Origin of the sequence: Paraburkholderia sp. SIMBA_053 (assembly GCF_046534895.1) — a bacterium.
In the GTDB taxonomy this organism is placed as follows: Bacteria; Pseudomonadota; Gammaproteobacteria; order Burkholderiales; family Burkholderiaceae; genus Paraburkholderia; species Paraburkholderia caledonica.
Genome location: NZ_JAWRXU010000001.1, coordinates 1,432,749 through 1,474,202, shown reverse-complemented (window position 1 = coordinate 1,474,202; position 41,454 = coordinate 1,432,749). Strand labels below are relative to the sequence as shown.

33 protein-coding genes (1 of these 33 cut by a window edge) are annotated in these 41,454 nt (G+C 60.3%); 25 read left to right on the top strand and 8 right to left on the bottom strand.

Going from position 1 to position 41,454, the window contains the following annotated elements:
• A partial coding sequence (gene sdhC, locus SB753_RS06605; protein ID WP_410799581.1) for a succinate dehydrogenase, cytochrome b556 subunit occupies window positions 1-254 on the bottom strand: 254 nt, incomplete at its 3' end.
• Between the two features lie 217 nt (window positions 255-471).
• Between sdhC and SB753_RS06600 the strand changes: the two genes are divergently transcribed.
• Window positions 472-1,368: a LysR family transcriptional regulator gene (locus tag SB753_RS06600; protein WP_408256288.1), complete on the top strand. Its 897-nt coding sequence runs from the start codon at window positions 472-474 to the stop codon at window positions 1,366-1,368.
• Window positions 1,369-1,401: 33 nt separating this feature from the next.
• Here the strand turns inward: SB753_RS06600 and SB753_RS06595 are convergent, their stop codons facing one another.
• A complete protein-coding gene (locus SB753_RS06595) occupies window positions 1,402-4,578 on the bottom strand; it encodes a CheR family methyltransferase (protein WP_410799578.1) in 3,177 nt (1,058 codons plus the stop codon).
• The gene (locus SB753_RS06590) at window positions 4,575-4,808 is read right to left on the bottom strand and encodes a type II toxin-antitoxin system ParD family antitoxin (protein WP_087752081.1); all 234 of its coding nucleotides are present in this window, start codon (window positions 4,806-4,808) and stop codon (window positions 4,575-4,577) included. The genes SB753_RS06595 and SB753_RS06590 overlap by 4 nt, the downstream gene beginning before the upstream one ends.
• A gap of 805 nt (window positions 4,809-5,613) precedes the next feature.
• Between SB753_RS06590 and SB753_RS06585 the strand changes: the two genes are divergently transcribed.
• From SB753_RS06585 to SB753_RS06525, 13 genes are all read left to right on the top strand, one after another.
• The gene (locus SB753_RS06585; RefSeq protein ID WP_087752080.1) at window positions 5,614-6,201 is read left to right on the top strand and encodes a YSC84-related protein; all 588 of its coding nucleotides are present in this window, start codon (window positions 5,614-5,616) and stop codon (window positions 6,199-6,201) included.
• A 956-nt stretch (window positions 6,202-7,157) separates the two neighbouring features.
• On the top strand, window positions 7,158-8,618 hold the full coding sequence (locus tag SB753_RS06580) for a sensor histidine kinase (RefSeq protein ID WP_410799577.1): 1,461 nt from the start codon (window positions 7,158-7,160) through the stop codon (window positions 8,616-8,618).
• 17 nt (window positions 8,619-8,635) lie between these two features.
• Window positions 8,636-9,274, top strand: a complete 639-nt coding sequence (locus tag SB753_RS06575; RefSeq protein ID WP_410799575.1) for a response regulator transcription factor — start codon at window positions 8,636-8,638, stop codon at window positions 9,272-9,274.
• Between the two features lie 262 nt (window positions 9,275-9,536).
• The gene (locus SB753_RS06570) at window positions 9,537-9,923 is read left to right on the top strand and encodes a response regulator transcription factor (RefSeq protein ID WP_087752077.1); all 387 of its coding nucleotides are present in this window, start codon (window positions 9,537-9,539) and stop codon (window positions 9,921-9,923) included.
• A 148-nt stretch (window positions 9,924-10,071) separates the two neighbouring features.
• Entirely contained in the window at window positions 10,072-11,505 is a 1,434-nt protein-coding gene (locus tag SB753_RS06565; protein WP_410799573.1) for an efflux RND transporter periplasmic adaptor subunit, read from the top strand.
• A 12-nt stretch (window positions 11,506-11,517) separates the two neighbouring features.
• A complete protein-coding gene (locus SB753_RS06560; protein ID WP_020066912.1) occupies window positions 11,518-14,745 on the top strand; it encodes an efflux RND transporter permease subunit in 3,228 nt (1,075 codons plus the stop codon).
• A 1-nt stretch (window position 14,746) separates the two neighbouring features.
• On the top strand, window positions 14,747-16,231 hold the full coding sequence (locus SB753_RS06555; protein ID WP_408172905.1) for an efflux transporter outer membrane subunit: 1,485 nt from the start codon (window positions 14,747-14,749) through the stop codon (window positions 16,229-16,231).
• Window positions 16,228-17,517, top strand: a complete 1,290-nt coding sequence (locus SB753_RS06550; protein WP_410799571.1) for a paraquat-inducible protein A — start codon at window positions 16,228-16,230, stop codon at window positions 17,515-17,517. The genes SB753_RS06555 and SB753_RS06550 overlap by 4 nt, the downstream gene beginning before the upstream one ends.
• Window positions 17,492-19,111, top strand: coding sequence for an intermembrane transport protein PqiB (locus SB753_RS06545; protein ID WP_410799569.1), 1,620 nt, complete (start codon window positions 17,492-17,494; stop codon window positions 19,109-19,111). The genes SB753_RS06550 and SB753_RS06545 overlap by 26 nt, the downstream gene beginning before the upstream one ends.
• Window positions 19,108-19,695 (top strand): membrane integrity-associated transporter subunit PqiC, encoded by a 588-nt coding sequence (locus tag SB753_RS06540; RefSeq protein ID WP_020066908.1) that lies wholly within the window; start codon window positions 19,108-19,110, stop codon window positions 19,693-19,695. The genes SB753_RS06545 and SB753_RS06540 overlap by 4 nt, the downstream gene beginning before the upstream one ends.
• A gap of 311 nt (window positions 19,696-20,006) precedes the next feature.
• Entirely contained in the window at window positions 20,007-20,324 is a 318-nt protein-coding gene (locus SB753_RS06535; RefSeq protein ID WP_410799567.1) for a hypothetical protein, read from the top strand.
• Between the two features lie 111 nt (window positions 20,325-20,435).
• On the top strand, window positions 20,436-21,539 hold the full coding sequence (locus SB753_RS06530) for an AI-2E family transporter (protein WP_410799565.1): 1,104 nt from the start codon (window positions 20,436-20,438) through the stop codon (window positions 21,537-21,539).
• A 244-nt stretch (window positions 21,540-21,783) separates the two neighbouring features.
• Window positions 21,784-22,842 carry a 3-keto-5-aminohexanoate cleavage protein gene (locus tag SB753_RS06525; protein WP_410799564.1) on the top strand — a complete coding sequence of 353 codons (1,059 nt, stop codon included), beginning with the start codon at window positions 21,784-21,786 and terminating at the stop codon, window positions 22,840-22,842.
• A 114-nt stretch (window positions 22,843-22,956) separates the two neighbouring features.
• On the opposite strand, the gene SB753_RS06520 is transcribed toward SB753_RS06525, so the two are convergent.
• Entirely contained in the window at window positions 22,957-23,958 is a 1,002-nt protein-coding gene (locus SB753_RS06520; RefSeq protein WP_020066904.1) for an AraC family transcriptional regulator, read from the bottom strand.
• Between the two features lie 387 nt (window positions 23,959-24,345).
• On the opposite strand from SB753_RS06520, the gene SB753_RS06515 reads away from it, so the two are divergent.
• The 8 genes from SB753_RS06515 to SB753_RS06480 all read left to right on the top strand — a co-directional run bounded on the left by SB753_RS06515 (window position 24,346) and on the right by SB753_RS06480 (window position 32,227).
• Window positions 24,346-25,668: an MFS transporter gene (locus SB753_RS06515; RefSeq protein WP_410799562.1), complete on the top strand. Its 1,323-nt coding sequence runs from the start codon at window positions 24,346-24,348 to the stop codon at window positions 25,666-25,668.
• Window positions 25,669-25,735: 67 nt separating this feature from the next.
• On the top strand, window positions 25,736-26,716 hold the full coding sequence (locus SB753_RS06510) for a quinone oxidoreductase family protein (protein WP_410799561.1): 981 nt from the start codon (window positions 25,736-25,738) through the stop codon (window positions 26,714-26,716).
• Between the two features lie 10 nt (window positions 26,717-26,726).
• Window positions 26,727-27,575 (top strand): TauD/TfdA dioxygenase family protein, encoded by an 849-nt coding sequence (locus tag SB753_RS06505; protein WP_410799559.1) that lies wholly within the window; start codon window positions 26,727-26,729, stop codon window positions 27,573-27,575.
• Window positions 27,576-27,594: 19 nt separating this feature from the next.
• On the top strand, window positions 27,595-28,155 hold the full coding sequence (locus tag SB753_RS06500) for an RBBP9/YdeN family alpha/beta hydrolase (protein WP_410799558.1): 561 nt from the start codon (window positions 27,595-27,597) through the stop codon (window positions 28,153-28,155).
• Window positions 28,142-28,876 carry a DsbA family oxidoreductase gene (locus SB753_RS06495; protein WP_410799557.1) on the top strand — a complete coding sequence of 245 codons (735 nt, stop codon included), beginning with the start codon at window positions 28,142-28,144 and terminating at the stop codon, window positions 28,874-28,876. Before SB753_RS06500 ends, SB753_RS06495 begins: the two co-directional genes overlap by 14 nt.
• A gap of 86 nt (window positions 28,877-28,962) precedes the next feature.
• Window positions 28,963-30,591 carry a 3-(methylthio)propionyl-CoA ligase gene (locus SB753_RS06490; protein WP_410799555.1) on the top strand — a complete coding sequence of 543 codons (1,629 nt, stop codon included), beginning with the start codon at window positions 28,963-28,965 and terminating at the stop codon, window positions 30,589-30,591.
• Between the two features lie 82 nt (window positions 30,592-30,673).
• Window positions 30,674-31,819, top strand: coding sequence for a porin (locus SB753_RS06485; protein ID WP_087752067.1), 1,146 nt, complete (start codon window positions 30,674-30,676; stop codon window positions 31,817-31,819).
• A gap of 30 nt (window positions 31,820-31,849) precedes the next feature.
• Window positions 31,850-32,227 (top strand): BON domain-containing protein, encoded by a 378-nt coding sequence (locus SB753_RS06480; protein WP_088174040.1) that lies wholly within the window; start codon window positions 31,850-31,852, stop codon window positions 32,225-32,227.
• A 127-nt stretch (window positions 32,228-32,354) separates the two neighbouring features.
• Here the strand turns inward: SB753_RS06480 and SB753_RS06475 are convergent, their stop codons facing one another.
• The 4 genes from SB753_RS06475 to SB753_RS06460 all read right to left on the bottom strand — a co-directional run bounded on the left by SB753_RS06475 (window position 32,355) and on the right by SB753_RS06460 (window position 35,214).
• Window positions 32,355-32,612: an RNA recognition motif domain-containing protein gene (locus SB753_RS06475; protein ID WP_027804449.1), complete on the bottom strand. Its 258-nt coding sequence runs from the start codon at window positions 32,610-32,612 to the stop codon at window positions 32,355-32,357.
• Between the two features lie 297 nt (window positions 32,613-32,909).
• Window positions 32,910-34,274, bottom strand: a complete 1,365-nt coding sequence (locus tag SB753_RS06470; protein ID WP_410799553.1) for a DUF3300 domain-containing protein — start codon at window positions 34,272-34,274, stop codon at window positions 32,910-32,912.
• Between the two features lie 128 nt (window positions 34,275-34,402).
• A complete protein-coding gene (locus tag SB753_RS06465) occupies window positions 34,403-34,711 on the bottom strand; it encodes a hypothetical protein (protein WP_087752064.1) in 309 nt (102 codons plus the stop codon).
• Between the two features lie 287 nt (window positions 34,712-34,998).
• Entirely contained in the window at window positions 34,999-35,214 is a 216-nt protein-coding gene (locus SB753_RS06460; protein ID WP_408475530.1) for a hypothetical protein, read from the bottom strand.
• A 719-nt stretch (window positions 35,215-35,933) separates the two neighbouring features.
• Between SB753_RS06460 and SB753_RS06455 the strand changes: the two genes are divergently transcribed.
• From SB753_RS06455 to glgX, 3 genes are all read left to right on the top strand, one after another.
• Window positions 35,934-38,330 carry a phosphoketolase gene (locus tag SB753_RS06455; RefSeq protein WP_410799552.1) on the top strand — a complete coding sequence of 799 codons (2,397 nt, stop codon included), beginning with the start codon at window positions 35,934-35,936 and terminating at the stop codon, window positions 38,328-38,330.
• 189 nt (window positions 38,331-38,519) lie between these two features.
• Window positions 38,520-40,961 carry a glycogen/starch/alpha-glucan phosphorylase gene (locus tag SB753_RS06450; RefSeq protein WP_410799643.1) on the top strand — a complete coding sequence of 814 codons (2,442 nt, stop codon included), beginning with the start codon at window positions 38,520-38,522 and terminating at the stop codon, window positions 40,959-40,961.
• Window positions 40,948-41,454, top strand: partial view of a glycogen debranching protein GlgX gene (glgX, locus tag SB753_RS06445; protein ID WP_410799550.1) — the 5' end (the start) only. The gene runs 1,584 nt beyond the window's last position; only the first 507 of its 2,091 coding nucleotides appear in the window; the start codon lies at window positions 40,948-40,950; its stop codon lies off the right edge, out of view. Before SB753_RS06450 ends, glgX begins: the two co-directional genes overlap by 14 nt.

Below are 41,454 nucleotides of genomic sequence, written 5' to 3'. Positions count from 1 at the left end.
CAGGCCAGCACCAGCGTGATGAGCTTGACGATGATGTTGGAGAGAAAGCCCTTGAAGACCTCGAAGCTCAGTTCGGAAGTCAGGCTCTGGTCGAAGAGGTACAGCAGGAACGGAAGGAAAACAAACAGCAGACCACCGCTCAAGCGATGAAGAATCGACACACGCCCTGCAAGCGGCAGGCGATACGCCGTCAATATCTGCCCGATACCGATGTTCCGGAATTCCGGCCTCGGTTTTTTTAATGTGTCAGCCACAGTAGACCCCCTTTGCCTCTTTAGATAAACACAACGGCGCACTCCGCCGCTCGCTCCGATATAGGCGCGAATCGTCCCACCTCATCCTTTGATCGAACGGCGTTGTATTGCGGGAAGATATTTAGGACGGACCGCGCGATAGCGATATTTTGTCGCACCGCTGATATACTGTCCAATATCTATCGCGTCTTACTGAAATAGCTTTTTCAGATATCAGATGGAACTGCGTCATATTCGCTACTTTCTCGCTGTCGCCGAAGAGCGCAACGTCACTCGCGCGGCCGAAAGACTCGGCATCGGTCAGCCGCCGCTCAGCCAGCAGATCCACGCGCTAGAAGACGAAATGGGCGTGCGGCTGTTTCGCCGCACCGGCCACGGCGTGGTGTTGACGGAGGCCGGTGAAGCCTTCGCCGCCGACGCCAAGCGCATCCTGTACGACACGCGGCTGGCGGTCGAAAAAGCGCAGAGCGCGGGTCGCGGCGAAATCGGGCAGCTCAACATCGGCTTCACGGGGTCCGCAGCGTTCAATCCTGTCGTATCCAAGCTGATTCGCGATTATCGGCAGGACTACCCGAACGTCACCCTCACGCTTGCCGAAGGCAACACTGCACAACTGCTCGCCTATCTCGGCGACGGCCGTGTGGACGTCGCCTTCGTGCGCCTCGGCAGTCAGTCGCCAGCGGGCGTGCAGTTCCATCACATCGCGATCGAGCCGATGCGGGTCGTATTGCCCGCAACGCATCGTCTCGCGAAGAAACGCAAGATCGCGCTGTCCGCATTGGCAGAAGATCCGTTCGTGATGCTTCCGCGAGAAGCGAGCCCTACGCTGCATGACGTCATTGTCGGAGCATGCAGGGAAGCCGGCTTCGAGCCGATCGCGGGACAGCAGGCGCCGCAGCTTTCGTCCGTGGTGAATCTGGTCGCTGCCGAGTTCGGCGTCTCACTGGTGCCGGCTTCGGTATGTCAGATACAGGTCGAAGGCGTCGCTTATACCGACGTGCTCGGCAACGCCATCTCGATCCGGCTCGTGCTGGCCTCGCGCATCGAGGCCGCGCCCGCGAAGACAGCGAACTTCCTGCAGAAGGCGGTTGCGTTGGCGTCGTCGGTTACGTGAGGCAGTCGACCAACACCATGATGCGTTGACCGTTCAACGCGTTCGCGGTTGCTGCGATGGTGTGGCATTCGACGCATTGCCGCCCGCCGAACCGGCTGCAGGTAAGGGTATGTCGATGTGACACGAGATGCCGTCTGAGTTGAACGTGAGTTCGGTGCGTGCCTGCAGCGTGAACTTCAGCGCCTTCTCGATGAGTTGCCGGCCGAAGCCGGTCCGGCTGCTATCCGGTCTGGCGCGAACCCCGCTTTCCACCCACTCGAATACGAGCAATGCAGCCTCGACGGTGCCCGCCTCGACGCGCCAGCGCACGTCGAGTCGTGCCTGCTCCTCCTTCAGCGCGCCATATTTGAGCGCATTGGTCGCCAACTCGTGCAGGACGAGCGCGATGATCTGTATGTTCCGGAATCCGAGCGGCACGACCGGCCCACTGATGCTGACCCGTTCGCCGTTCGCAACGCCGAGCGCATCGAACTCGAGCCGCACGATATCGCTCAGGTTGATCAGATTGCCGTCCGCTTCCCCGACCAATCCCTGCAGGCGTCCCAGCGCCGCGAGGCGGCTCGTGAACGTTTCCAGCTTTTGATCGGCGGTGAGCGTCTGTTCAGCAATAGATTGAATCACCGCCAGCAGATTGCGCGTGCGATGCTGCAACTCGCCGATCAGCACGTTCTGCCTGTCTTCGGCGTGGACCATGTCCGTGACGTCGACAAAAGCAATCACCACACCGTCGATCTGCCTGTCGCCGTTGCGGTACGGCGCAAGGCGCACCAGGAAATGCGCAAGCCCATCCCTGCCGCTGACGTGGCGCTCCCTCGGCTGGTTCGTTTTGAAGACGGTCTCGATATCGTGCTCGAGACCGTGCAACTCGAGCCGGCTGACGAGCTCCGTGATGGGACGGCCTCGGTCGATAGCACGAATATGGAAGATGCTGTCCATTGCGGGCGTGAACGAACGGATGACCAGGTTGCGGTCGAGAAACACCGTTGCCACCGAAGTGCTCTCGAACAGGTTTCGCAAGTCGCTGTTCGAGCGGTCGAGCGCGTCGATCTTGCCGCTCAATTCCATGTTGACGGTTTGCAGTTCCTCGTTGAGCGAAACGAGTTCTTCCTTCGACGCCTCCAGCTCTTCATTCGACGACTGCAGTTCTTCGTTGACCGAGACCAGTTCCTCATTGGAAGACTTCAATTCCTCCAGTGCTGTCTCGTACTCTTCGATCATGGACTGCAAACGCTCGCGCGTCTCGCGCAACTCCTTTTCGATCTGCGCCGCGGTGCCGTCGTGCATGGACTGCGCGCGCGCAAGCGCTTCCTCGCGGGCCGCTAGCGGGCCTTCGTCCTCGAAGATGACGAGATACATATGCTCGCCCTGTGGCTGACCGGTCAGCGGTTCCACTGTCAGGCTGATGATCTGCACACGGCCGTCTTCGCCCTCCACGACGACGCCTTCGCGCGTGACCGTGCGGCCCGACTCGACCGCTTCGCGAAACACCGATCGCAGATCGAGGCTGAGTCCCTTGCGTGCGAGCGCAAACAGTTGCCGCGTCGGCACGCCGGGGGCGGCTTCCAGGTACTTGCCTGTGCGGCCCGAGTAATAGACGACATCGCCGTCGCGCGTGACGAGCACATGCGGCGGTGTGAAGCGCTCCAGCATATGGTTGTCCACCACGTGCCGCAGCGCTGCGCCGCCGAGCGCAGGGCGGCTTGACGTCAGTCCTCCGGGTTGCCCGATCTTCAACGACGAGACTGACAGCGGCACACGGATCTGCGGCGAAACATCAGCTCTGCGCCGGAAGATGCGGTGCTTCTTCTCGACCGGCAGAAACAGTTCGTCAAACTGGCTGACGTTCTCCGACGTACCGAGGAAGAGGTACCCGTCCGGTCGCAGCGCATAGTGAAACGTCGGGATCGCCTGATTCTGGATTTCGGTACCGAAGTAAATCAGCAGGTTGCGGCAGGAGACGAGGTCGATGCGCGAAAAGGGCGGATCGCGAATCACACTGTGCGGCGAGAAGATGCAGAAGTCGCGCACTTCCTTCGTGAGCACATAGCTGCTGCCGTCCTGAATGAAGAAGCGCTCCCGCCGTTCGTCGGATACACCGTCGAGCATCGCTAGCGGGTAGCGTGCCGCGCGTGCGACGGCGAGCGCGCCGTCGTCGATGTCGGTGGCGAAAATCTGTACGCGCGGCGCTGTCTGGCGGCCATCCATCTGCTCGCGCAGCAGCATCGCAATCGAATAGACTTCTTCACCGGTCGCGCAACCGGGCACCCACACGCGAATTGTGTCGTCGGCGCCGCGTCCCTCCAGCAACTGGGGAATCACGATCTCCGCGAGCGCGTCAAACGCCTGCGCATCGCGAAAGAAACTGGTCACGTTGATCAGCAGGTCTCGAAACAGAGCGGCGACTTCTTCCGGCTCTTTCGACAGACGCGCAACGTATGCCTCCGGCGTGTGGATTTCAAGGACCTGCATGCGCCGCTGCACGCGGCGCACAAACGTGTTCACCTTGTAACCGCTGAAATCATGGCCGACCTGACTGCGCAGGATCGCGTAGATTGCAGTGCGCGCTTCGTCGAACTCGCTTGCATTGGTTTGCGCTCCAGATTTCCCGGCAAAGCCGTCGAGCATGAAGACGCCCGCGGCGAAGCTCGCGAGCTTCTGGCCCATTGCCTCGGCGGGCACCACGAAATCGACGAGGCCCGTTGCAATCGCGCTTCTCGGCATGTTCGGATGATGCGGGCCAAAGCCGTCGCCGGCCTGCGCGAGTGTCAACCCGCCGCGCTCCTTGATTGCCTTGATGCCTAGCGTGCCGTCGGAATCGGCGCCCGAGAGAATCACGCCGGCTGACAGTTCGCCGACGTCGGCCGCGAGCGTGCTGAAGAAAACATCAATCGGTTTGCGCTCGCGCCGGAGCTTGTCCTGAGACTGCACGTGCAGTGTGCGGTCCTTGACACTCACGACGGCGTCGGCGGGCAACAGGTACACGTTGTTGGATTCGATGGACGTGCCGTCTGCAATGGCGTGCACCGGCATGTCGGTGAAGCGGGCGACGATTTCCGGCAGCATGCTGTCGCGATCGGGACTCAGATGCGTGACGATCACGCACGCGAGGCCGGGGTTTCGCGGCATGCCGCGGAAGAAGCCCTCAAGCGCTTCGACGGCGCCAGCGGACGCGCCTATGCCGACAATCGGAAAAGTGGTGGGTCGCGTCATCGTTTGTCCCGCATTGCCGCGCGTTTGCGACCATCGGGATGGGCCTGCCGCTTCGGGGGCGTACCGTCCGCGCTATTGTCCAGCGAAGGCATGGACTGCTCCTGCAGCAGCCGCGGTCCGGCACGGACGACCTCGCTTGCCGTGCTGAAGCGGCCTACGACTATTTCTGCCTTTATGAACGACGCCAGTCGCTCCGTCAGACTAACGCATAGCGCGTGCTTGCTCGGCATGGGCGACTCGCGAAAATGGATGGGTATGATTTTATATTACACCTTTGGAACTGGGCACTTCGATCACCCGTGGCGGGCTCAAACGCTTATTCACGCGAGAGTGTCTCAGGACAGAATCGCGAGACCGAAGAGCAGGATCACTGCGCACGCCCATTCACCGATGTTCGCGATGCGGCATCGGCCGCAGTGATCGCATACGACCTTGGTCCGATTGTCCTCAACAGATACGCAGCGCAATCATGTACTCACGACGCGAGCTTATGCGTCGTCGGGAACACCCGGGAGCTGTTGTGGATGTTTACAGGAAACACCGCTTTTGCGCCGTCGCATTGAGCGGTGTGCTCCTGAGCGGTGCGGTCTAGCCAAGCCGGCGAGGGCGCTGCAGTCGGCGCGGTTGGCGGCACGATGGTTTTGCGGAGCGCGGGCTCGCAACAATCGGCAGGCTGCTGCAGATTCGAGTCAGGCGGAACGTGTTATTGGATGCCGCCACTGAGCGAAACGGCGTGCGTGTTATTCCGCTGGATGCGAAGTGCTTCATGGCCGCGTGATGCAACCGTGGCTGGAACGTTACCCTTGCCCGCAAATAGCGGCGAGCTGTAAGGCGAGAGTCCTATTCCTCTCGTCGCCATGACATCACTAAACTGGTCAAGCCGGGACGAGCCTTAACGTTACTACCTGAGTACTCATCTGACCGCGTCATGTGACTGCGGCCGACCGAGTGATGTGATTGCTGCCGCAACGATTTAAGAACGATGTGTTTACCCGCGTACCGGTCCTTCGGCCGGAGCGCTAACGGAGGCCAACAATGAACAGACGGAACTTCGTGTTAAGAACTGCGGCTGCGATGGCTGCTTCCACTCTGGCGGTTGCCGGTTGCACCATGACGTCAGGCGGCGGCAAAAGCGCTGAGACCGACGCGTCCAAGCGCCAAGCCATTGATGCGAGTGTGAACGGTACATTGAGCCGGCTGTTCTCAACGGTGCAAGGCTCACGGGAACTTGCGTCGAAGGCACAAGGGATTCTGGTGTTTCCCGACGTGAAGAAGGCTGCGTTCATTGTGGGCGCCCAGTATGGCGAAGGCGCATTGCGTGTGGGCGGCACTACGGCTGGCTATTACAGCACGGCGGCGGCGTCATTTGGATTTCAGGCGGGGGCACAATCCACCGCTGTCGTTTTCATGTTCATGACAAGCGACGCGCTCGCCAAATTTCAAAGTTCGTCTGGCTGGTCGGCCGGGGGTGATGTTGGGGTATCGGTCGTGAAGGTAGGTGCGAATGGCGCAATCGATACGACATCGGCAACCTCGCAGGTGGTCGCCCTCGTGCTCACCAATGTCGGACTGATGGCCGACGCCTCGGTTAACGGTGCAAAGGTGACGAAGCTCAACCTTTAGGCCCTGAAGCATGTGATAGCAATGTATCGGGCGTTTGCGCGATCTGAACCTCGTCGCGCTCCGGCGTGACCTGGACGACGATGGTTAAATCGCTTCACGACATGTCCGCGATCCACGCAACGCATCCGGCGTCGTGTCGTTAAAGGTCGGCACGACGCGCGGGACGCATACTCGCTCGGAAATAGAGTCTGGATGTCGTCAAACGTCAGGAATCCGAACTTGGTCAGGAATGCTTCAGCCCGTTCATACTGCAATGTCGCCTGATTGACTTCAACCGCGGGCCATCTCATTCACGCACTTATCGCTATCTGACTCAGCTTTAGACAGCGCGCGAAACTATGCTATTTGGTCGCAGTTAGCATAATCGCGCCGAAGTAGAGCGCGTAACGCGATTCGAAACCGGAAACGTTTTGAATTCTCACTGCCTGTACGCTATAAGCGAACTCGATTGCTTCTTGCATAGGTGAGCTTGAAGCGGAATGCAAGCGATGCAGCGAAAGCCATGCCCCGGTAGCCTCGGCCTTCTAATTCGCCTACGGGTGACGAACGGCCACCATGAGCCTTTAAGGCCCAAACGTGTCCATACGGTACTTCGCAATTCCATCGTCGACTTGCAACGATGTTTTAACAGGCTATTGAACGTCAAGTCGAACGCGCGTTGCGCCATTTTTTCCGACGCTTCCAGTTCGCTCGAAAAAAATTCTGAAAAAAACAGGTTGCTACCTTTCATCCGGCTATCTTCCCGTCTATGGTACTCAAAGGTACCAAACAAATACGGCTTTCGTGCGATTAGGTGAGCCGACCAATAACCTACTAGATCTCATTTTGCTGATTGACCGAAGAGTTCGCTCATCTGTCGATCTGTTGAGCGGGTAACGTGGCATGTTCGAGCACATTCCCGCGAAGAGGCGCACGTTGCTGCTCGATACCGTAGGGCCAATACGGAGAGTCCAGTCATGAATATGCCCACACGCGACCCCCGCACGATGATGGCGGGGATTGCGTCAGCCCTTGAGCGGCTTAAACATTCATGGGGAGCCAGCGCAAGGAGACAGAACCCGACGCCGTCAGGCAGGCCTGCCAGGATGGTTACGGCAAATCGAGCGCATGACAGGCCGCGGGTCGACATACCTGACGTGGCACCTCGCAAAGCGGCGAGCGGACAGGACAATTTCGTTCGAAAGCAGTTGCACCCCCGGGCATACAGGCGATCATCCGCTGCGCGCTCCGACCGTATGGGGCAGTTAAAGAGTGCGCTGGTCAGATATCTGTCATGGCCGACGGGTCGCGCTGAAGACACGAGGCTTAATCGCGCCAGAGAAGCGCTGAAGCCACTGCTGGACATGATGCCTGCGGCGATGATCGTGGTCGATGACGCTAATAAGGTAGTACAGGCCAACCAGCTTGCCGCAACGCTTTTCTCCTATAAAGCGGAGGAAATGAGCGGCCTCTCTTTCGCGCAGTTGTTTCCTCGCTTGGATAACGACGCGGTGGCGCGGCGAGGACATCCATCATCAAGCGGCGCACCAGAAGACTTTTCAGCTTCCAGCGCGCGACGAACAGCCGTTGCACGATGTAAGGACGGCAGCGAACGGCCGGTCAGCGTGAAGTGCACGCACTACAGACCGGCTGGCGCATTCGTATGGGTCGTCACTGCCGACGACGTGCAAGCTCACGCAGAGATGGTTAGCGACGAGTCGCAGCACGCGCATCTTGCGCGCGTTTTCGAACTGGCGGAAATGGCGGCCGTTCTTGCTCACGAAATCAATCAGCCCCTCACCGCGATCCTGAGTAACGCACAGGCGGTACAGCGATTCCTGCATTTGACCAGGAGCGGTTCCACTGATTTGCGGGAGGCGTTTGCGGACATCGTGGCGGATAGTTTTCGTGCCACTGAGATCGTTCGCAAGCTGCGGCAGTTCGTCCGTCGGGCCGCACCCGAGACACGGTCGATCGATATTGGAAGTCTGGTCAGCGGAGCGATGCACCTCATGCGTCGCGATGCGGTGGTGCGCGGGGTCAGCGTGACGCTCGATATCGGGAGGCGTGTGCCGCTGGTTCGGGGCGATAGCATTCAGTTGCAGCAGGTCATGATCAATCTGCTGCAAAACGCGTTCGACGCGGTAGAGGGGTGTTGTGCGGAACACCGCGTCGTGTCGGTGAAAGTCGATACTGCAGCGCAAGGAGAAGGGGTCAGTATTTCTGTGAGCGACCGCGGCCCTGGTCTGAAGGCGGAGCAACTCGGCGAGATGTTCTCGCCGTTTCCCACCTCGAAGCCGCAAGGTCTCGGGCTCGGCCTGTCGATCAGTATCTCGATCATCTCGATGCACGGCGGACGGCTTTGGGCGGAAAGCAATGGCGAGCGGGGCGCGACGTTCCGGCTCGTGCTGCCATCCGCAGGCGAGGTTGATATATGACAACCTGTTCAAACACCATGACTGAAGTCACTCCGATGGTATTCGTCGTCGACGATGACGAACACGTCAGATCTGCTCTGGCGCGACTGATCCGGCTGTCCGGTTATTCCGTGCAGACCTTCGAGAGCGCAGAGACGTTTATCGAACGGTTCGATCCGAACGGCGGCCCTGCCTGCCTGCTGCTGGACCTGCAACTACCGGGACTCAGCGGATTAGCGTTGCAGCATCAGTTACATGAGTGGCTACCGATCATTTTCATGTCTGGGCACGGCAATATGAGTTCCGCCGTCGACGCAATGAAAGGAGGAGCGACAGACTTCCTGCCAAAACCGGTGACCGACAGCGTATTGCTCGACGCAATCGAACGCGCGCTCGAACGCGCGCGACGGCTATTCGGTTGGCGCAGCGAACTGCAGGAAATTCAGAGCCGGGTCAAACAGCTTACGCCGCGCGAGCGCGAGGTGATGACGCTTGTCGTGGCGGGTTACCTGAACAAGCAGGTCGCGAGCGAGTTGGGCGCAGCAGAAAAGACCATCAAAATTCACCGTGCGCGTGTGATGGAAAAAATGAAAGCCGGCTCGCTCGCAGAACTCGTGCGCCTCGCCGAAAAAGCTGAATCGGCGACCGCGACGGACACGACCGTCGCGTATCGCTGACTGCGTTCGAGCAGGCGCCATGCAGATGAGGTCGCACCTCGTCGGTGCTGGTGCGAATCGAAATTTCAGACGTCCTGTATGCCAGCGCTGCTGGCATTCACACATCGCGCGCAGTGCCGCTGACGCGTAACCACCAGTCGTAATCCGGCACACCTGATTGGTCTTGGTAGACCAAAGTCCTATTTCATATCTCAAGTGAATTCGTTAGGCTCGGACTGCATGATCGCGTTGCGACATCGCCTAACGAGCCCGAACGTACCACATGGCCAATCTCACTCCGACCGCAGCGGTTGTCGACGATGAAGAATCGGTCGGACGGGCGATCAAGCGCCTGTTGAGATCTGCTGGCATCGACGCGGAGGCGTTCTCGAGCGGCGAGGCATTTTTGAACAGGCTGTCGACCGATGCTTCGTACCGGCCCGACTGCGTGATTCTCGATGTCCTGATGCCCGGCGTTGGCGGCGTCGAAGTGCAGCGCCAACTGTCCGGTTCGGGGATGCCGGTCATCATCATCACCGCCCACGACGACCCGTCGGTTCGCGCGCAAGTGCTCGCCGCAGGCGCCATCGACTATCTGCGCAAACCGTTCGACGGTGCCGCGCTCATCCGCGCCGTTCAGGCGGCGACGGGTTTCCCGCCCGCGCCCTGAGGCCGCTCTCCGTTGAGCGGCGGCGTAGCAGCGTCGTCTTCGTACGGAACGTATGAGACCAAAGTCCGATTGTCCGGACATTGTCGGATAACCACACTGCAATCTGTGCAGCCGTCAGCCGTGCTGACGTCATCCGGAGAACGTGGATATGAAAAGCCCGGACGCAATCAGTGGGATCGCCCCGATGAATATGGCCTCTGTTGCCCGCGCTTTGCGCTTGTCGCGCGCGCTCGTCACCGCCTCGCATGTGACCGTTCCCGGTCGCCCGACGCATGCCCGCCGTCTCGCCGCGCAAAGCACACGGTTGCTTGCGCTCGACAATCACGCTCTTGACGCCACGGGTAACGCAAGCGTCGCGCCGGTCCGCCCCACGCTCACACTGCTGGTTACTTTGCTGGCGCTGTTTGCATTCGTCGCCGGATGCGGCAAGAAGGAGGCATTGCCGGCGGCAAGTGCGCCCGAGGTCACGGTGATGACGATCACGCCTCGCGATACGCCGGTCGTATTCGAGTTCACCGCGCAGACCGAAAGCTCACGCGAAGTGCAGATCCGCGCTCGCGTAGACGGCTTTCTCGATCGTCGCACCTATGTGGAAGGGTCGTTGGTGAAGTCCGGGGAGACGATGTTTCTGATGGACCGGAAGCCATTCGAAGCTGCGCTGCAAACGGCCAAAGGCCAGTTGTCGCAGCAGCAGGCGCGGTACGAGGTCGCAAAAGCCAACCTGGCCCGCGTGCAACCGCTGGTTGCGCAGAACGCATTGAGCAAGAAGGATCTCGACGATGCCGTTGGCGGCGAGGCACAAGCCGCTGCAGCCGTTATTGCAGCCAAAGGCGAAGTGGATACGGCTCTGTTGAATCTCAGCTACACGACGATCAAATCGCCGCTAACGGGGCTGTCGAGCTTCGCCAAACAGCAGGACGGCAGCTATGTGACGGCGACTCAGTCGGGGTTGCTCACCACTGTGTATCAACTCAATCCGATCTGGGTGAACTTCAGTGTGTCCGAGAATGAAATGCTGAGGTACCGCGACCAGATTGCGACAGGACATCTGCGCTTTCCGCCCGAAAACAACTTCACGGTGTCTCTCGTTCTCGCCGACGGTTCTGTTTATGCAGAACACGGCTCGATCGATTTCGCCAATCCCGCATTCAGCACTGAAACGGGCACGTTCCTGGTACGGGCCGTCTTCGACAATCCTAAAGCTGTGCTGCGACCTGGGCAGTTCGTGCGGGCGCGCGTGGCCGGAGCGATCCGGCCGAATGCAATCCTGGTTCCTCAGCGGGCAGTTCTGCAGGGCTCGAAAAGCCATTTTCTCTGGGTGGTGGACGCCGAATCTAAAGGCCGTCAGCGCGTGGTGGAAGTCGGGGAATGGCAAGGCGACGACTGGTTCATCACCGACGGACTGAAGCCCGGTGAGCGTGTCGTAGTTGACGGTGCAATCCGCGTAACGGCCGGGGCGCCGCTCAAGATCGTTGACCGGCCGCCCGTTGCGGACAGCGGACAGCAGGAACCAGGCGGCCAGGCTAATGGACCCAAAACAGCCGCGACGGAGCCGGTCTCCGGCACCAGCGCGTCCCAGTAAAGGACGGCGACGATGAGCATTTCCCACTACTGCATCGACCGGCCGATTTTTGCGTCTGTAATCTCGATTGTGATTACGCTCGGCGGTGCGTTGACGATGTTCGCGCTGCCCGTCGCCCAATATCCGGACATCACGCCGCCGCAGATTACGATCTCTGCCACCTATCCTGGGGCGAGTGCAGACGTCGTCGCGAATAACGTGGCCGCGCCAATCGAACAGCAGGTGAACGGCGCCGACAACATGATCTACATGAACTCGTCGAGTTCATCGACGGGAAATCTGACGATCAACGCCTTCTTTGAAATCGGCACCAACCCGCAGCTCGCGCAGGTCGACGTGCAGAATCGCGTGAACCTCGCGTTGCCGCAACTGCCGCAATCGGTTCAGGCGCAGGGTGTACAGGTGCAGAAGAAGTCGTCGGCGTTCATGATGGTCATCGCGATCTACTCGCCGGACCAGCGCTTCACCAGCACGTACATTGCGAACTTCGCGAACATCTACGTGCTCGATGCGCTCAAGCGGATTCCGGGCGCGAACCAGTCGAGCATCTTCGGCACTCCGGACTATGCGATGCGTGTCTGGCTCAAGCCCGATCGTATGGCGCAACTGGGCATCACCGCGACCGACGTGCAGAACGCTGTCCAGGCCCAGAACCAGCAATTCGCTGTAGGGCGCATTGGACAGTCGCCGACCGGCACTCCGGTTGAACAGTCGTTTGCGGTCACGACCACGGGTCGCCTCGCCGAACCGGCGGAGTTCGAGAACATTATCCTGCGTGCCGCTAGCGAAGGCTCGGCTATCGTGCGGCTGAAGGACGTCGGACATGCCGAACTGGGACAGAAGGACTACTCCATTCGCAGTCGCTTTCAGGGCAAACCGGCCACGATCATCGCCGTCTATCAGCAACCGGGCGCGAATGCGCTAGACGTGTCGAAGCAGGTTCGCGCCACGCTCGCCCAACTCAAGCAGTCGTTCCCCGAGGGCATCCAGTACGACATTGCAATGGACACCACGGAATTCACGCGCGCGTCCATTTCCGATGTGATCCACACGTTTTTCGAAGCGCTGGTGCTGGTGGTGATCGTGGTGTTCGTTTTCCTGCAAAGCCTCAGGGCGACGTTGATTCCAGTGCTGGCAGTGCCGATTTCGATTGTCGGCACCTGCATGGGAATGGCCTTGCTCGGATTTTCGATCAACATGCTGACCCTCTTCGGGATGGTGCTTGCCATCGGTATCGTGGTCGACGACGCGATCGTGGTGATTGAGAACGTCGAACGCAACATGACCGTTCACAAGCTCAATCCGAAAGACGCGGCCAAGCTCGCGATGGACGAAGTGGCGGGACCGGTGATCGCGATCGTGCTTGTGCTGTGCGCGGTGTTCGTGCCGGTGGCGTTCGTGAGTGGCATTACTGGCCAGTTGTACAAGCAGTTCGCGATTACGATTGCGATTTCGGTGGTGATCTCGGGCATCGTCGCGCTGACCCTGTCGCCCGCACTCGCCGCGCTATTGCTCAAAAGTACTCACAAGGAAAAGAAAGGCTTCTTCCGCTGGTTCGACAACGCGTTCGCACGGATGACCGCAAGCTACTCCCGCGCGATTCAGTTCGTCATCAAGCGCTTCGTTCTCGCGTTGCTGGTTTTTGGCGCGATGATCGCGCTGACCGTCGTGATGGTCAAATCCGTTCCGAGCGCATTTCTTCCGCCGGAAGATCAAGGCTATCTTCTCGGCGCAATCCAGATGCCGGATGCGGCGAGCCTGGATCGGACCGGGGCGGTGTCTGACCGGGTGACTGAATACTTCATGAAACAGGACGCGGTCGGCAGTATCACGACGGTCGATGGATACAGTCTGCTCGACGTGCAGAACAAAAACAATGCGAGTACCTTTTTCATCGGCCTGAAAGGTTTCGACGAGCGCTACACGCACGCCAATCGCGAAACCCAGAATGCGAGGGCCGTGCTGGTCGATGCGTATCAGACCTTGTCGAAGATAACGGCGGGCGTCGTGATTCCGGTTAATCCACCGTCTATTCCGGGGCTCGGCACGACCGGCGGCACCGAAGTATGGATTCAGAGCAAGGGCGACGCGTCGATCGCGCAGCTTGCCGGGGTCGTGCAGCAGTTTATCGAGCGGGCCAGAAAACGGCCTGAGCTTGCACGCGTCACGACGACCTTCAATGCGTCGTCACAGCAGTTGCTGGTCGAGGTGGACAGGGAAAGAGCCCAGACACTCGGCGTGCCGATCGAAGACGTCTATAGCTCGATGCAGACGATGTTTGGTTCCCTTTACGTGTCCCAGTTCAACCGGTCGAGCCGGCTATGGCAAGTCATCCTGCAAGCCGATCCGGTTTATCGGCTCAGACCACAGGACCTCGACCAGATATTTGTTCGCAGCAAGACCGGTACGATGGTGCCGCTAAGAGCGGTCGCGACCTACCGGTATGTCACGGGTCCCGATCTGCTCACGCGCTTCAACAACTTCCCCGCCGTGCTCGTGACGGCGAATGCCGCGCCGGATTTCAGTTCGGGCCAGGTGATCGCTGCACTCGAACAGGTTGCCACCGAAATGCCGGCCGGCTACGGCGTCGCCTGGAGCGGTGAGGCTTATGAGGCGCGTAAATCCGGGGGAACGTCGGGCATCGTGTTTATCTTCGGGCTCGTGATGGTGTTCCTGATCCTCGCCGGCCAGTACGAGAAATGGTCGTTGCCGGTTGGCGTGCTGATGGCCGTGCCGTTCGCGCTGTTCGGCGCGCTCCTCGCTATCCTGATGCGAGGCCTCGAAAACGATATCTATTTCCAGATCGGCCTCACGATGCTGGTCGCGCTCGCGGCGAAGAATGCAATTCTGATCTTCGAGTTCGCGGTGATCAACCGGGAAGGAGGCGCGTCGGTGCTGGATGCTACCTTGCGAGCGTCCGAAGAGCGGTTGCGCCCGATCGTGATGACGTCGCTTGCCTTCATTCTCGGCTGTGTGCCGCTTGCTATTGCAGTGGGCGCGTCGGCAAACAGCCGGCATTCGATCGGCACTGGTGTGATCGGCGGGATGCTGGGCGCGACCGTCATCGCGGTATTTTTCATTCCGATGTTCTATTACCTGCTTGAAACCTGGTCGTCGCGTAAAAGCGGCCCCAAGGAGAAGCCGGGAGCAGACCCAAGCACCCCGGGAGGTTCGGCGCCTGTAGCGGGCGGTCCGGGCACGCCGAAGGTCACGCCGTCCGCACAGCGCGAGGGTGACTGACATGCGCACCACGCACTTTGCGAGCGTTGGCGTTGTGCTTCTGACGGGACTCGCCTCGCTGTCGCTGACTGGCTGTCTGCTTGGACCGGACTACGCGCGGCCCAAAGTCGATGTGCCCGCTACCTTCCGTTTCAGCATCCAGGAGACGGCCGACACCGCGAACACGGCCTGGTGGGAACAGTTCGGAGACCCTGTCCTCAACGATCTGATCGCTGCCGCGCTCGCGGATAACCTCGACATCAAGATCGCCGCCGCGCGCGTAGAAGAGTTTCGCGGGCAGTTCGTGACAACCCGCTCAGGACTTTTCCCGCAGGTGGGGGCGAACTTCAATGCGTCACGCCAGCGTGCAACGCTGAGCGGCGGAGTGCCGCTGCCGGCGAATGTGAACCCGGTCTACAACCAGTTCGACGCGAGCGTCTCGGCGGCTTGGGAAATCGACCTGTTCGGCAAAACGAGGCGCGAGACCGAAGCTGCTCGTGCGAATCTGCTCGCGAGCGAGGAGGGTCGCCGCGGCACGATTCTCTCGCTGGTAGCGTCGGTTGCTTCGTCGTATATCAATCTGCGCAGCCTCGACCGGCAGCTGGACATCGCGAAGGCTACGGTGGAGAGCCGGGCCGAATCGGTCAAGGTATTCACGTTGCGTTTCGCGGGCGGCGAGGTGTCGCAGATGGAATTGGCACAAAGCCAGTCTGAGTATCAGGCGGCATTAGCCACTATTCCTGAGTTGGAAACCCAGATCGGAGTGCAGGAAGACGCGCTTGCCGTGCTGCTCGGACGCAATCCCGAGCCGATTTTGCGCGGACACGATCTGGACGCGCTGACCGCGCCCGCGATTCCGTCCAGTCTGCCGTCCGAACTGCTCGAACGCCGTCCGGATGTGCTCCAGGCCGAGCAGAACCTGGTGGCGCAAAATGCATTGATCGGCGCGGCGCGTGCGCTGTATTTTCCGTCGATCTCGCTAACGGGGCTGTTCGGTTCCGTCAGCACCCAATTCTCGAACCTGTTCACCGGGCCGGCGCGCGTATGGTCTTTCGCCGGCGCCGTGTCGCTGCCTATCTTCACTGCCGGCAACATCGAAGGGCAGGTTCATCAGGCGGAGGCACGTCAACAGGAAGCGCTGTTTGCGTATCAGAAGGCGATTCAGGTTGCGTTTCAGGAAGTCGCGGACGCGCTCATCGCGCTGCAGAAATCCCGCGAGCAATTGGGAATCCAGCAAGATCAGGTTACCGCGCTGTCCAGCTACTCGCACCTTGCGCGGCTGCGCTACGAAGGCGGCTACACGAGTTACATCGAGGTGCTCGACGCCGAGCGCAGTCTATTCAACGCGCAACTGAGCTATACGCAGACCCAGGGCGCCGAATTGACGTCGTTCGTGCGTCTTTACAAGGCGATGGGCGGCGGCTGGGTCGTCAAGGCGGAGGAGATGACTCAACCGCCTGCCCCGCAGCCTATGGCTGGCGTGCCGGCTGCGGAGGCGCCGCGATGACGCACGCCAGGCTCCTCGCATGCCATGAATGCGACCTGCTCCAGGTCGATGCCGACCTTCCCGAAGGCGGCGTGTTGCGTTGCCGGCGTTGTCATGGCGAGCTTTACCGGAACAGGGCAAATTCGCTCGGAAATGCATTGGCCCTGTCGCTCGGGGCGGCGGTGCTGCTCGCGATTGCCAACTCCTATCCGATTGTCGGACTGTCGGTAAACGGCACGTTGGTCGAAACGACGCTGATCGGCGCAGTGGATGTTCTGTACATCGACGGGATGTGGCCGATCGCGCTGCTGGTTTTTTTGACTACTGTTGCCATTCCTGCTGTGCAAGTCGCCTCGATGCTGTGGATGCTCATACCGTTGCGCTTCAACCGCGTGCCGTGGGGGGCAGCCACGGTGTTCCGGCTGGCTCGCCTTGCTCAGCCATGGGGAATGACCGAAGTGCTGATCATCGGTTTGCTGGTGGCGCTCGTCAAACTCGCCCACATCGCGAGCGTCGTTGTAGACGTTGGACTGTGGTCGTTTGGCATATTGATGCTGGTCCTCGCCGCTGCGAGCGCCGCGTTCGATTCGCGTGACCTGTGGGCGAGAATCACTGCACTTCAGAACCCTGGCGGGCAGACGGGTGGCTCGCTGTCTCTACCGTGCGGCTGGCTGAGCGCCGCGCAGTGCGGTCTGATGCAGTGTCATGACTGCGGCTTACTGGTGAAGGCACCCGCCCACGCACAGGGTCTGTGCTGTTCGCGCTGCGGCGCGTCGGTGCATTTTCGCAAGCCGGACAGCCTGGCGCGCACGTGGGCATTTCTGCTCGCGGCGATGGTGCTGTATATCCCCGCCAACGTGTTGCCGGTGATGTACACCAGCTCGCTGTTCGGCGCGGAGAAGGACACGATCATGAGCGGTGTCGTTTATCTCTGGACGTCCGGCTCGTGGTTGCTCGCCCTCGTGGTGTTCGTCGCGAGCGTCGCAGTGCCGATGCTGAAAATTATTGCCATTGCCTTTCTGTCGATCTCCACTCAGGTTCACTCGCGCTGGAATCCCGAGCAACGTACGCGCATCTACAGAGTGGTTGAACTGGTCGGGCGCTGGTCGATGCTCGATATTTATGTCATCACCATGCTGGTGGCCCTGGTGCAGTTCAAGGCGCTGGCCACTATCCAGGCGGGCCTGGCCGCGGTCGCGTTCGGCGCGGTCGTCGTATTGACCATGTTCGCCGCCATGTCGTTCGACTCGCGTCTGATCTGGGACGCGCACGGGCCGGATCATGCCGGACAACCTAAACACGCCTGAGCCGCCTGACGCCCCTGTAGCCATCGTCGCGCCCCGCGCGCGTTGGCGGCCCCAGGTCGTATGGCTGGTGCCGATCATCGCCGTGCTGATCGGCGGTTGGCTTGCCGTCAAGGCGGTACTCGATCAGGGGCCGCAGATCACCATCATGTTCAACACAGGCGACGGACTGGAAGCCGGCAAGACAAAAATCAAGTTCAGGGAAGTCGATATCGGGGTTATCAAGGGAGTCAGCCTTTCGAGAGATCACAAGCACGTGATTGCAACTGCGGAGGTGGTGAAGGATGCATCGGACCTGCTTGTCGACGACACGCGCTTCTGGGTCGTGCGCCCACGAATCTCGGGCGGCACCGTGTCCGGACTCGGCACGCTGCTGTCGGGGTCGTTCGTCGGCATGGACGCGGGCGGCTCCGCCAAGCCGCGCCAGACCTTCACCGGTCTCGAAGTTCCACCTGTGATCTCGAGCGACGTGCCCGGTCGCGAGTTTGTGCTGCGAAGCCAGAACATGGGTTCACTAGATGCCGGCACACCGATCTTTTATCGGCGGCTGCAGGTCGGACAGATCACCTCCTATGCTCTCGATCCTGACGGCAGGGGCGTAACGTTGCACGTATTCATCAATGCGCCCTACGACAAGTTCGTCAGACCCGACACGCGCTTCTGGCATGCCAGCGGGGTGGACGTCGCTCTCGACAGCAACGGGGTACGGCTCAATGCGCAATCGCTCGTGTCGATCATCATTGGCGGGGTTGCGTTCGATACGCCGGAGCACTCGCTCGATCAACCTCAAGCGGCCGCACAGACGACCTTCACGCTGTTCGAGAACTTCGGTGAGGCCATGAAGCGTCATGACCGGATCGTCACCCGGTTCGTCGCCGAATTCGACGATTCAGTGCGCGGGTTGACTGTCGGCGCGCCGCTCGATTTTCGCGGCATTACGATTGGCGAGGTAAGTGGCATCTATACCCGATTCGACCGCGAGAGCAGGAAGCTGAGTATCGTGGTGGAAGTAGCCTACTATCCCGAGCGGTTTACGAACCGCTATGAAAGCGGTCCGACTGGCAGCCCAGTCGTCAAGGACACCCGCGAATTCGCGGATTATCTGGTTGCACGGGGCTTGCGCCTGCAATTGAGGACGGGCAACCTGCTGACCGGCCAACGTTATCTTGCCGTCGACTTCTTCCCCGACGCACCCAAAGCGAAGATCGACTGGAGTAAAAATCCGCCCCAGTATCCGACTGTTCCGGGCTCGCTTCAATCGCTTCAGGATTCCGTCACGCGTCTGGTCGCCAAGTTGAATACGATACCTTTCGAAGCAATCGGCAAGAACGCGCAGATGACCCTTCAGAACGCGAATTCGCTACTTGCCCATCTCGACACCGATGTCGTTCCAGAAGCGAAAAACACACTGAATGCCGCGCATGGAGTGATGACTTCTGCCAATGGGGCGCTGCAGCCGGACTCCGCGCTACAGCAGAACGTGTCCGACGCCATGAACCAGTTGGCACAGACGGCCGCTGCAGTCCGCACGCTGGCCGACTATCTCGAGCGGCATCCAGAGGCACTGGTACGCGGCAAGCAGGAGAACAAACCGTGACGCGAATCTCTTCTGTCGTTGCCGGGGTATTTTTTTGCGGCTTGCTGGGCGCCTGCGGCAGTTCGCCGACCGCCAGTTTCTATACGCTGACGGTCGATACGACACTCACGCCGATGACCTCCACGATGCCGGTTCATGTCGTGGTCAATCCAGTCACTGTTCCCGATGTGGTCGATCGGCCGCAGATCGTCACGCGCATGGGCAACAACCAGGTCGTGCTCAACGAGTTCGCTCGATGGGGCGAACCGTTGAAGGCGGACATTGCACGTACCATCGCAGGTGATCTCGCCACGCTGCTGGCATCGGATCACGTGTCGGTCTTCAATATGGGCGTTGATGCGGCGGGTACGTGGCGAGTTCGCGTGGACGTCATGCGCTTTGACGCGACGCCCGGCGAGGCCATAACCATCGAAGCGCTCTGGGCCGTGTTTCCCCCTGGCAAACCGTTACCGGTTGCAGGTAAGTCGCTGGTTCGGCAACCCATTGACGGACACGGTTACGACGCGCTGGTGTCAGCCGCAGATCGCGCTCTTGGGGCAGTGAGCCGCGATATAGCTGGAGTGATTCACGCAGGCGCGCCTTAATGAAACGCGGCCGCGACGGTTTATGCCGACGTGGCCGGCACGACGTAGTTCGGCGCCGAATGATTCCATCTGGACATGGTTGCTCTTCCATGATTTTGATAGATATCCGAACTAATCAGGGTGCGTTGCGACCGACCAGAAATTGGAGAGCATGAGAGTTATACGCGTGGCTGTCGCTACTCCTACCCAATACGTTGTTAGAACATCTCGCGCCCGTTGTGATGCCAACATCGAAGCGCGAGAAGAGTACGCCGCGTACGACCAAAGTCCAATACAAAACGTGCTTCAACGAATATACGCTGGAAGCTTGCATGCTTGTCACTGACAAACTCACCAGCAGATCACATTGGGGGCCCGTTATGAAAAAAGCGATTGCAACAGTGATGACCGTATCTCTCGCACTACTACCTGGTTTCGCGTCGGCGCAAGATAATTCTGCAGCGCCCGCAGCCGCAGCCGCGGACCATCCGGATGAGATAGTGAAAATGCATCAACAGGTTGCAGCAGCCAATCGCGAGTACAACCGGGAAGTCGCGGCTGCAAAGAAAGTCTATGACCAGAAGAAGGCGGCCGCTAACAAGAAGCGCGACGCGGCGGTTGCTGCCGCACACAGCGGCACGAGCCAGTAAGCGGCTTGCCGCAATACCAAAGTAGCGTGCGTGTCCGCGTTCATGCTCCGTCACTGGACAGTCTGGTTTGTCGTTAGATGAATTGTCGCGACAATCTGTGAGGGGATTCTGATGCTGATCTCGCCGACCGGCTCCCGGAGCCTATCGAGAGAGCTGCTTGACGTATTGATCCGCGCCGGACTCGTGGCGGTGCTCGCTGTTTTCTGTTTCCGGATCTTCGTCCCGTTTCTGAACCTGATGGTCTGGGCGTTGATTCTCGCCATTACTCTCTATCCGCTGCAACTCAGGCTTCGACGACATTTTGCGGGAAGAGATGGTCTGGTCGCCACGATGATTATCCTGGTCGCGTTTGGCGTTATCCTGGTACCGACCTATCTATTGGGCGTGGCCATCGCCGATTCGATGGACCACATGATCGCAGTACTCAGAAGCGGTAGCTTCGCGATCCCGCCGCCTGCCGAATCGGTCGCGAGTTGGCCGCTAGTGGGACCACGTGTGCATGAATTGTGGCTGCAGGCCTCGACTAATCTGACCGGTCTCGCTCAACGGTTCGCGCCGCAAGTCAAGGACGCTGGTCTTGCCGTGCTCGGTACGCTCACTGGCCTCGGCGCGGGCCTCCTGATCTTCTTCTTCGCATTGATCATCGCGGGTATCTTCATGGCGCACGGGGAGAAGGGCCATCGCAGCGCGGTGTTGATCGCGTCGCGCATCTCGGGACCTGAAAACGCGTTGGAAATAACCAGCCTGTGCACGACCACGGTTCGCGCAGTCGCCCAAGGCGTGGTCGGCATTGCGTTCATCCAGATGCTGCTCATTGGTGTCGCGTTCGTCGTCATGGGGATACCCGGCGCGGGTCTGCTCGCGCTCGCGGTGTTGCTGGTCGGCGTCATGCAGTTACCCGCCACGCTGATCACTGCCCCTGTGATCGTCTTCGTGATACTCACAGAAGGGGCGAATGCATCGACGATTATCTTCTCCGTTTATATCCTGGTGGCAGGACTCGCCGACAACGTGCTGAAGCCTTTACTGCTTGGGCGCGGTGTTGCAGTGCCAATGCCGGTCGTGCTGATTGGAGCGCTTGGCGGCATGGTGACAGCCGGGGTAATCGGCCTGTTCATTGGTCCCGTGATGCTTGCGGTCGGTTACAAGCTCTTCTGGCGATGGGTTAAAGAACAGCCGGAGCTCGAGCGCGTTGAGCAGCAGGAACGGTCTTGAAGTTGGCGTAAACACGTAGTGGCATCGAATCACAAATCTATGGCGCCCAAAGGCAAATCGCGTTTTGAGGTCACGGTATCTTCGTCGGACGAGTTCGTTTTTGCCGCGTCTGACGCGAAGGCGAACGTCCCATAGTTTTCGCGGAAAGGAGAGATGCCGGTGCTAGGCGAGAACCTTGTCAACGACAGGCACTCAGCAGCCCAATCTCTTTCCGCCTCCGTAGCCTGCCTTTTGAGACCCTGCCATGAACTTCCTCGACGGTTCCCTTTACACTGAAAACCAGCAACCGCTGATCATTACAGCGGCGCCGTATGCGCCGGCCTGGGTGCCTTCCGACTTCCCCGAAGATATCCCCGTCACCATTGAACAGCAAATCCAGAAGGCAGTGGATTGCTACAACGCCGGCGCCACCGTATTGCATCTGCACGTCCGCGAACTTGACGGCAAAGGCAGCAAGCGATTGTCGAAGTTCAACGAACTGATTGCTGGCGTGCGCAACGCAGTGCCGGAGATGATTATCCAGGTCGGCGGCTCGATCAGCTTTGCTCCGGAGACCGAAGGTGCCGCGGCCAAATGGCTGAGCGACGACACGCGCCACATGCTGGCCGAGCTCGATCCAAAACCCGATCAGGTGACGGTGACGATCAATACTTCGCAGATGAACGTCGTCGAACATTGGGAAGATGACGACGTCAAGGGAACCTCGATGGAGGATCCCAATGTCTACAATGCGTACAAAGAGATGACAGTGCCCGCCCAGCCAGGCTGGGCAGAAGAGCACATCCGCCGCTTGAACGCAGCCGGGATCCAGAGCGCTTTTCAGTGCTACAACATCAACAGCTTCGAGTCGGTCGAGCGGTTGATCCGGCGCGGCGTCTATAAGGGTCCGCTGGTGATGAACTGGGTGGCCATCGGCGGCGGCATGGACGCGCCGAATATCTATAACCTTGCCAACTTCTTGCGCGCTACGCCCGATGGCGCGGTACTGACAGTGGAAAGCTCGATGCGCAATGTGTTGCCGATCAACATGATGGGTATCGCGATGGGCCTGCACGTGCGCTGCGGCATCGAAGACAACCTGTGGAATCAGTCGCGCACGCGGAGGATGAGCTCCGTCGAGCAGATCGAGCAACTGGTGCGCATTTCACGCGAGTTCGGCCGCAATATCGCCACCGCCGAGGAGGCGCGCGATATAAGCAAGATCGGCGTGTTCTACGATACCGTGGAAGAAACGCTGCTGGCCAACGGTTTCGCGCCTAACCGCAATGGTGGCACTCAAGGCTTTCTGCGCAAGGCCGTCTGAACGCGGTGGGGCAGCGCGCAAGATGTACTCAATTGCGCCTGCCCGACCACGTCCTGCGTTGCGTCCATACAGAAGCAGCGCTGGGACAGTTCTGTTGCAGGCCGCCAGCGCCGGTCATTTTGCCTGCCTGTTTCTCCAGTCGCGCGGCGCCATGCCGAAACGCGACCTGAACCAGTTCGTGAACGAGCCCTGCTGGCTATAACCGAGCAGCGCCGCCACACGTCCGATCGGATAGCGCGAGTTGCTCATGTAGCGAACGGCAAGTTCTCGCCGTACTTCGTCGACCAGGTCTGAGAAACTGGTCTCGACCAATTCCAACTGGCGCTGCATCGTGCGGACGCTCAAACCCAGATGGCGGGCAACCGGCTCGACAGTACCTTGCTCCAGAGGCAGCAGGAGGTAGATTGCCTTGCGAACTTCCAGAGCCGTCGAATCCGTCCCGGCTTGCTTCAGTGGTGCGGCGAGGCTTTCCGCGTAGCGGACGAGTTCCGGGTCCGCAGCCGGATTGGGATAGTCGAGATCGGCGGCAGCGCACACGAAGCCGTTGAAGTCGCTGCCGAACTGCATCGGGCAGCCAAAGAAACGTCGGTGAAACGTCAGATCGGCGGGACCGGCGTGCGTGAAGTGAACGCTGCGCGGTTTCCAGTGGACGCCGAGCAGAGCACTGGAATGGCGAGCGAGAACTCCGAGTGCGAGTTCGATCGCCTGATTCGTCGGAGTACCGGCATCAACGACAAGTTCTTCGCGAATCGTGACTGTTGCACCGGCGTCTTCGACATAAACTGCAAGTGCTTCGTTGAGCAGATGGCGGTACTCGGCTGTGGCTAGCAGCACGTCGCGTAACGTGCGTTTGTGCGCGAGCAGAACATTGACCACACCTGTCCCGAACTGATGACGCGTTTCGGCCATTTGCAGAGCAAATGTTGGTGACGACGCCATCCTGGCCGTGAGTTCCAGCAGCCGGCAGCACGGGGCTACCGCAACGCGACTGTCCGGATTTGCAAGCGCAGCCGGATCTACCCCGACCTGTTGCGCGAGCTCCACGGGGTTAAGTCCGAGCCGCCGCGTTACGTCGAAATAACCGCTCATCGCAACCGACCGCAGCATCGTCTCCATTGCGTTTCCCCTCGTGGCAGCGCGCGCTTTGCTGTCCGCCCACGTACTGCTGACCGGCGATTGCGCCGAGCATCGGTGTTTTCACTAAGCGGCGTCAATTCGTAAAAGAATGGCGCGCAATCATTAAATTGTATTGCGCGATTCCCGTATCTTGCAATCACGACATCCCCTATGCCTCGGTCGATTCCGACCCGGACTTGCGAGTGTCGAAAGTTGCCGCCTCGTGCGGTGAGACGAAGGCGCCGCGCTGATGTGTGAAGCGTGCCGGGCTTTTGAAGGTGCTGATTTTTGACAGGCGCAGGGCAGGGCGAAGCAGTCATGGTGAATGAGCCTTTGCGCTGTCATCTAAAGACGACCGCTGACGAGCCAGACGCGGAGGAGACAACTATGCTGATGCAGCATGTAGAACACACAACAGGCGATGTCCCCGTAAAAGAAGCGGACGTCCGCGCCTATGCGTGGGTGGTTTTTGCGTTGACCGTAGGATTGCTGCTTTCCGATTACATGTCACGGCAGGTACTGAATGCCGTCTTTCCGCTGCTCAAGGCAAGCTGGGCTTTGTCCGACACCCAACTCGGTTCGCTGAGCAGCGTGGTTGCGTTGATGGTCGGCGTGCTCACCTTCCCGTTGTCGGTACTCGCGGACCGCTGGGGACGCGTGAAGAGCATCGTGCTGATGGCGGCAATGTGGAGTCTCGCAACACTAGGCTGCGCGCTCGCGACGAACCACGGCGAAATGCTGATTGCGCGCGCTTTCGTCGGTATCGGTGAGGCCGCGTACGGCAGTGTCGGCATTGCGGTCGTGTTGAGCATATTTCCGGCGCGGCTGCGCTCCACGCTCACCGGCACATTTATGGCTGGTGGCGCATTCGGTTCGGTTCTGGGCATGGCGCTGGGCGGCACAGTGGCGGCTCATCTGGGCTGGCGCTCGGCGTTCGGCACGATGGCGGCCTTGGGTCTCGTACTGGTAATCGTCTATCGGTTCATCGTCACCGAGAAGCGGCTTGCGCTGCTTCAGCCGGCAGACGTAGGCAGACACGTACAAGGTCTGGGCGTGCGCATGAGTCTGCGCACGCTGATGAAAGGGCTTTTCTCCACCCGATCGGTAGTGTGCGCGTATATCGGCAGTGGCATCCATCTGCTGGTTCCCGCCGCAATGTGGGCCTGGATGCCGAGCTTCCTGAATCGATACTACGGCATGCCCGTCAGTAAGGCCGCGATGAGTGCTGCGGTATTCGTGCTGATTACCGGGCTTGGCATGGTGGTGTGTGGGAATCTGGCCGACCGGCTCAGCAAGCGCGCACGCGAAAGAAAATGGATGGCTGCGATCGCATTCTGCCTGATTTGCTTCGCGTTACTGATCATCGGTTTGCGCATGCCTGCGGGTCCGATGCAACTCGCGGTGATCGGCCTCGGCATGTTTTTCAGCGCGGGTGCAAGCGGGCCTTCCGGGGCGATGGTGGCTAACCTCACGCCGCCGTCTATTCACGCGTCGGCGTTTGCCACGCTGACACTGGCGAACAATCTGCTGGGTCTGGCGCCCGCCGCCATTCTGACGGGATTCATCGCCGACCAGATCGGCTTGCTCGGCGCGCTGCAGCTAGTGCCGTTTGCGCCTCTCGTCGCGGCTATTGCATTCTTCATCGGCAAGCGGAACTACGCCGGTGATCTTGATCGTCTGGATGCCCTGCGCGAGCGGGCCGTACGCTGAGCAGAGGTCCTGACCTTCGGCGCGCGCATTTCATTTTGCAGTTTGAGTACTGGATAGGAGATTGAACATGGCTAGAGCGATCCGCTTCCATGAGACCGGTGGTCCCGAAGTCTTGCGTTATGAAGAGGTCGAAGTGGGCAATCCCGGAGCCGGGCAGGTCCGTTTGCGCCACGAGGCGATTGGCCTTAATTTCGCCGACACCTACTTCCGCAGCGGTTTGTATCCGGTGCCGATGCCCGCGGGTATGGGCGTCGAGGCCGCAGGGATCGTCGAGGCCGTTGGCGCCGGCGTCACGAACGTCGCGCCAGGCGACCGCGTGACTTACACGGGCTTCGTCAATACGCTGGGCGCCTACAGTACCGAACGGCTGATCCCGGCTGCGCCTCTCATCAAGCTGCCCGAAGCGATCTCGTGCGAAACGGCCGCCGGCATGACCATGCGCGGCCTGACGTGTGCCTACCTGATGCGCCGCATCCACGACTTCAGGAAGGGCGACACCATCTTGCTGCACGCCGCTGCCGGTGGCGTCGGTCTGATCGTGTCGCAATGGGCGAAGCTGCTTGGGCTCAACGTGATCGGCACCGTGTCGACCGAAGCCAAGGGTGAAGTGGCACGCGCGCATGGTTGCGATCACGTCATTAATTACAGCCGCGATGACGTCGCGAAACGCGTGCGCGAACTGACCGACGGCGTCGGCGTGAATGTGGTGTTCGACAGCGTCGGCAAGGACACCTTTGAATCATCACTCGACTCGCTCAAGCGCAGGGGGTTGATGGTGTGCGTCGGCACGGCGTCGGGTCCGATCCCGCCGTTCAATCCGCAGATTCTTGCAATGAAGGGATCGCTTTTCCTGACTCGCCCGGCGCTAGCCGACTACATTGCCGACCCTGCAGAAAAGAATGAACTCGCCGCTGAAATATTCGGGCATGTCGCTGCCGGCCGTATCAGGATCGAGCTGAACCAGCGTTACGCATTGGAGGACGCGGTGCAGGCGCATCGGGATCTTGAGTCGCGCAAGACGACGGGTTCATCCGTCTTCGTCATCTAGGGAGCCAGCGATGCACGTCGAACCATTGACATGCGCAATCGGCGCAGAACTAGTCGGCGTCAATCTCGCCGACGCCATTCACGACAACGGCCTGTTTGGCGAGGTCCGGGCGGCGCTGTTGAAACATCGCGTGCTGTTCCTGCGCGGACAGGACATCTCACGCGCCGAGCATGTAGCATTCGCCCGTCGCTTTGGCGACCTGGAAGATCACCCGGTCGCAGGTAGCGACCCCGAGTACCCTGGTCTCGTGCGCATTTACAAAACTCCGGACCAACCTAACGACCGCTACGAAAACGCATGGCACGCGGACGCCACCTGGCGCGAAGCGCCGCAGTTCGGCGCGGTCCTTCGGTGCGTCGAGTGTCCGCCGGTTGGAGGCGACACGATGTGGGCGAATATGGCACTCGCTTACGAGAATCTGCCGGAGCACATCAAGACGCAGATTGCCGACCTGCGCGCGCGACATAGCATCGAAGCGAGCTTTGGTGCCGCGATGCCGATTGAAAAGCGGCACGCACTCAAGGCGCAGTTTCCGGACGCCGAACATCCGGTCGTGCGCACGCATCCCGAGACTGGCGAGAAGATTCTGTTCGTGAGTGCTTTCACCACGCATTTCACCAACTACCACACGCCGGATCGCGTGCGTTTCGGGCAGGACGCTAACCCGGGTTCGGGCGATCTGCTGCGCTATCTGATCAGTCAGGCCTATATCCCCGAGTACCAGGTGCGCTGGCGCTGGCAGAAGAACAGCATCGCCATCTGGGACAACCGCAGCACGCAGCATTATGCGGTCATGGACTATCCGCCATGTCACCGCAAGATGGAACGAGCGGGAATTATTGGCGACAAGCCGTACTAACCGCAAAGAAGACCGCTTCATGACTACCGATACAAAACCGACCATTCTGATGGTCCCGGGTTTGCGCGACCACGTTTCAGACCACTGGCAAACTCTGTTGCAGCACAAGTTGCCCAATGCGGTCTCGGTGCCGCCGCTCGAACACGACAAGCTCAGTTGCGCGGCACGCGTTGCCGCGCTTGACGCAGCGCTCGCGAAAATCGACGGCCCGGTAATCCTGGTCGCGCACAGCGCGGGCGTGATGATTACGGTTCACTGGGCACAGCAGCACAACCGCGAGATTCACGGTGCATTGCTCGCCACGCCGGCCGATCTCGATACGCTGCTGCCGGCCGGTTATCCGACTATCGATGCACTGGCCAAAAACGGCTGGCATCCGATACCGCGCAAACGCTTGCCGTTCCCGAGCATCGTCGGGGCGAGCCGCAACGATCCGCTTGCGCAGTTCGATCGCGTATCTGCAATGGCGACCGACTGGGGCAGTCGCCTCGTCGATCTCGGCGAAGTGGGGCACCTCAATCCCGCGGCGGGTTTTGGTGTGTGGGCGACGGCGGAGACACTGATCGATGAACTTGTGTGATCAGAACTGGATCGTCCAGGCGGAACGGCACGTTGAAGACAAAGTGGGTCGGCAAGTCGATTCGAAGCGCAGTCTGACAATTGACGCCTTTTTCGATTTCATCTGCCCATGGTGTCTGATTGGAAAACGCAATCTGGAGAAGGCCATAGCCGTCTTTGGCGGACTGCGCCCCGACGCACAGGTGAAGGTGCGATGGCGGTCCCATCAACTCCTTCCTTACACGCCACTCAATGGCCTGCCGTACCAGGATTTCTGTCGCGAGCGCCTCGGCGGTCCGGAAGCCGTGATCGCAAGGCGCGCAGAAGTGCAGCGAGCTGGAAGCGAAGCCGGTATCGACTTTGCATTCGATCGGATCAGCGTGTTGCCTAATACCGCCGCCGCGCATGAACTGATCGCCTTTGCTGCGAACCGTCTCGGCGAAGCGCAACGCGCGACACTGGTCGATCGCGTCCTGGTCGCCTACTTTCTGGAAGGCGAGGACATTGGAGACCGCGAGGTTCTCGAGCGTCTCGGGCAGGACTGCGGTCTGGATGGCGAAAGTCTCAAAACGCATCTGACGCAATGGGTGCGCCGCGTCGATGGAATCGGCCGACGCGTGTCGCGCCACCAGTCGCGAGTAAGGGGCGTGCCGCACTTCGTGTTCAGCACGGGATACACGTTCTCGGGCGTTCATTCGCCTGAGGTCATTGCTGCGCTTATGGTTTCGGCCACCCGAAATTGAAAGAACTGAAGTTGTCACGACGTATGCCGGTTGTGTGGCAGAGGAACCGGCGCGCGTGCTACTGCAGTCACTCAGGAGAACAAAGAATGCAAGGCTTGATGATGGAGCAACCGCTGCTGGTCGCTTCGCTGCTCGTGCATGCTGAACGCCATCACGGCGCACAGGAAATTGTGTCGCGGCGAGTAGAAGGAGACATTCACCGGTACCGGTACCGCGATCTCGCGCAACGCGCGCGCCGCATGGCCAACGCGCTGGCAGGTCTCGGTGTTCAGCCGGGCGAGCGCGTCGCGACTCTTGCGTGGAACGGTTATCGGCACATGGAGATGTACTTTGCAGCGTCGGGCTCGGGGGCGGTGTTGCACACGCTCAATCCCCGGCTGCACGTTGAGCAACTGGCTTACATCATCGATCATGCGGAAGATCGCGTCGTGTTCTTCGATCTGACGTTTCTGCCGCTGATCGAAAACGTCGCGTCACGCGTCAAAAGCGCAAAGATCTTCGTAGCGATGAACGATCGCGCGAATATGCCGGAGACGCACAGTCTGTCCACGAAGCTGCTGTGCTATGAGGATCTGATCGACGCCAATAGCGACGTTTTCGACTGGCCGCTGCTCGACGAGAACAGTGCGTCGTCGCTGTGCTACACGTCAGGCACAACGGGCAATCCGAAAGGTGTGCTGTACAGCCACCGCTCCACCGTATTGCATACCTACGCGGCCGCGTTGCCCGATTCGCTCAACTGCTCGGCGCGCGACTCCATCCTGCCGGTCGTGCCGATGTTCCATGTGAATGCGTGGGGTTTGCCGTATGTCGCTTGCATGGTGGGCGCGAAGTTGGTGTTTCCCGGCCCCGCGCTCGATGGCGAATCGCTTTATGAACTGATCGAGACCGAACAGGTGACGCTATCTGCTGGCGTGCCGACGGTCTGGCAAGGATTGCTCGCTCACGTCGACGCGCTCGGGCGAGCGTTTTCGTCGATGCGGCGCACGGTGATCGGCGGCGCTCCCTGTCCGACCGCTATGGCCGCAGCATTCCAGGAGCGCCATGGTGTCGACGTATTGCACGCATGGGGCATGACGGAGTTGAGTCCGGTCGGCACGGTATGCAGTCTCAAGGCGCATCAGCTCACGCTGCCGCAGGCCGATCGTTACGCGGTCCAGGCAAAGCAGGGACGCGCGGTGTTCGGTATTGACATGAAAATCGCCGGCCCCGACGGCGAAGAGTTACCGTGGGACGGCAACGCGACTGGCGACCTGCTGGTACGAGGCCCGTGGGTCACGAGGCAGTACTTCGGTTGCGACGCTGAGTCGCCGCTGCGTGACGGATGGTTCCCGACCGGCGATGTGGCGAAGATCGATCGCGACGGTTTCATGCAGATCACGGACCGCAGCAAAGACGTCATCAAATCGGGCGGCGAATGGATTAGCTCCGTCGAAATCGAAAACGTCGCGTACCTGCATCCCAAAGTGACGGCTGCGGTCTGCATCGGCGCGCGGCATTCGAAGTGGGACGAGCGGCCGCTGCTGGTGGTCGTTAAAAAGCCGGACAGCGCGCTCACCCAGGACGAACTACTGGCGTTCTTTGACGGGCGGGTAGCGAAGTGGTGGACGCCCGACGCGGTGGTATTCGTTGAATCGGTTCCATACGGCGCAACCGGCAAAGTGCTCAAGCACCGGTTGCGGGAGCAATTCGCAGATTATTTTTTACCGAACTGACACGCCGGGTTATCAAGGCAGCTTCGTTCGAGCAACAGCAAAAAAAAGCCGGCCATGTCCGGCACCACATTGGAGACACAGAATGAAATTGAAGTTGAGCGGCGCCGCGGCGCTGTTATTGTTCGCGGTTGCCGCCCATGCGCAATCGACGGTTACGCTCTACGGCGTACTCGATAGCGGCCTGCTCTATCAGAGCACTTCGGCGGCAACGTTCCTGCCGACCGCGCGCAATCAGGGGCATGTCTATCAACTGAAGGATGGCGGCATCTACGCGAGCTTCTGGGGCTTGAAGGGAAGCGAAGACATCGGTGGCGGATACAAGATCAACTTCAGGCTGCAGGGCTCGTTCAACAGCTCGAACGGCAGGATGGGGCTGCCTGACACGCCGGGCACCACCGCGATCTTCAATCAGTACGCGATGATTGGGGCGTCCGGGCCGTTCGGCTCATTCGATGCCGGCCGCCAGATCATTCCGATGATCTATGCAATGGCGGAAACCGACGTTCGCGGCGCACAGTACTTCGGAAGTATTCTGACCGCGTGGCTCGGTGTGAACCAGGCGGCGGGCTGGCCTGGCACGAGCACGAACGCACCGATCGGCGCGCTGTATGACAGTAACGCGTTGGTCTACACGTCGCCGAAATTCTACGGAGCGTCGCTCGCACTCGAGTACGCACCGGGAGGCGTCGCGGGCCAGTTCCAGGGTGGCACACGCGAGTCGGCCGTGCTCAAGTATTCGAATTACGGTCTGAATCTATCCGCCGTGTACTACAACGGACACGATACCAATCCGTATCCGATTACTTATCCTGCAACTCCGGCGGCGGTGGCTACGGGGCAGGCGAACAACCGCTTTTACTACTTTGGCGCGCTGTACTCGATCGCGGGATTTTCGATTTCAGGCTCGTACGGCGTGGGTAAGAATCCGGCCAGAAGTGACACCGTGAACTTCGAAATGGCATCGGCTGGGCTCGGTTATCAATTCAGCCCGCGGTTCAAGGTCACTTCCGGTTTCTACTATCTGAAGGATCGAAACCATTCAGCAAATCATTCGAGCGAATTCTCTCTGGGGGCTGAGTACAACGTGTCCGCTCGAACCAAGGCGTACGCACAGGTCGGCTACGTCGACAACAAAGGGACCATGAACCAGACGATCATCTATGGAGCTCCGGTCGCACCGGGGGTGTCTACAACCGCGGCGATGGTCGGCATCCGCCATACGTTCTGATTGCTGCATTCTTATCGACCGGAGTAATCCATGAAATATATTCGCGCTCTCGTAATGGCCGTCGCCACGTTGATCGTTCCGCTTTCCACCAACGCATGGTCACAGGCAAGCGAGATGGCTAGCGCACCTGGGGGATCGGCGAGTTCAGCCTCGGGCAGCGCAGCACCGGTCACGGGCAGAAAAGCAGATCGCGCGCTACGCAGGAAGGTCTATGCCGCGATCGTCAAGCACAAGGAGATCCGCGCCGGAGATATCAGCGTCATCACAAAAGACGGTGCGGTGACATTGAACGGCACGGTCACGGACGCGGCGCAGATCGGCCAGGTCGCAGATATCGCAAAAGCGGTTGACGGGGTCACGTCCGTGACTAACAAGCTGGCTGTGAAGAAGCCATTTGGCGGCATGTAGGCGACGATAGCCGGCACGCAACGATGCATTGGAGCAGGCCGGAAGCAGGCACCGACTCAAATGCAGTTTTGGCGAATGCGGACAGGTCGCACCGCGGCCTGAGCCACGAACTGAAATATTGTTGCGCTTAGCTGTCGTCGCGCTCCGGCATGACCTGCACGACGATGGTCCGATTCTTCCAGAACATGTTGTGGATCCGCGATTGCAAATTCCGTAAAGCGTCCGGAGACGTGTCGTGAAAAGTCACCACGACGGCGGGCCGCGTGCCGGTTCCCTCGACACGCTTGATTTCGTCGAATGACGGGAATCCGTACTTGATCAGAAATTCCCTTATTTCGTCGTCCGATGTGTCGTCTTGCACATTGCCTATCCATATGTCTGCCATGATGCCTCGCTCCAATTTCCCGAATTTACCGCTCAGGCCATGATGGACGTCGATATTCGAAGGCGCGCGACTTGCCATCCGGCTTTACGTCGTCGCTTGAATCGTGAAGGCCGCCGCATACTGCGGCAATTGGACCAAAGTCCTACACATCCAAGGCCGTCGGAATGTTGTCGCCGGTAGTGCGACTATCCGCGCGATGATCAGGCGCCCAGCGCGCACGCGAGCGTGACGGTAGGCGGTGCACCCATGAGTACATGCCGACGAAATCGCCGTGGTGATGTCACGGTTCGACGCTCTCTAGCGTCTGCCACCGCGTCCGCCGCCGCCGGCCCGCATACCGCCGCCGCCGCCGCCGCTAGGTCGGCTGTAGCCCGAGCCTTGCATGCTGGAGCGTCCACGGTCGGCGCTGCGCTGCGTCGCGCCGCCTGCGCCGACGCCCTGAAAGGCGTTGTCGCGACCCCCGCCGCTGAAGCCGCCACCGGCGCCGCCCGCACGGTCGCTGGTGCGTGACAGGTCGCCCGCGCCAGCGCGGTTCGAGACGCCGCCGCGCTCGCCGGCCGCGGACCGATCCGCGCTTCCCACGCGATTTCCCGCGTTTGCGTTCGATCGGTCCGCTGCCCCTCGGTTATTCGCATTCGACCGATCCGCCGTTCCAGCACGATCGCCTGCGCCCGAACGGTCGGTGCGCTGGCCTCGGTCCGCCGTGTTGGCGCGGCCGCCGCCCGTCGTATCGCGTCCACGGAAATCATTGCGGCCCTCCGCGCCGCCGACGTTGCGCGAGTACTTGTCACGGGTCGCGTTGTCGCGATACGCGACGCCTTGACGATGGCTGCCGTCGTGCTGCCAGCGTCCGCCTTCGACCTTCGTGCGGTCGAAGTTGCGATCGATGTTGGCCGCCTTGTTGACATTGATATTGACGTCGCCCCCGCCCCAGTTGGCATTGCCGAAGATGGCACCGGCGGCGGCGAGCCCGACGCCCCACGCAAAACCCGTTGCTAGCGCCGCACCCGGATAGTAGGCCGGGTAAGGCGGCCAGTAGGTGGGCGGGTAGGCCGGATAACTCCACGAACCATACACGGCCGTCGGGTTGTAGGCGGGCACGTAGATGACCTGCGGATTGGCAGGCTCGATCTTCACGATGGTCTGCCCGCCAGCGGGCGCCGCTTCGACTATCACGTTCTGCTGTTCGTTCGACTTGAGGTTGCCCGACTCCTTCGCGCGGGCGCGCAGACGTTGCACAGCAGCGAGCACGTCCTTCTGCTGCGCGAGGAATGCGTCGCCGAGCTTCTGGGTCCAGTCCAGCTTGTCGTTCATGGGTTCGAGAATCTGTGGGAAGGCCACCATCGATTTCACGCTGACGTCCCACGGCTCGTTCGCGACTGCCTTCACGGCGGCGTCGCCCGTGACTTTCGGATTGCTCTTGACCCAGCGCGCCGCATGCACGATTTCTAGCGGGTAGGTCGACGCCATCAGTACTTGCGACAAAACGGAGTCCGGGTAAAGGGCGATCGGCGCGACCAGCGCTTCGATCTCTTCCGGCTTGAAGGGCTCGCGCGGCGGCGCCTGGTCGGTCTGGGCATGTGCGACCCCCGCTGCCAGGGTCAGCGCGACGAGCAGCCACAGCCACGGCGCTGTGGCCCATCGATGGTTCCACGAAGACATGGCTGCTCCTTGAAACTGGTAAGGCCTACTGAAAACGACGACGAACCGACAACTTGCGAAATGTACAACGGTTACTTTGCTTCCCTTCCCGGCGACATTCATCGGCGGGACACTTCATTTGAGCGCGATCACCGCCCCATTCGCCGGTCGTAGCCGCGCGAAATGCGATCGAGCAGCGTAGGGTTGCGCGTGGGCGAATTGAACTGCACGACGACGCTGCCATCGGGTTGCTGGCGCACGCTCGCCGTCACCGTGCTGCCGTCCAGTTCGCCGACGACGGTGCCGGTGCCGGGGTCCTGGACGCTGATTACCAGACCTTCGTCGCGCATTGCGCCCGCTGCCGCGGAGAAGGAGCGGTCGAAGCTGGCCGGGACGGTGACAACGGTGCCGGGCGGCGGCGCGTAATACGGGCAGCCGGTCAACGGCAGCACCAACATGCAGACGCTCAAGAGCACAAAGCGCCTGAACTTCACAGCGGTGCTTTTCACGGAACCGACTCGACTGGCCTCGTCTCCGCGCTCGTGAGAGCGACCCTCACACGATGAAATCATCGTTGTTCCCCCGGTTAATCACGATGCCCCGGAACGCATAACTTGTTATCCCTTCAAGGGGCCTGCGGCGGATGGCGGCGCCGTCATCCTTAGCGGCGTCGTTCCGGCAAGCAGTCGCTGCATGAATCTGCCCGCAGGCACATAACGTGTTTTTCACGGCGGACGCTCGCTACTCAGTACTTGATATCGCGCGCGGTCTGACGTCCGTGCTGCTTGGTCTGCCGCTTATCGTGCCGGCATTGGGAATTGCTTTTTTGGTCTGTGGCACGGCACTCCTGCTTGGTATGTCGTGAGCCCTGGCGAGTTTCCTGACGGACGTCCCGCCCCGCGCGACGCTGTTGCGCTTGCTCCGTGGCCCCCGACGACGCCGACAAGGTCACCAGAATCATCGCCGCTAGTGCAGTGATGGGCAGGCGGTTCCATGCGGGCATGGTGTCATCTCCAATGGGCGATATCCTGAAGCCTGCATCTGTTCACAACTATTTCGGCGGCGATTCAATCAGCGTATCTGGTCACCCGAGGCTTGACGTCATTGCACGGCTAACATCAAGTCCTCGCCAGCTTCAGGCGACATTGCCTGGGCTATCCGCCGTATCGCGTAACAACGGTCGACCGCTTCCCGATATGCGCGAGGCGTGCATACGCAGTATGAGCAGCTTATCAGTGTGATGGGCCGCGAACATCGGACCTTGGTCCTACCGATGCATGCAGCGCGAGCACTGCCCCTTTCCCACGCGCTTGTTGGACCAAAGGCCTATTTAAGTTGCGACGCGAGGCTAGTAGGCTCGTTTTGAGATCGTCGCTGCGTCATCTCCTTGAGATGCGAAGCGTCGCACGGGTGCAGGCTTCGTATGCTATGCGCCGGTTGTGCGCCGCACCGTTGCATAGCGCTTTATCGCACGATCGAAACCGGTTCGCCGCATTCCCTTCCGCACTCTCAACAGGACGTCATAAAGCACTGTGAAGACGTTAAGTACTTCACAAAAGATAGCGCTAGAGACTGCTATCGGTGCAGGGCGGCGCGAAAAATCAACAAGACGCGTAGATGCTGTGCCCCATTCGCATTTGCACGCGTCTGGATGAGACCTGCTGTTCAGGAGACTACGTTATGAGCGAGCAATACGCCGCGGGCGCTTCGCAAACGGCTGCCCTCAATGCCGATGAACTTCGACTGATCAATGCCTGGTGGCGGGCATGCAATTACCTCTCGGTCGGAATGATCTATCTGATAGACAACCCGTTGCTGAGAGAGCCGTTGAAGGCCGAACACGTGAAGCAGCGGCTACTGGGGCATTGGGGCGCGAGTCCGGCGCTTTCGTTTGTCTGGGCGCATTTGAACCGGGTGATCAAGCGCGATGACCTCGACGTGATCTTCATGGCCGGCCCCGGGCATGGTGCGCCTGGCGTGCTCGGCCCCGCCTATCTGGAGGGCACCTATTCCGAGGTGTATCCGGACAAGAGCGAAGACGCGGAGGGTATGCAGAAGTTCTTCAAGCAATTCTCGTTTCCGGGCCACATCGGCTCTCATGTCACACCCGAAACGCCCGGCTCGATCCATGAAGGCGGCGAACTGGGCTACAGCCTGTCGCATGCATACGGCGCCGCATTCGATAACCCGGATCTCATCGTTGCCTGCGTGGTCGGCGATGGCGAAGCGGAAACCGGCCCGTTAGCAACGGCCTGGCATTCCAACAAGTTCGTCAATCCCGCTCGCGACGGCACCGTCTTGCCGATTCTCAATCTGAATGGCTACAAGATTGCCAATCCGACTGTCCTCGCGCGCGTCAGCCACGAGGAACTCGAGGCGCTGTTCGTAGGCTATGGCTACAAGCCGTTTTTTGTCGAAGGCTCGGACCATGCAGAGATGCATCAGAAGATGGCCAGCACGCTCGACGCCGTGGTTGCGGAGATTCGCGCTATCCATGACAGGGCGCGCTCAGGTTCGCAGGTCGAGCGGCCCCGCTGGCCGATGATCGTGCTGCGTTCGCCGAAAGGGTGGACCGGACCCAAAGAGGTCAACGGGCACAAAGCGGAGGGCTCGTGGCGATCGCATCAGGTGCCATTCTCCGAGGTACGTAGCAATCCCGCGAATCTGGCGCTTCTGGAAAACTGGCTGCGCAGTTACAAGGCCGAGGAGCTGTTCGATTCCGACGGGCGGCTGATTTCTCAACTGCGAGATCTCGCGCCCGTGGGACCACGGCGCATCAGCGCGAATCCGCATGCGAACGGCGGAGTATTGCGCAGGGAGCTGAAGCTGCCCGACTTCCGTGCCTATGCGGTGGACGTCAGTCGCGCAGGCAAGGTGCTGTATGAGAACACCCGGCCGCTTGGAGAATTCCTGCGCGACACGATGCGCAAGAACATGACCACCTTCCGCGTGTTCGGCCCTGACGAGACGGCTTCTAACAGGCTCCAATCCATCTATGAAGCCAGTAAGAAGATCTGGATGGCCGATCTGCTCCCGGAGGACGAGGACGGCGGCGAATTGACGCGAGACGGCCGCGTGATGGAAATGCTCTCGGAGCACACGCTGGTGGGATGGCTCGAGGGCTACCTGCTTTCCGGGCGGCACGGTTTCTTCCATACGTACGAGGCATTTGCGCATGTGGTCGATTCGATGTTCAACCAGCATGCCAAATGGCTGGACATCTGCAAGAACCATGTGCCGTGGCGAGCGTCGGTGTCGTCGCAGAACATTCTGTTGTCGTCGACTGTTTGGCGGCAGGACCACAACGGTTTCTCCCATCAGGACCCCGGTTTCATCGACCTCGTGACCAACAAGGCGCCTTCCGTCACGCGGGTTTACCTGCCTCCGGACGCGAATACGCTGCTCGTGGTGGCCGATCAATGTTTGCGCTCGACCGACTGCATCAACGTCATCGTGGCGGACAAGCAGAAGCACTTGCAGTTCACCACGATCGACGAAGCGATTGTGCATTGCGCGAAGGGCTTGGGTGTCTGGCGGCGCGCAAGCAATGACGAGGGCGAGGAGCCGGACGTCGTCATGGCATCGTGTGGCGATGTCGCCACTCAGGAATCGCTGGCGGCAACGGCAATTTTGCGTGAGCGATTGCCCGAGCTCAAGCTGCGCTTTGTGAACGTGGTGGACCTGTTCAGGATGCAGCCGGCAAGCGAACACCCGCATGGCTCGACCGCGCGCGAGTTCGACAGCCTGTTTACGGTGAACAGGCCCGTCATCTTCAACTTTCACGGCTACCCGTGGCTGATCCACAAGCTCGCCTATCGTTTCCGCAACCACGAGAATCTGCACGTTCGCGGTTACAAGGAGAAGGGCAACATCAACACGCCTCTCGAACTCGCGATCCTCAATCAGGTGGACCGGTTCAATCTTGTCATCGATGTTCTCGACCGCGTGCCGCGATTGCAGGGTAGGACGGCGCATCTCAGGGAAGACATGAAGAACGCGATTATCAGCAACCTGAACTATGCGCACACGCATGGCATCGACCGCCCCGAGATTACCGACTGGGTCTGGCCTGACTGAGTGTCCCCGCAGCGCGAGCGCCGCGCAAAGCCGTGCCGTTCGACTTCGCGATACGAGCGTGCCACACAGAAATGGGCATTGGAAAAGGGAAAGACCATGACCGCTGACTCGACCGCCGCCCCGAGCACCGACTCGGGCACCAACGCGACCGCCAGCACGTTCCACAGTGCCGGACCGGCGCGATCAGGAATGGATGCCGACGCGCTGCAACGCGACATCGTCGACAACCTCATCTGTCTGCAGGCACGTTATCCGGCCATTGCGACCCCGCACGACTGGTACATGGCACTGGCGTACAGCGTGCGAGACCGTATGCTGGAACGCTGGGTGGCGACTGTGCAAACTCATGCCGCGCGTGAGGTAAGGCTCGCCTGCTATCTGTCCGCCGAATTTCTGATCGGGCCGCAACTCGGCAATAACCTGGTCAGCCTCGGCATCGAGGCCAACGCGCGCGCCGCCATGCAGGCGCTTGGTCAGGACTTTGAGTCGATACTCGCGCAGGAGGAAGAACCGGGTCTTGGCAACGGCGGACTCGGCCGGCTCGCAGCCTGTTACCTGGACTCGCTCGCCGCGCTTGAAATCCCCGCGATCGGGTACGGCATCCGCTATGAGTTCGGCATCTTCGATCAGGAGATCCGCGATGCCTGGCAGGTGGAAGTGACCGACAAGTGGCTGCAAATGGGCAATCCGTGGGAGATCGTGCGTCCGGACGTGGCATTTTATGTGGCTTTCGGCGGCCACACCGAGAGCACGACTGACGCGCAGGGCCGGCTTCAAGTTCGCTGGGTCGCGACGAACAAGGTCAAGGGCGTGGCCTACGATATTCCGGTGGCAGGCTTTCACGTCAACACATGCAACACGTTGAGGCTTTGGAAAAGCGAGGCGGTGGAGTCGTTCGATCTGCAGGACTTCAACGCCGGCGACTATTACCAGGCCGTGCAGGACAAGGTGATCTCCGAGACGCTCTCGAAGGTGCTTTATCCAAACGACGAGCCGGAAGCCGGCAAGCGGTTGCGCCTCGCACAGCAGTATTTCTTCGTTTCGTGCTCGCTACAGGACATGCTGCGGCTGCTCGATCTCAAGGGCGAGCCGACGGAGCGCTTCGCCGATATGTTCGTGGCGCAACTCAACGACACGCATCCGTCCATTGCTGTTGCCGAGTTGATGCGTCTGCTGGTCGACGAACGGCAAGTGCCTTGGGACGAAGCCTGGGACATCACCCGGCGCTCGCTGGCCTATACCAACCATACGCTGCTGCCGGAGGCACTCGAGACCTGGGGCCTGCCGCTGTTTCGAAACCTGTTGCCGCGGCTGCTGGAAATCATCTACGAAATCAACCGCCGTTTTATCGACGAAGTCCGGCAACGCTATGGCGGCGACGAGGCACGCGTGGCACGCATGTCGCTGATCGACGAGCGGGGCGACAAGCGGGTGCGCATGGCGCACCTGGCGACTGTGGGCAGTCACGCCGTGAACGGAGTCGCCGCGCTGCATTCCGCGCTCCTCAAGCAGACGGTGATGCGGGATTTTGCCGAGATGTGGCCCGAACGTTTTTTCAATGTCACGAACGGCGTCACGCCACGCCGCTTCATGCTGCTGTGCAATCCGCAGCTTGCGCGGCTGCTGGATGAAACAGTGGGGAAGGACTGGATCACCGACCCCACTCAACTTCGCGGCCTCGAAGCGCATGCCGACGATGCTGCGTTCCAGGAGCGGTGGCGTCGCGTCAAACTATCGAACAAAGAAGCTCTCACCGCGCGAATCCACAGCGCGACGGGCATCGTGGTCGACCCGGGCGCGTTGTTCGACATTCAGGTCAAGCGGATCCATGAATACAAACGCCAGCATCTGAATGCGCTATTCATCATCGGGCTTTATCAACGCCTTCGTAACAATCCTCAATTGACGCTTGCACCTCGCTGCTTTGTGTTTGGCGGAAAGGCTGCGCCGGGCTATGCGATGGCCAAGCTGATTATCCGCCTGATCAATGGCGTGGCAGAAGTGGTCAACAACGACCCGCTCGTGAACGATCGATTGAAAGTGGTGTTCTTTCCCGACTTCAACGTGAAGAACGCACATTTCATCTACCCGGCGGCGGACCTTTCCGAGCAGATTTCGACGGCCGGCAAGGAGGCGTCGGGCACCGGCAACATGAAGTTCATGATGAACGGCGCGTTGACAATCGGAACACTGGATGGCGCCAACGTCGAGATTCGCGAACAGGTCGGCGAGGAAAACTTTTTTCTTTTCGGTCTAAGCGCGGATCAGGTCGAGCAGGTCAAGCGCGACGGCTATCGCCCTGCCGATTATGTGAACGGCAACGCCGAACTGCGGGAAGTGCTGAAGCTGATCGCAGACGGGCAATTTTCACGCGGCGATCGCGAGATGTTCCGGCCGCTGGTCGAGAGTCTGCTGCAATTCGATCCGTTCCTCGTGCTAGCCGACTACGCCGACTACGTGGCGTGCCAGGAGCGCGTGAGCGCGGCCTGGCAGGACGTGCGGCATTGGACTCATATGTCCATCCTCAACACCGCACGCGCGGGCAAGTTCTCATCGGATCGTGCGATCAGCGAGTACTGTAGTCAGATCTGGAACATCCGTCCGGTGAGAATCGACCTTGAGCAACGCTGAGCGTGGCCCGGCGCCGGGCTATCCGGTAGGACCAGGATCGCGGTTCCCGCCAGGGGCGACAGTGGTGCCCGAAGGCGTCAACTTTTGTATCTTCGGCCGTCATGCCACGCAAGTCGACCTTCTGCTGTACGCGGCCCCGGACAGCCCTGAACCCTTTCAGGTCATCACGCTCTCGTCCGAGCGCAATCGCACTTTTTTCTACTGGCACGTTCTGGTGTTGGACCTGCCGATACGCACCTGCTACACATGGCGTGTTGACGGAGTGCAGGACACGGAACACACGGGCAGGGCTTTCTACCCACACACGGAACTTCTCGATCCTCACGCCCGTGCCGTAAGCGATGACTTGTGGAAGCGAACGAGCGCCTCGGCGATACTCGAGACAGGCCACGCTTCGTACCGCGCCATCGTGACCCAGCCTGTACCCGCTGACGCTACGCCAGTCGCCTCCGGGCTGGACGGCGCTGTCATTTATGAGTTGCACGTTGGTGGC

What these genes read in the sequence shown, in the direction of transcription:
- SB753_RS06525 (WP_410799564.1), top strand. Translation starts at nt 21,784, where the DNA reads ATGAACTTCCTCGACGGTTCCCTTTACACTGAAAACCAGCAACCGCTG.
- SB753_RS06575 (WP_410799575.1), top strand. Translation starts at nt 8,636, where the DNA reads ATGACTGAAGTCACTCCGATGGTATTCGTCGTCGACGATGACGAACAC.
- SB753_RS06485 (WP_087752067.1), top strand. Translation starts at nt 30,674, where the DNA reads ATGAAATTGAAGTTGAGCGGCGCCGCGGCGCTGTTATTGTTCGCGGTT.
- SB753_RS06595 (WP_410799578.1), bottom strand. Translation starts at nt 4,578, where the DNA reads ATGACGCGACCCACCACTTTTCCGATTGTCGGCATAGGCGCGTCCGCT.
- SB753_RS06515 (WP_410799562.1), top strand. Translation starts at nt 24,346, where the DNA reads ATGCTGATGCAGCATGTAGAACACACAACAGGCGATGTCCCCGTAAAA.
- SB753_RS06550 (WP_410799571.1), top strand. Translation starts at nt 16,228, where the DNA reads ATGACGCACGCCAGGCTCCTCGCATGCCATGAATGCGACCTGCTCCAG.
- SB753_RS06475 (WP_027804449.1), bottom strand. Translation starts at nt 32,612, where the DNA reads ATGGCAGACATATGGATAGGCAATGTGCAAGACGACACATCGGACGAC.
- SB753_RS06505 (WP_410799559.1), top strand. Translation starts at nt 26,727, where the DNA reads ATGCACGTCGAACCATTGACATGCGCAATCGGCGCAGAACTAGTCGGC.
- SB753_RS06545 (WP_410799569.1), top strand. Translation starts at nt 17,492, where the DNA reads ATGCCGGACAACCTAAACACGCCTGAGCCGCCTGACGCCCCTGTAGCC.
- SB753_RS06520 (WP_020066904.1), bottom strand. Translation starts at nt 23,958, where the DNA reads ATGGAGACGATGCTGCGGTCGGTTGCGATGAGCGGTTATTTCGACGTA.
- SB753_RS06580 (WP_410799577.1), top strand. Translation starts at nt 7,158, where the DNA reads ATGAATATGCCCACACGCGACCCCCGCACGATGATGGCGGGGATTGCG.
- SB753_RS06570 (WP_087752077.1), top strand. Translation starts at nt 9,537, where the DNA reads ATGGCCAATCTCACTCCGACCGCAGCGGTTGTCGACGATGAAGAATCG.
- SB753_RS06555 (WP_408172905.1), top strand. Translation starts at nt 14,747, where the DNA reads ATGCGCACCACGCACTTTGCGAGCGTTGGCGTTGTGCTTCTGACGGGA.
- SB753_RS06585 (WP_087752080.1), top strand. Translation starts at nt 5,614, where the DNA reads ATGAACAGACGGAACTTCGTGTTAAGAACTGCGGCTGCGATGGCTGCT.
- SB753_RS06465 (WP_087752064.1), bottom strand. Translation starts at nt 34,711, where the DNA reads ATGTTGGTGCTGCCGTTGACCGGCTGCCCGTATTACGCGCCGCCGCCC.
- SB753_RS06470 (WP_410799553.1), bottom strand. Translation starts at nt 34,274, where the DNA reads ATGTCTTCGTGGAACCATCGATGGGCCACAGCGCCGTGGCTGTGGCTG.
- SB753_RS06495 (WP_410799557.1), top strand. Translation starts at nt 28,142, where the DNA reads ATGAACTTGTGTGATCAGAACTGGATCGTCCAGGCGGAACGGCACGTT.
- SB753_RS06535 (WP_410799567.1), top strand. Translation starts at nt 20,007, where the DNA reads ATGCTTGTCACTGACAAACTCACCAGCAGATCACATTGGGGGCCCGTT.
- SB753_RS06455 (WP_410799552.1), top strand. Translation starts at nt 35,934, where the DNA reads ATGAGCGAGCAATACGCCGCGGGCGCTTCGCAAACGGCTGCCCTCAAT.
- SB753_RS06490 (WP_410799555.1), top strand. Translation starts at nt 28,963, where the DNA reads ATGCAAGGCTTGATGATGGAGCAACCGCTGCTGGTCGCTTCGCTGCTC.
- SB753_RS06560 (WP_020066912.1), top strand. Translation starts at nt 11,518, where the DNA reads ATGAGCATTTCCCACTACTGCATCGACCGGCCGATTTTTGCGTCTGTA.
- SB753_RS06530 (WP_410799565.1), top strand. Translation starts at nt 20,436, where the DNA reads ATGCTGATCTCGCCGACCGGCTCCCGGAGCCTATCGAGAGAGCTGCTT.
- SB753_RS06500 (WP_410799558.1), top strand. Translation starts at nt 27,595, where the DNA reads ATGACTACCGATACAAAACCGACCATTCTGATGGTCCCGGGTTTGCGC.
- SB753_RS06510 (WP_410799561.1), top strand. Translation starts at nt 25,736, where the DNA reads ATGGCTAGAGCGATCCGCTTCCATGAGACCGGTGGTCCCGAAGTCTTG.
- SB753_RS06590 (WP_087752081.1), bottom strand. Translation starts at nt 4,808, where the DNA reads ATGCCGAGCAAGCACGCGCTATGCGTTAGTCTGACGGAGCGACTGGCG.
- SB753_RS06565 (WP_410799573.1), top strand. Translation starts at nt 10,072, where the DNA reads ATGAAAAGCCCGGACGCAATCAGTGGGATCGCCCCGATGAATATGGCC.
- SB753_RS06460 (WP_408475530.1), bottom strand. Translation starts at nt 35,214, where the DNA reads ATGATTCTGGTGACCTTGTCGGCGTCGTCGGGGGCCACGGAGCAAGCG.
- SB753_RS06480 (WP_088174040.1), top strand. Translation starts at nt 31,850, where the DNA reads ATGAAATATATTCGCGCTCTCGTAATGGCCGTCGCCACGTTGATCGTT.
- SB753_RS06600 (WP_408256288.1), top strand. Translation starts at nt 472, where the DNA reads ATGGAACTGCGTCATATTCGCTACTTTCTCGCTGTCGCCGAAGAGCGC.
- SB753_RS06450 (WP_410799643.1), top strand. Translation starts at nt 38,520, where the DNA reads ATGGATGCCGACGCGCTGCAACGCGACATCGTCGACAACCTCATCTGT.